63 protein-coding genes are annotated in these 57671 nt (G+C 42.7%); 15 read left to right on the plus strand and 48 right to left on the minus strand.

Annotated elements, in window-relative coordinates; genetic code table 11:
- From FTU01_RS07405 to FTU01_RS07550, 30 genes are all read right to left on the minus strand, one after another.
- Positions 1-170, minus strand: a 170-nt coding sequence (locus tag FTU01_RS07405; RefSeq protein WP_180025577.1) for a DUF4372 domain-containing protein, incomplete at its 3' end; no start/stop codon positions are given.
- Between the two features lie 167 nt (positions 171-337).
- Positions 338-559: a hypothetical protein gene (locus FTU01_RS07410; protein WP_005236122.1), complete on the minus strand. Its 222-nt coding sequence runs from the start codon at positions 557-559 to the stop codon at positions 338-340.
- Positions 560-646: 87 nt separating this feature from the next.
- Entirely contained in the window at positions 647-1327 is a 681-nt protein-coding gene (pyrF, locus tag FTU01_RS07415; protein ID WP_373686378.1) for an orotidine-5'-phosphate decarboxylase, read from the minus strand.
- 242 nt (positions 1328-1569) lie between these two features.
- On the minus strand, positions 1570-1935 hold the full coding sequence (locus tag FTU01_RS07420; protein WP_005236124.1) for a lipopolysaccharide assembly protein LapA domain-containing protein: 366 nt from the start codon (positions 1933-1935) through the stop codon (positions 1570-1572).
- A gap of 22 nt (positions 1936-1957) precedes the next feature.
- Complete coding sequence (locus tag FTU01_RS07425) at positions 1958-2263, minus strand: integration host factor subunit beta (RefSeq protein ID WP_005097312.1); 306 nt, start codon at positions 2261-2263, stop codon at positions 1958-1960.
- Positions 2264-2427: 164 nt separating this feature from the next.
- Positions 2428-4104, minus strand: a complete 1677-nt coding sequence (gene rpsA, locus FTU01_RS07430) for a 30S ribosomal protein S1 (protein ID WP_004783987.1) — start codon at positions 4102-4104, stop codon at positions 2428-2430.
- Between the two features lie 110 nt (positions 4105-4214).
- Positions 4215-4898 carry a (d)CMP kinase gene (cmk, locus tag FTU01_RS07435; protein ID WP_166139451.1) on the minus strand — a complete coding sequence of 228 codons (684 nt, stop codon included), beginning with the start codon at positions 4896-4898 and terminating at the stop codon, positions 4215-4217.
- A gap of 14 nt (positions 4899-4912) precedes the next feature.
- On the minus strand, positions 4913-5347 hold the full coding sequence (locus tag FTU01_RS07440; protein WP_004783989.1) for an SRPBCC family protein: 435 nt from the start codon (positions 5345-5347) through the stop codon (positions 4913-4915).
- A gap of 62 nt (positions 5348-5409) precedes the next feature.
- Entirely contained in the window at positions 5410-5925 is a 516-nt protein-coding gene (gene tadA / locus FTU01_RS07445; RefSeq protein ID WP_005236129.1) for a tRNA adenosine(34) deaminase TadA, read from the minus strand.
- A 6-nt stretch (positions 5926-5931) separates the two neighbouring features.
- Positions 5932-7053 carry an enoyl-CoA hydratase/isomerase family protein gene (locus FTU01_RS07450; RefSeq protein WP_180138673.1) on the minus strand — a complete coding sequence of 374 codons (1122 nt, stop codon included), beginning with the start codon at positions 7051-7053 and terminating at the stop codon, positions 5932-5934.
- On the minus strand, positions 7050-7763 hold the full coding sequence (ung, locus tag FTU01_RS07455) for a uracil-DNA glycosylase (RefSeq protein WP_004783992.1): 714 nt from the start codon (positions 7761-7763) through the stop codon (positions 7050-7052). Before ung ends, FTU01_RS07450 begins: the two co-directional genes overlap by 4 nt.
- 45 nt (positions 7764-7808) lie before the next feature.
- Positions 7809-8405, minus strand: coding sequence for a 6-carboxytetrahydropterin synthase (locus FTU01_RS07460; protein ID WP_180138675.1), 597 nt, complete (start codon positions 8403-8405; stop codon positions 7809-7811).
- Between the two features lie 160 nt (positions 8406-8565).
- The gene (gspK, locus tag FTU01_RS07465) at positions 8566-9537 is read right to left on the minus strand and encodes a type II secretion system minor pseudopilin GspK (protein WP_166139442.1); all 972 of its coding nucleotides are present in this window, start codon (positions 9535-9537) and stop codon (positions 8566-8568) included.
- 14 nt (positions 9538-9551) lie between these two features.
- Positions 9552-10178, minus strand: coding sequence for a type II secretion system minor pseudopilin GspJ (gene gspJ / locus FTU01_RS07470; RefSeq protein WP_180138677.1), 627 nt, complete (start codon positions 10176-10178; stop codon positions 9552-9554).
- Positions 10175-10759: a type II secretion system minor pseudopilin GspI gene (gene gspI / locus FTU01_RS07475; protein WP_180138679.1), complete on the minus strand. Its 585-nt coding sequence runs from the start codon at positions 10757-10759 to the stop codon at positions 10175-10177. Before gspI ends, gspJ begins: the two co-directional genes overlap by 4 nt.
- Positions 10749-11297 (minus strand): Tfp pilus assembly protein FimT/FimU, encoded by a 549-nt coding sequence (locus tag FTU01_RS07480; RefSeq protein WP_180138681.1) that lies wholly within the window; start codon positions 11295-11297, stop codon positions 10749-10751. Before FTU01_RS07480 ends, gspI begins: the two co-directional genes overlap by 11 nt.
- 9 nt (positions 11298-11306) lie before the next feature.
- A complete protein-coding gene (locus FTU01_RS07485) occupies positions 11307-11921 on the minus strand; it encodes a TetR/AcrR family transcriptional regulator (RefSeq protein ID WP_125279027.1) in 615 nt (204 codons plus the stop codon).
- A gap of 40 nt (positions 11922-11961) precedes the next feature.
- On the minus strand, positions 11962-12735 hold the full coding sequence (locus FTU01_RS07490; protein WP_180138683.1) for a TatD family hydrolase: 774 nt from the start codon (positions 12733-12735) through the stop codon (positions 11962-11964).
- 27 nt (positions 12736-12762) lie between these two features.
- Positions 12763-13104 carry a PilZ domain-containing protein gene (locus FTU01_RS07495; RefSeq protein WP_005236142.1) on the minus strand — a complete coding sequence of 114 codons (342 nt, stop codon included), beginning with the start codon at positions 13102-13104 and terminating at the stop codon, positions 12763-12765.
- Between the two features lie 17 nt (positions 13105-13121).
- Positions 13122-14102, minus strand: a complete 981-nt coding sequence (locus tag FTU01_RS07500; protein WP_180138685.1) for a DNA polymerase III subunit delta' — start codon at positions 14100-14102, stop codon at positions 13122-13124.
- A gap of 14 nt (positions 14103-14116) precedes the next feature.
- Positions 14117-14878, minus strand: coding sequence for a 3-deoxy-manno-octulosonate cytidylyltransferase (gene kdsB, locus FTU01_RS07505; protein WP_180033494.1), 762 nt, complete (start codon positions 14876-14878; stop codon positions 14117-14119).
- Between the two features lie 12 nt (positions 14879-14890).
- On the minus strand, positions 14891-15895 hold the full coding sequence (gene lpxK, locus FTU01_RS07510) for a tetraacyldisaccharide 4'-kinase (protein WP_125279030.1): 1005 nt from the start codon (positions 15893-15895) through the stop codon (positions 14891-14893).
- A gap of 3 nt (positions 15896-15898) precedes the next feature.
- Positions 15899-17626, minus strand: coding sequence for a lipid A export permease/ATP-binding protein MsbA (gene msbA, locus FTU01_RS07515; RefSeq protein ID WP_180138687.1), 1728 nt, complete (start codon positions 17624-17626; stop codon positions 15899-15901).
- Positions 17626-18048 (minus strand): biopolymer transporter ExbD, encoded by a 423-nt coding sequence (locus FTU01_RS07520; protein WP_004784014.1) that lies wholly within the window; start codon positions 18046-18048, stop codon positions 17626-17628. Before FTU01_RS07520 ends, msbA begins: the two co-directional genes overlap by 1 nt.
- A 10-nt stretch (positions 18049-18058) precedes the next feature.
- On the minus strand, positions 18059-18700 hold the full coding sequence (locus FTU01_RS07525) for a MotA/TolQ/ExbB proton channel family protein (protein WP_180033493.1): 642 nt from the start codon (positions 18698-18700) through the stop codon (positions 18059-18061).
- A 37-nt stretch (positions 18701-18737) separates the two neighbouring features.
- Entirely contained in the window at positions 18738-19625 is an 888-nt protein-coding gene (locus FTU01_RS07530; protein WP_004784018.1) for a ParB/RepB/Spo0J family partition protein, read from the minus strand.
- A complete protein-coding gene (locus tag FTU01_RS07535) occupies positions 19622-20404 on the minus strand; it encodes a ParA family protein (RefSeq protein ID WP_180138689.1) in 783 nt (260 codons plus the stop codon). Before FTU01_RS07535 ends, FTU01_RS07530 begins: the two co-directional genes overlap by 4 nt.
- A 24-nt stretch (positions 20405-20428) precedes the next feature.
- A complete protein-coding gene (gene rsmG / locus FTU01_RS07540) occupies positions 20429-21061 on the minus strand; it encodes a 16S rRNA (guanine(527)-N(7))-methyltransferase RsmG (RefSeq protein ID WP_166139427.1) in 633 nt (210 codons plus the stop codon).
- Between the two features lie 85 nt (positions 21062-21146).
- Positions 21147-21836: an N-acetylmuramate alpha-1-phosphate uridylyltransferase MurU gene (gene murU / locus FTU01_RS07545; RefSeq protein WP_180138691.1), complete on the minus strand. Its 690-nt coding sequence runs from the start codon at positions 21834-21836 to the stop codon at positions 21147-21149.
- Complete coding sequence (locus tag FTU01_RS07550; RefSeq protein ID WP_180138693.1) at positions 21837-22850, minus strand: aminoglycoside phosphotransferase family protein; 1014 nt, start codon at positions 22848-22850, stop codon at positions 21837-21839.
- A gap of 121 nt (positions 22851-22971) precedes the next feature.
- Between FTU01_RS07550 and lptC the strand changes: the two genes are divergently transcribed.
- Both lptC and FTU01_RS07560 read left to right on the plus strand, forming a co-directional pair.
- Positions 22972-25443, plus strand: coding sequence for an LPS export ABC transporter periplasmic protein LptC (lptC, locus tag FTU01_RS07555; RefSeq protein ID WP_166139457.1), 2472 nt, complete (start codon positions 22972-22974; stop codon positions 25441-25443).
- Positions 25443-26750, plus strand: coding sequence for a peptidylprolyl isomerase (locus FTU01_RS07560; RefSeq protein WP_166139422.1), 1308 nt, complete (start codon positions 25443-25445; stop codon positions 26748-26750). Before lptC ends, FTU01_RS07560 begins: the two co-directional genes overlap by 1 nt.
- A 103-nt stretch (positions 26751-26853) precedes the next feature.
- Here the strand turns inward: FTU01_RS07560 and hfq are convergent, their stop codons facing one another.
- The 4 genes from hfq to tsaE form a co-directional block, all read right to left on the minus strand.
- Positions 26854-27381, minus strand: coding sequence for an RNA chaperone Hfq (gene hfq, locus FTU01_RS07565; RefSeq protein ID WP_166139420.1), 528 nt, complete (start codon positions 27379-27381; stop codon positions 26854-26856).
- Between the two features lie 91 nt (positions 27382-27472).
- Positions 27473-28417: a tRNA (adenosine(37)-N6)-dimethylallyltransferase MiaA gene (gene miaA, locus FTU01_RS07570; protein WP_180138695.1), complete on the minus strand. Its 945-nt coding sequence runs from the start codon at positions 28415-28417 to the stop codon at positions 27473-27475.
- 6 nt (positions 28418-28423) lie between these two features.
- A complete protein-coding gene (gene mutL / locus FTU01_RS07575; RefSeq protein WP_180002190.1) occupies positions 28424-30394 on the minus strand; it encodes a DNA mismatch repair endonuclease MutL in 1971 nt (656 codons plus the stop codon).
- Positions 30387-30863, minus strand: coding sequence for a tRNA (adenosine(37)-N6)-threonylcarbamoyltransferase complex ATPase subunit type 1 TsaE (tsaE, locus tag FTU01_RS07580; protein ID WP_180138702.1), 477 nt, complete (start codon positions 30861-30863; stop codon positions 30387-30389). Before tsaE ends, mutL begins: the two co-directional genes overlap by 8 nt.
- A gap of 129 nt (positions 30864-30992) precedes the next feature.
- On the opposite strand from tsaE, the gene FTU01_RS07585 reads away from it, so the two are divergent.
- The 3 genes from FTU01_RS07585 (at position 30993) to FTU01_RS07595 (ending at position 32905) form a co-directional block, all read left to right on the plus strand.
- On the plus strand, positions 30993-31901 hold the full coding sequence (locus tag FTU01_RS07585; protein ID WP_180138737.1) for an RluA family pseudouridine synthase: 909 nt from the start codon (positions 30993-30995) through the stop codon (positions 31899-31901).
- Between the two features lie 113 nt (positions 31902-32014).
- Entirely contained in the window at positions 32015-32362 is a 348-nt protein-coding gene (locus FTU01_RS07590) for a type II toxin-antitoxin system RelB/DinJ family antitoxin (RefSeq protein ID WP_159124009.1), read from the plus strand.
- A gap of 99 nt (positions 32363-32461) precedes the next feature.
- A complete protein-coding gene (locus tag FTU01_RS07595) occupies positions 32462-32905 on the plus strand; it encodes a GNAT family N-acetyltransferase (protein ID WP_004784033.1) in 444 nt (147 codons plus the stop codon).
- Between the two features lie 10 nt (positions 32906-32915).
- On the opposite strand, the gene FTU01_RS07600 is transcribed toward FTU01_RS07595, so the two are convergent.
- Positions 32916-33623: a pseudouridine synthase gene (locus FTU01_RS07600; protein ID WP_180138704.1), complete on the minus strand. Its 708-nt coding sequence runs from the start codon at positions 33621-33623 to the stop codon at positions 32916-32918.
- Between the two features lie 136 nt (positions 33624-33759).
- On the opposite strand from FTU01_RS07600, the gene FTU01_RS07605 reads away from it, so the two are divergent.
- Positions 33760-34212: a DUF441 domain-containing protein gene (locus tag FTU01_RS07605; protein WP_159124011.1), complete on the plus strand. Its 453-nt coding sequence runs from the start codon at positions 33760-33762 to the stop codon at positions 34210-34212.
- Between the two features lie 209 nt (positions 34213-34421).
- On the opposite strand, the gene FTU01_RS07610 is transcribed toward FTU01_RS07605, so the two are convergent.
- The 5 genes from FTU01_RS07610 to hrpA all read right to left on the minus strand — a co-directional run bounded on the left by FTU01_RS07610 (position 34422) and on the right by hrpA (position 44219).
- Positions 34422-36137, minus strand: a complete 1716-nt coding sequence (locus tag FTU01_RS07610; RefSeq protein WP_180138706.1) for an AAA family ATPase — start codon at positions 36135-36137, stop codon at positions 34422-34424.
- A gap of 87 nt (positions 36138-36224) precedes the next feature.
- Positions 36225-38231: a hypothetical protein gene (locus tag FTU01_RS07615; protein WP_180138708.1), complete on the minus strand. Its 2007-nt coding sequence runs from the start codon at positions 38229-38231 to the stop codon at positions 36225-36227.
- A gap of 154 nt (positions 38232-38385) precedes the next feature.
- Positions 38386-39144, minus strand: coding sequence for a 1-acyl-sn-glycerol-3-phosphate acyltransferase (locus FTU01_RS07620; RefSeq protein WP_180138710.1), 759 nt, complete (start codon positions 39142-39144; stop codon positions 38386-38388).
- Positions 39145-39158: 14 nt separating this feature from the next.
- Positions 39159-40268, minus strand: coding sequence for a beta-ketoacyl-ACP synthase III (locus tag FTU01_RS07625; protein ID WP_004784039.1), 1110 nt, complete (start codon positions 40266-40268; stop codon positions 39159-39161).
- 30 nt (positions 40269-40298) lie between these two features.
- On the minus strand, positions 40299-44219 hold the full coding sequence (gene hrpA, locus FTU01_RS07630) for an ATP-dependent RNA helicase HrpA (protein ID WP_180138712.1): 3921 nt from the start codon (positions 44217-44219) through the stop codon (positions 40299-40301).
- Positions 44220-44581: 362 nt separating this feature from the next.
- Here hrpA and ahpC point away from each other — a divergent pair, with 362 nt between their 5' ends.
- Both ahpC and FTU01_RS07640 read left to right on the plus strand, forming a co-directional pair.
- Entirely contained in the window at positions 44582-45145 is a 564-nt protein-coding gene (gene ahpC, locus FTU01_RS07635; RefSeq protein WP_004784041.1) for an alkyl hydroperoxide reductase subunit C, read from the plus strand.
- A gap of 294 nt (positions 45146-45439) precedes the next feature.
- Positions 45440-45646: a KTSC domain-containing protein gene (locus FTU01_RS07640; protein ID WP_004784043.1), complete on the plus strand. Its 207-nt coding sequence runs from the start codon at positions 45440-45442 to the stop codon at positions 45644-45646.
- Positions 45647-45662: 16 nt separating this feature from the next.
- Here FTU01_RS07640 and FTU01_RS07645 read toward each other — a convergent pair whose 3' ends face one another.
- Both FTU01_RS07645 and FTU01_RS07650 read right to left on the minus strand, forming a co-directional pair.
- Entirely contained in the window at positions 45663-46253 is a 591-nt protein-coding gene (locus FTU01_RS07645; RefSeq protein ID WP_180138714.1) for an O-methyltransferase, read from the minus strand.
- A gap of 43 nt (positions 46254-46296) precedes the next feature.
- On the minus strand, positions 46297-46515 hold the full coding sequence (locus FTU01_RS07650; protein WP_125279047.1) for a DUF1653 domain-containing protein: 219 nt from the start codon (positions 46513-46515) through the stop codon (positions 46297-46299).
- Positions 46516-46748: 233 nt separating this feature from the next.
- Between FTU01_RS07650 and ahpF the strand changes: the two genes are divergently transcribed.
- Positions 46749-48314 (plus strand): alkyl hydroperoxide reductase subunit F, encoded by a 1566-nt coding sequence (gene ahpF / locus FTU01_RS07655; protein WP_180053890.1) that lies wholly within the window; start codon positions 46749-46751, stop codon positions 48312-48314.
- A gap of 76 nt (positions 48315-48390) precedes the next feature.
- On the opposite strand, the gene FTU01_RS07660 is transcribed toward ahpF, so the two are convergent.
- Complete coding sequence (locus FTU01_RS07660; protein WP_180138716.1) at positions 48391-49791, minus strand: serine hydrolase; 1401 nt, start codon at positions 49789-49791, stop codon at positions 48391-48393.
- Between the two features lie 468 nt (positions 49792-50259).
- On the opposite strand from FTU01_RS07660, the gene FTU01_RS07665 reads away from it, so the two are divergent.
- On the plus strand, positions 50260-50508 hold the full coding sequence (locus tag FTU01_RS07665; protein WP_004784054.1) for a hypothetical protein: 249 nt from the start codon (positions 50260-50262) through the stop codon (positions 50506-50508).
- A gap of 127 nt (positions 50509-50635) precedes the next feature.
- Positions 50636-50836, plus strand: coding sequence for a hypothetical protein (locus tag FTU01_RS07670; protein WP_005236199.1), 201 nt, complete (start codon positions 50636-50638; stop codon positions 50834-50836).
- 5 nt (positions 50837-50841) lie between these two features.
- Here the strand turns inward: FTU01_RS07670 and FTU01_RS07675 are convergent, their stop codons facing one another.
- Together FTU01_RS07675 and FTU01_RS07680 are read right to left on the minus strand one after the other, a co-directional pair.
- Complete coding sequence (locus FTU01_RS07675; protein WP_159124496.1) at positions 50842-51480, minus strand: LysE family transporter; 639 nt, start codon at positions 51478-51480, stop codon at positions 50842-50844.
- A gap of 120 nt (positions 51481-51600) precedes the next feature.
- Positions 51601-52167: an FxsA family protein gene (locus FTU01_RS07680; protein WP_159124495.1), complete on the minus strand. Its 567-nt coding sequence runs from the start codon at positions 52165-52167 to the stop codon at positions 51601-51603.
- A 125-nt stretch (positions 52168-52292) separates the two neighbouring features.
- Here FTU01_RS07680 and ruvC point away from each other — a divergent pair, with 125 nt between their 5' ends.
- Positions 52293-52838 carry a crossover junction endodeoxyribonuclease RuvC gene (gene ruvC, locus FTU01_RS07685; protein ID WP_004784062.1) on the plus strand — a complete coding sequence of 182 codons (546 nt, stop codon included), beginning with the start codon at positions 52293-52295 and terminating at the stop codon, positions 52836-52838.
- On the opposite strand, the gene FTU01_RS07690 is transcribed toward ruvC, so the two are convergent.
- Together FTU01_RS07690 and FTU01_RS07695 are read right to left on the minus strand one after the other, a co-directional pair.
- On the minus strand, positions 52835-53116 hold the full coding sequence (locus tag FTU01_RS07690; RefSeq protein WP_179993093.1) for an acylphosphatase: 282 nt from the start codon (positions 53114-53116) through the stop codon (positions 52835-52837). The genes ruvC and FTU01_RS07690 overlap by 4 nt on opposite strands.
- An 11-nt stretch (positions 53117-53127) precedes the next feature.
- Entirely contained in the window at positions 53128-54585 is a 1458-nt protein-coding gene (locus FTU01_RS07695) for an NAD(P)H-hydrate dehydratase (protein ID WP_179993092.1), read from the minus strand.
- 23 nt (positions 54586-54608) lie between these two features.
- Between FTU01_RS07695 and queG the strand changes: the two genes are divergently transcribed.
- The 3 genes from queG (at position 54609) to bioB (ending at position 57169) form a co-directional block, all read left to right on the plus strand.
- A complete protein-coding gene (gene queG / locus FTU01_RS07700) occupies positions 54609-55703 on the plus strand; it encodes a tRNA epoxyqueuosine(34) reductase QueG (protein WP_159124491.1) in 1095 nt (364 codons plus the stop codon).
- A gap of 106 nt (positions 55704-55809) precedes the next feature.
- Entirely contained in the window at positions 55810-56028 is a 219-nt protein-coding gene (locus FTU01_RS07705) for a hypothetical protein (RefSeq protein WP_005236211.1), read from the plus strand.
- A gap of 139 nt (positions 56029-56167) precedes the next feature.
- The gene (gene bioB, locus FTU01_RS07710) at positions 56168-57169 is read left to right on the plus strand and encodes a biotin synthase BioB (protein ID WP_166139392.1); all 1002 of its coding nucleotides are present in this window, start codon (positions 56168-56170) and stop codon (positions 57167-57169) included.
- 10 nt (positions 57170-57179) lie between these two features.
- On the opposite strand, the gene FTU01_RS07715 is transcribed toward bioB, so the two are convergent.
- Positions 57180-57407, minus strand: a complete 228-nt coding sequence (locus FTU01_RS07715; protein ID WP_125279759.1) for a hypothetical protein — start codon at positions 57405-57407, stop codon at positions 57180-57182.
- Positions 57408-57671: the final 264 nt, after the last annotated feature.

Consider the following 57671-nt stretch of genomic DNA (forward strand, 5'->3'; position numbering starts at 1 on the left):
CTCAGACTTTGCCTACAAGAGAATTGAGACATCAATATGGCAATAAACTGATCCCACCGGGAAGCCGCTCTAAATTTCTGTCCAACATGGTGTACTTTAGCAAGTTGTTCAAAATCCTGTCGCACAACAGGTTTAATTAGCTCATGAAATACGGTATTCTGATGTGACAAAACCTGAATCCTGGTCGTTAAAGTGTTTGTTTGCACTCATATTTTAACTGTTAGGACTCAGGTTTTTTTATTTAAAGCAAACTATGGGACAGCAGTGAGGAGAAGTCCCCCTTTCATAAAGGGGGATTTAGGGGGATTCAATTAGAAATAAAATAAACTACGGAATATTAAAAATTCAAATCAACCCTACTCAATGAATCTCCTACTGTCTCCATCATCTCTGAAGCGAGTTCTACAATATCTATGCTATCAAGGCCTGACATCCAGTCCCATGAACCCGACTGTGCCTGTTGTTTATATTTTTCCTGCTGTTCGAACTGATCTGCTATTTTTTCCATCTCCAGCCTTTGTTCTAGCATCTTTTGTTCTGGTGTCTTTATTATTCTCATTTGAAGTTCCTTTTTATTTTTATACAGCTTTTCTCAATGTATAAAAAAAGCCTTTCATATGAAAGGCTTTTCATCAGGTAACCGGAATTACAATGTTGCCAAAATATCTTTTAGAGTCTGACGAGGATTTTCCGACTTGGTAATTGGTCGTCCAATCACCAGATGTGTTGATCCATCCAGCATTGCCTGTTTTGGTGTCACAATACGTTTTTGATCGTCTGCATTTGAACCTTCAGGACGAATCCCAGGAGTGACCAGTGCAAAGTCTTTTCCAATAGTTTCACGCAGCATTTTCGCTTCTTGTGCGGAACAGACCACCCCATCCAAGCCACTATCTTTGGTGAGTTGAGCCAGACGTTTTACATGTTCATTAGGCTCAATATCCAAGCCAATATCTTTCAAGTCTTCACGCCCCATTGAAGTCAACACAGTTACCGCAATGAGTTGAGTCTTATAGTTACCTGCTTTTAAACGCTCAACACAGGTCTCCATCATTTTACGACCACCTGAAGCGTGGACATTGACCATCCACACGCCCAAGTCTGCCGCAGCACATACCGCTTGTGCAGTGGTATTCGGAATATCATGGAACTTCAGATCTAAAAACACGTCAAAACCTTTGTCTTGAAGTGCTTTTACAATGATAGGACCTTCATGAGTAAATAACTCTTTGCCCACCTTTACTCGACATAAGGCGGGATCGAGCTGCTCTGCAATCGTTAAGGCATCAAATTGACTTTTAGCATCCAGTGCAACGATGATACTCATGAGAAGACCCTTCAAATTGACAAAATTAAACCATTATACGGACTAGCCCTATAACAACCAAGAATATTTTCGCAAAAATGATTTTTTGATTCAAATTAAGTCATTTATTTATATAATTTTTATATATTTCTTCTAAATATAATTTAGCAATAAAAAACGCCTTAGAAGCTAAGCTAAAAGGCGTTTAATCAAAACAGGCGAAGTAAAAAAATCAGTAGATTACTTCGACTTCTCATTTTTGTCTAAAGCGGTGCCGATGGCCTGTCATTAGAATTAATATCTAATACTGTTTTCTCATGTCGTGTATGAGCTGCCGCTTCTGCTGCCATCATCTTGGCAGTATTCAACTGTTCCTTACGTAGATGTTCAATATCTTTACGTAGTCGTTTAATTTCCCAATTACTCTGAAAAACACGGAAAACCTGCACACCGAGTAACAAGCCAACCACTATTCCTAAGGAAAGAGTCAAAAGGAGCAATAACCCTAAGCGCATTGCAGGAACTTGAGTAAATAACAAGTCCACTGAGACCTCAGTCCCGTTTTGCAACACCAAAGCTAATGAATAGCCAAAGACGAGCAATAAAAGAATGACCAGAACGTAACGCATGAACACCCCGTAAATATCTTGTTTATTTGTTTGCAGATTCGTTTACTGCATCACGAAGTGCTTTACCTGGCTTAAAGTGTGGAACAGCTTTTGCTGCAACTTCAACAGATTTACCTGTTTTAGGATTACGACCCACGCGAGGCTCACGATGATGCAATGCAAAGCTGCCAAACCCGCGAATCTCAATACGGTTATCAGATGATAAAGCTTCAATCATTTGATCAATCATAATTTTAACTGCTTCTTCCACTAAAGGTTCAGCCAAATGCGGATTCTTTAGCGCGATGCGCTCTATTAAGTCAGACTTATTAAGTGCTTCAGTAGTCATCTGCGACCTCTTTAATTATCAAGCTACTCGGGATCTATTTTCCGATAATAACCTGTTTAAATACAAAACGGTAGCGCAATAATTAAATACTACGCTACCGTTTACAGTATTTGTGTAAAAAGTATTACTTAACTTACATTAACAATACAATTCACCATCTACTCTTAGTGATTCATTTGCGCTTTGATCAAGTCACCAATAGTTTTAGGACCATTGTCTTGACCAGCAGCAGCTGTTTTCAGGTTAGCAACAGCTTCTTTCTCTTCAGCTTCGTCTTTCGCTTTGATAGACAAGTTGATAGAGCGAGATTTACGATCTACATTGATGATCTTAGCTTCAACTTCTTGACCAACTTCAAGGAATTTAGTCGCATCTTCAACGCGGTCGCGGTTGATTTCAGATGCTTTAAGAGTTGCTTCAACTTCATCAGCTAACTTAACAGTAGCGCCTTTAGCGTCAACTGCAGTTACAGTACCTTTAACAAGCGCACCGCGTTCGTTAGCAGCTAAGAAATCGTTGAACGGATCGCTGTTCAATTGTTTGATACCAAGGCTGATACGGTTGCCTTCAGCATCTACAGACAGGATAACTGCTTCAACAGTGTCACCTTTCTTGTAACGACGGATCGCTTCTTCGCCTTGTTCGTTCCAAGAGATGTCAGACAAGTGAACTAGACCATCGATACCGCCTGGTAAACCGATGAAGATACCGAAGTCAGTGATTGACTTGATAGTACCTGAAACTTTTTCACCTTTGTCGTGGTTCTTAGCAAACTCTTCCCATGGGTTAGCACGAGTTTGTTTAATACCAAGAGAAATACGACGACGCTCTTCGTCTACTTCAAGAACCATAACATCAACTTCGTCACCGATCTGAACTACTTTAGATGGGTGGATGTTTTTGTTAGTGTGGTCCATTTCTGAAACGTGTACTAAGCCTTCAACACCTTCAGCGATTTCTGCGAAACAGCCGTAGTCAGTAAGGTTAGTTACGCGAGCTTTAACGATAGAACCTTTAGGGTAACGGCTCATGATCGCTAACCATGGATCTTCGCCTAATTGTTTAAGGCCTAAAGATACGCGGTTACGTTCGCGGTCGAATTTAAGTACTTTAACAGTAACTTCTTGACCCACTTCAACAACTTCTGATGGGTGCTTGATACGTTTCCAAGCCATATCAGTGATGTGAAGAAGACCGTCGATACCGCCAAGGTCAACGAATGCACCGTAGTCAGTAAGGTTTTTAATAGTACCAGTAACTGTTTGACCTTCTTCAAGCTGAGCAAGAAGCGCTTCACGGTCAGCTGAAGATTCAGCTTCCATAACAGCACGACGTGAAACAACAACGTTGTTACGTTTAGCGTCAAGTTTGATTACTTTGAATTCTAACTCTTTACCTTCCAAGTGAGTAGTATCACGGATAGGACGAGTATCAACTAAAGAACCTGGAAGGAACGCACGAACTGGACCGATGTCAACAGTGAAACCGCCTTTAACTTTACCAGAGATAACACCAGTAACGATTTCGCCGTCTTCAAAGATTTTTTCAAGTTTAGTCCAAGTCTCAGCGCGTTTAGCTTTTTCGCGAGAAAGAACTGTTTGACCCATACCGTTGTCAAGTGCTTCAACAACTACGTCTACAGTGTCGCCAACTTGAACTTCAAGTTCGCGCTGTTCATTTAAGAACTCAGCACGGTCAACAACGCCTTCAGATTTAAGGCCAGTGTCAACAGTTACCCAATCAGAGTCGATGCTTACTACAACGCCTTGGATGACTGCACCCTTTTCAACGTTGAGGTTTAATTCGCTTTCTTCAAAGAGGGCTGCAAAAGATTCGGTCATGATATATCCGATAAAGTCAGCGGTCTTGGATCAGACAAGGCCGGTTTAATTAAGCATCTACATAGTCCATATAAAACTGATCAAGCTATGCGTCTGCTGAAATAATAGGGTTATTGAGCTAATTGCTGATCCACATACGTAGTCATCAGCTTGAATACTTCATCGATATTCAAATCTGAACTATCGATAATGTACGCATCAGCAGCAGGTTTGAGCGGAGCGACAGTGCGTTCCATATCTCGTTTATCCCGTGCTTCGATATTAGCTAAAATGTCGTTTATTTTAACATCCAGCCCCATACCCTGCAACTGCTTTACACGTCTTTGCGCGCGGGATTCAGCCGAAGCTGTCAAATAAATCTTGGCTTGTGCCTCTGGGAAGATACTGGTCGCCATATCGCGGCCATCTGCCACCAGACCAGGGGCTTGAGCAAAAGCATGCTGCCGGGCCACCAAAGCGGTTCTAAGTTCAGGAATTGCAGCAACTTTTGAAGCATACTCACCGACACGTTCAGTACGGATAGTTTGGGAGACATCTTCACCATTCAGCCATACTTGAACACCTGATTCAGTACTGACAAATCGGATGTCCAAATTTGTTGCAATTTGTACGCATTCAGCCAGTTTAGTATCCAGTTCATCGAGTAAATTATGGTGATGCAATGACAGTCCTAATAAACGATACAAAGCCCCTGAATCCAGTAAATGAAACTGGTAATGTGCTGCAAGTTTTGCAGCCAGTGTGCCTTTGCCAGATCCACTTGGACCATCAATGGTAATAATTTGAACTGTCATTACTTTCCCGTTATTTATACAGATTTTGCAAGTTTTGCGAGGCCTAGTTTAATCCCTGTCTTGAGCTGTGCAAGAATTAATTTACTGACAAATGGAAGACGTGCCTGCAATTCTATCGTATAAGTCACCAGACTTTTGTTATCGTCCAATGCTTCAAACTCAATAATACCCAAATGATGTTTAATCAAAGGATTCTTTACGATCTTGTATTCAATACGGGAGTTCGGCTCTAGCAAGGTAATTTGCTCTTTTAGCGGCTTGACTGGACCTAAACCCATGCTACGCACAGAACCCACACCATCTGGGCGCTCAGGGTCTGCCGAATCCTTAATCCGTTCCACCTGCATTGGTGCAAAAGCCACGTTATAAGCATCGTGTTTAGACAGCAATTCAAAAACCTTATCAATCGCTGCTGGGAATTCTTTTTTTACCTGAATCGCATTTTTCATTTTTCTTTTTCCTGAAAATAAATGATTTTAAAGTGAGCAAAGTTTAACGAATTAGATTCGATTTATTTATGAGCATTCAGTAATTTTTCTTGCAATTTCAGCTGGCGTTTTTGTTCACGACGCAACTTGAAAAATGCACTCAACTGCTCAGCACACTGCTGCTGCATACAGCCCGAGTCAAATAGAAATACATGATTATAGTAGCCAGTCTCAAAAAGCTTGCGTGCACTCACCAAAGAACCTGCTTTGGGCTCATTTGTACCAAAAACGACCCGTGAAATACGCGAATGCACCAATGCACCTACACACATGGTGCACGGTTCCAGAGTTACATAGAGGACAGCATCTTCAGGCAGGCGGTAGTTTTTCAGGTTCTGACAAGCTTCACGTAATGCTACGATTTCAGCATGGGCAGTCGGATCATTTAAAGAAATAGGCGCATTGTAGCCACGGCCAATGACCTGATTTTGGCTGACAATCACGGCACCCACAGGAATTTCACCCTGCTCAGCAGCAAGTGCAGCCTGCTCATAAGCAAGCTGCATCCAATATTCATCGGTAAATTGTGTTTCGGACATTCAGACTTAAATCACACCATAGTGTTTGAGTAGCTCATTCCAGCTTTCAATAGTGGTTATCGGTGGATTCTGAGACAGAATGCCTTTCAGGCTTAACTCACTGCCTTTTTGCCATTCTGGAGACAGATCTTTATCAACCAGACGTGCACGTACGCCTTCCACAAAATCAGGATGACGGATTTTCCAGTCTGAAATCTGGGTTTCCAGTTCAAAAATTTCATTCCAGGAATGAACCTGTTTACCCCATTGCCATAATAACCAGCTTAAAGCTGCGGTTGCAGGAGAACCTTTTTGCAGGTTTTCACTGGCCTGACGCAACCAGTCACTGCGCGCATCACTTAAACCAATAATCGATTCATAATCGTGCTCGAAGTTTACGCCACGACATACACTATGGATTACATCTAGTGAGTTTTGCAGAGGACCCGGGCCTACCGGACGATGCATACTATTCAAGGTGTCATCAATCGCGCGGAAATCGCCAGCTGGATAATGTTCCCAGTCTATATTTATGACTTTATCCAAAACTGAAGCACGCTGTGCATCACAGATATGGGTTGCCCAGCCAATGCCGTAAGCACCGGCAGCAGTCATGATGGAACCCGTTAAACCAGTAAATAGTCCAATCGCTCCACGGTCTGCCAGAAATCGGGTTGCACCCACATCTGGATATAAACCGATATTAATCTCAGGCATCGCCAGACGCGAATACGGCGTCACCAAACGGAATGGAGCCGCCATAAACAGGCCTAAACCGCCACCCATGACATAACCTTCCCCCCAGACCAATACCGGCTTGGCATAGTTATGCAGCAATAAATCTAGCGCATATTCCTGTTCAAAAAACTTATTGGCCGTTGCCACTTCATCATTAATTACCAACTGACGCAGCTTACGCACATCGCCACCAGCACAAAATGCTTTAGGCGTAGTTGAATCTAACCAGATCGCTTTTACGCTGTCATCTGTATGAAAGTCCTGAAAAACTTCCAGCAGTGCAGAAACCAGAGATTCATCTAAAGCGTGTAATGATTTTGGACGATTCAGGCGTACAATGCGCCAGCCATTGTTGGCTTGTTCAACAATCAGGTCCGGATGGTAAGGTTTAGTTACAGGAGAATAAGTCATGCGTCCAGCTGCCAATCTATAGGCTCAATGCCATGTTGTTTGAGATAATTATTCGTTTTCGAAAAAACTTTACAACCAAAAAAACCACCCCGGTTTGCTGACAAAGGCGAAGGATGTGCTGCCTTTAAGACCAGGTGTTTATTTTGATCAATGCGCTGTCCTTTACGCTGTGCGTATGCGCCCCAAAGAATAAAAACGATATGTTCACGTTGTTCATTCAATACATCAATGACGTGATCTGTGAATTCTTCCCAACCACGTTTCTGATGTGAAGTTGGCTGTGCTGCCTCTACGGTCAGTACAGCGTTGAGCAGAAGTACACCCTGTTCCGCCCAATGAGTTAAATCACCATGTTTAGGGATTTTTACGCCTAAATCATTATGTAACTCATGAAAAATATTACGTAAAGATGGAGGTAATGCAACCCCTTTTTGCACCGAGAAGCTTAAACCATGCGCCTGATTCGGACCATGATAAGGATCCTGACCAATAATCACCACTTTAACCCGGTCTAATGGCGTCGTATTCAAAGCATTAAAAATCAGGTGATTCGGTGGATAAATCACCTTGTCTGCTTTTTTTTCTTCAATTAAAAACGTTTTTAACGCATCCATTTTTGGACTCAATAAAAACTCACTGAGTCCATATTTCCAGCTGTCATCTAACTGAACTTTATTCAGTTTCGCAATTTGCTGTTCATTTAAAGACATGCTTCAATCCTAAATCTATGTCAGTCTGCGTTTATATTCGAATTTTTAAGGCTGGACTTGCAGATCCACAGCCGGATTATGAAATGGAAGACCCTGTTTCAGTTTCGCAAACATCTCTGGATCTGTCCATTCTGCCCGCACCTGCTCCGAGAATTCAATCTGTTCCAGGCTAAGTGGACCCATTTGTTCATTCTGGATATCTTCCAGAAAGCTTTGCGCATAGCCGGTATCAGTTTCATGGACAATCACAGAGTAAACTTCAACATCCCCTTCACCATTCTGGGTGACAGTAGATACCAGTACCTGCTGAGCCAAGAAGAAGAAAATACGTGAAAATTGTTCTGCAGATGGCGAAACCGGCAAAGATACCCAGCGTGCACTAAAATTCTTGCATGCCTGAATATATTCAGGATCATCTTTTTGCCAAAAGCAGATCGCATGGTCAAAAGAATCAAAAAAATCCTTAATCACCCCTTTGAGCAGACCAAAATCATATACCATCTGGCCATGATCCAACTTCGACGCTTTCAGCAATAACTCAACTTTATAACTGTGACCATGAATCGAACGTTTACAGCGATCCGAGGTGCAGTTACGCACAATATGAGCATTTTCAAACTTAAATAACTTACGAATTAACATATGCCGTAATGTCGTCAAAAAATAGGTGAATTAATTTCAATTATAAAGCAAAAGTAAACCGATGAGGATTAATTTTGCAGTTCGTCATGATAGGCAAAAGGGATTGAAGCGAAAACAGATTAAATTCCAAAAAATGAGATTATTTAAAAATGGTGGAATTTTAAAAAGGTGCCATGCTTCGATAGGCAACATAAACCTTCTTGTCCTGCCGCACCAGATCACTACTAAACTGACGTTTACGCTCACTCAGCATCACTTCGATACGTGCTTTAAAGTGATTGGATTGCACCCCAAGCAGGTTATTAAACAGGTTGTGTTTGGCTGCATCCACCTGAGCAAAGGGTTCTAGTGTCCAAAGATCAGCCACATTGGAAAAATATTCCAGATTTGCCTGACGGCGATCCAGCAATTGCTGCACGGCATTCACATCCAGCTTTTCATCCATGCTCGCCAAAAGAAATGCAGATGCGGTATTAATATTGACCGTAGTATCTGCTACAGGCGCAGTACTTAGATAAGGTGCAATTAGTTTGTACTTGTTTTCTTCAAAGCCTCGTACCAGTTTCAGCTCTTCAACGCTATGAAATTTGGCATTCGGAGGTAGAGAACCATTCGGCAAGCCCTGATAATAATTGGATTCTGCGCCCATTGGTCCACTTGGCATTTCATCTTCATCCTGCCAGTCGATCACGGCTTCACTCAACTGCTCTGGCAATCCAGCACGTTTTAATATCAGCTCAAACCAGGCTTTAGCATTTTCATTCACCGTGCCTTCTGCTGTAATCAGGCTATTTAAATTAAACTTACCCGACTCATCTTGCAGTATTCCCGAGACATAACCATCTTCAACCGGAAAAGCCGGCATCGGCTGCGCCCAGGTTTCATTTAAATGATCAACTTCTGCTGCATTCTCTGCGTCATCGACCAGCAATTCAGAAAAAAACGCTTCAGCACTTTTGGCATACATCAAAGACTGGTTTTGTCGCATTAAATAAGCGGTACTTTCAGCAGTTGCGGCCTGACGTTTAGCAATAGTCGCAGCCAAAATCGTTGCAAGAGCCACCATCACTAGAATGGTAATCAGAGCAATCCCCTTCTGCTGTTTGATCATCATTGCTTTGTTCATCTGCATTTTATTATTCTTTGTCAGGTTAACTTTTGGGTTTCAAGCAGGAAATCTGTATTCAATAAACTAAAAATCCACTCATAACTAACCCCATTAACCATTAAGTTAATTTTAATGCCTTTGGGTAAACGCTGTTTTTGCTCAATCTGATTTAAATCAAAAGATGAGTCTGGCCATTGGGTCATTTCATTTGGATTAAGTACTACGATCTGAAACTGCTCAACCTCGGACAACAACACACTGGATTCAGGTTGATCACGCCCGGTCTGGTTTAAATTCCGGTATTTCAGGCGATAGAGTTTTTGTTCATCTGCCCGGTACTGATATTCAACCCGTTCATCTGGAGAAATCCCCTCTTCCAGAGGATCGGTGACTCCAGTCTTACTAAAGTTAAAACGTCCGTTTTGCAAAACCAGTGCCGGCTGAATATCACCATTAATATTGGCCGTTAAAGGCACCGCCTGCACCGTATCACGCAAGATCTGCTGATAAGTATCTTGCAACTGACTTAAGCGCTGTTCATGCACTGCATTACGGTCTTTGGTTTGTACAATATAATCAAATACTTTCCAGCCTAGAGCAGAGAGTAAGGCGAAAATAGCAATAGCAACCAGTAGTTCGACCAGCGTAAATCCCTTAGACTTCATGGCGCTTCATTCATCCGGTGATTAAAGAACATCAAGCTGCTAATTCCATTTTCTGCCTGACCGGTTTCAGTGTTGACCAGACTCACCTGTAATTCAATGCGTTGTACATTAGGACTTACGGTAGGCTCACTGCGCTTATCGATTTGCCAGGTTTCGCCCTGTTGAGTGAGTTGTTTAGATTCTGTACCAGTAAGCCACTGCTGATTGATTTCCATTAGTGCTGCTTCATTCAAGGCAACAAACTGGGCTTGGGTTCTCAAAATGGCATTCGAAGTCGATTGGGTATATTGCATAGCAACTTTAGTCAGGGTCATGGCTGCTGTGGCAAAGATCGCCAGCGCGACCATCACTTCCAGCAAGGTAAATCCTGAGGCACGATTAAGTCGAGTAATCCTCGACCTGAGCGGCATTGTCGCGCAAAAAAGTCCGAAAGCTGTGCTTGAGGAGCCGCGATGAGTGAAACGCTGTTTCACCGCTGCGCAAGACGAAGAGCTATACTCGGATTGCGCACGATCAGCATTTGACTTAAATAGCTTGATTACATCAGCTCCGGCACTCTGCTTGAAAACCCTAGCTTTCATAGACTTTACCCAAGTGATCAATTTCAATCGGATTGCCTACTTCACGATCTTCCAGATAGAACTGGATTCTGACCGGTTTAACTTCACCATTGCCTAACCAGATCAGCTTGGGTGCATTGGCTTCAGTAAGATCCCGATTTTGGGCATTATTATAACGCTGCTCTAAAGACTGAATCCGGAAAGAGACCTGCTCCGGTAAACTGCGCAGATTAAACTCCACATAATTTTGCCATTTCTGCTGATTTAAAGTCGATTCTGCCTGATTAGGTGAACGATATTCCACGATCCCGTAGCGAAATGGTGAAACATCAGTGGCAGCCTGAACATCAAGCGCAAGAATACGGGATTGATCATTAGCTTCCCGCAAGATTCTTTGCAAATCCAGTAACAGGACTTCTCGTGCCTGCATTGCCTTGCGCTGATCTACTCCACCAATATTCAATACAACTAGTGATGCCATAATACTCATAATCACAATCACCACCATCACTTCGATTAGAGTGAATCCACGAATGGAGGCGTGATGTGATCTGATCATAGGCAACTCTTAGGCGAACTGCTCGGCAGGATGGACCTGTTTCGGTAAAGCTAAAGCTTGATCAATAAGGGCAACGCGCAAGGTATCGCGTGAACCGAGATAGCGCTGATAAAAACTGGAGTTCAGAATCGCAGCTGCACCATGGGTCATCGACCAAATTGAGGCCAGATAATCACGCACCGACATGCTGCTATTGATTGAAGCCAAATAGCTTTCAGTCATACGGATAATCAAACGTAAGCGCTGTTTGCGCACCTGATAAAGTTCGCTAAACAGGTGCTGAATTCCAACACCTGTTGTAGAAAGACGTTCTTCAATCTGATGAAAAAGGACAGTACGTTCAGGGTGATGCAGATGATGCAACATAAAGAATGCCAGATGTTCAGGAAAAGCCTTATCACTATCCTGGATCATTTCCAGCAACATGCGCTCATTACGGATAATCAGCAATATGTACAATTCATCTTTACTCTGGAAATGCTTATAAAGAGTGCCTTTGGCCAGATCCAGTTCTGCTGCCAGTGCATCCAGGGTCATCCCTGCTTCACCATTTTCTAGCAGTAACTGTTCTGCAACTTGAAAAATCAAGGTTTCTCTTGCTCGAAACTGAGCCTGACGATCCATCTTCACCCTATAACTCTCTTGTACTCTTATCTAACTTTACTTACTTTGAATTCAGAAGATTCTCAAAGTTCTGCTTTGTGATATAAGCCATTTCTTCTAGCGACTTATCATATACATCGCAAAGCGCTTTGGCTACATAAGGAACGTATTTTGGTTCATTAGATTTGCCACGATATGGCATTGGAGCAAGGTAAGGACTATCCGTTTCGATTAAAACCCGATCAAGTGGAACCTGTTTGGCCACGTCACGCAAATCCTGGGCATTTTTAAAAGAAACAATACCGGAGAAAGACACATAGTAACCGCAGTCTAAAACAGCTTTAGCGGTTTCCCAATCTTCGGTAAAACAGTGCAAAATGCCATGGGTAGATTTTTCTGCACGGATAATATCAACAGTATCGTGCTTGGCAGAACGGGTATGCACGACGACAGGTTTTTTCACAATTTGTGAGGCATGGATATGACGGGCAAAACAGTCTTTTTGCTCGGCAATAAAATCGGTGCTGTGATAATAATCGAGCCCCGTTTCACCCAGCGCCCAGACTTTTTTTGGCTGTGCCAGTTCAACCAGATATTCAGTGGTCGCACGCGCCATTGTCGCCGCATCTTCGCAAGGATGTACACCAACGGTATAACCGACATCAGGATGACGGGCCGCGATTTTAGCCAACTCGATATGATCATCCAGATCCACCGAGATACTCATAAACTTGGATACGCCTGCTTCACGGGCCTGAGCGAGCGCCTGATCCAGATCACCGTTATAAGGTGTTAAATCGAGCAGCGTTAAATGGCAATGAGTATCTACAAACACAATGAGTTCCTACCAAAGGTAAATTAACTACATAGTGTAACTTTTACGTCCATCAGATTTAAGACCCGCAACCAGACGATCTGCTTCATTTTTGAAGAAAACGCCTTTTTCACCGGTGAGCTGAATCCCAAAACCTTGTGGCTTGATGCCATTCTGCTTTTGAGATATCCAGATTACTTTTCCGGTTAATGGAATTTTCTGCGTCTGTTCAGGTAAAGTCGTCAAAACAAAAACTTCTTCACCTAATTTTACTGGCTGCTTGGAAGGAATAAAAAGTCCACCACCTACAACATATGGCATATAACTGGCAAATAGTGTTTCAATATCCGGAATATTAGCCTGAATAATACCGCCCATACGTGGTTGCATCTTGTTTTCCCCTTAAGCTAAAGATTCATCAGCTTGATACACAATTCATCGAGCACAAGATTACTTTGTACGTTCTGCTCAAGATATTGTTTGGCTCGCTGAAAATCCTCATAAATTTTAAAAAGTATTTCCAATGAATATTGTTCGGCCAATACATTAAAGTCCAGATCAATGTTTTTTACGGCCTGATTTAGCTTGACACAAATTAAATCGGACAACAAGTATTCAAACATTTGACCAAATTCACCAAAACTCAGGCTTTTATTCCATTTGGTCGCAATTACCATTGGCATATTTTTTTGAATGACCAGTTTTTTCCAGTCTTCCATGAATTCCTGACGTAATGGCAACCAGGAACTTTGTGCAACCTCAATCGCTTGCAAAGGCATCTGATTGGATAAATTCATTAATAGCTGCTGCTGGCTCGAACCTGCTTCAGGTAACTGCGCCTCTACATATTCACTAAATTGCGCTGATGAAATCCGGTCTAAAGCAAAATGCTGTAAACGGCTGCGAATAGTTGCAGGCAATTTCAGATAATGATCCGCAAGCAGAATAATGACAATATTTTCACCCGGTTCTTCCAGAGTTTTCAGCAAGGCATTAGAAGAAGCAATATTTAATGCTTCAGCGGGTTCAATGACAATGACACGCCAGCCATCGACGGTCTGCTGTACAAAAGGCAGAAGATCACGGATTTTTTCAATTTTAATTTTGGCATTCTGTTTTTTATTATCTTCATCCGTGCTGATATAGACGTAATTCGGATGGGTATCCGCTTTCAGCCACTGACAGCTACCACACTCACCGCATGGCCCATCAGGCTGACGGTTCAAGCATAAAACCCAGGCCAGAAACTGCTGGGCAAAGGCTTCTTTACCACAGCCTTTTTTTCCATAGAACAATAAACCATGCCCAAGCTTAGGAAAACGCCCGGTTAGCGTATCCCAAACCTGTTGCTGCCATGGATAAATCTGTGCATTGACATCAAGCGGCATGGAGAATTCTCAAATTAAGCAAAAGAAGATGGATCCATCTGGTTCAAGCGATCCAGATCTTCCTGCGTATCGACACCTGGCGGTAAATTGGCTTCTGCCACAGCAATGGCAATACGGTGACCATTTTCCAGTACACGTAACTGTTCTAAAGATTCCAGTTTTTCCAGCACACCCATTTCCCAGGTTACATATTCCTGTAGCAGTTTCACGCGGTAAGCATATAAGCCCAAATGGCGATAAGCCTGATCATGCAGTTTCTGTTCAGCCAGCTTGGCATCATCACGGTCATAAGGAATCGTAGCACGACTAAAATACAGTGCCTGATTGTGCTTAGACATCACAACCTTAACGATACTGTCACGCTTGAATTCCTCTAAATGATGAATTGGCTCACACAGAGTCGACATTGAGCAAGCCGGTTGATCTTCTAAGAGTTGCGCGACCTGTTTAACTAACTGAGCTGGCAATAAAGGTTCATCACCCTGTACATTCACAATAATGTCATCACTCGCCCAGCCCTTGATTCGAGCTACCTCGCTTAGACGATCGGTACCTGATGGATGATCTGCTGAAGTCAGGACCACATCAACACCTTCAGCACGGCAAACTTCGGCAATACGTTCATCATCTGTTGCCACACACAGGTCATCAAAGCCCTGTACTTTTTTGGCCTGATCCACGACACGCAGAATCATCGGACGACCATGGATTTCCAGCAAAGGTTTACCCGGCAAACGTGAACTGGAGAAGCGTGCAGGAATAACTATATGTTTCATCGTAAATAAACCTTAGGAAATAGAAATACCCTGTTGCTCTAATTGCTGCTGCAATATTGTATAACAGGCAGGTGACAAGACTGCATCGACCGGCACCACCCAGATATCCCGCTGATAATCTGGATACTGTTTGAGTAATGCCATAATTTTAACTGCATCTTTTTCAGTAGTAATGATCGGACTATTGTCATCGAATTGCAGATCTTCAATTTCATAATCATGATGATCTGGAAATTCATGACACTGAAATTGCTGCAGCCCCAGATGTTCTAGTGTTTGATAAAAACGCTGTGGAAAACCGATGCCGACTACTGCATAGAAAGCCGCAGTTGGATCAAAGCTTTTGATAACATCCTGATTTAATAAATACGGCTGAGAGGCTGCAAGATGCATATGCAAAGGCGAAACTGGATTTGCTGCATGTTCAATCACGGTACCTTTTTCCAACCGGGTAACGGGTTCACGCAGATAACCTTCTGGTAAAAGTTTCTGGTTGCCCAAGCCTCGGTTATTATCCAGCACAATCCATTCAATCTGACGATTTAAAGCCCAGTGCTGCAAACCGTCATCACAAATAATTAAATCCAGTGCATGCTTTTCTAGCAGAAGCTCAATGCTCTTTTGACGATTTGGCCCTACAGCCATCGGCACACCAGTCGCTTGGACAATTAAGGCTGGTTCATCACCTACCACTTCAGGCAAGGTATTTAAATCTACATAAGCAGGAAAAGGACCTTTACCACCATAACCTCGACTGATTACACCAATCCGTAGGCCTTTTTCAGTGAGGTAATCCACCAGATGAATCAGTAAAGGTGTTTTACCACTCCCACCTACGGTAATATTTCCAATCACCATTACTGGAATAGGTGCGGTATAGCTTTTTTTAATCCCTTTACGGTAAAGCCAGTGGTTACTGACAAAACCCAAGCGGTAAAGCCAGGACAAAGGACGCAGCACAACCAGCCACTTTGCCTGTGTATTCCAAGCATCCTGAATGATCTGTGCCAAAGCCATGACTTAATGTTCCTCGAAATTACGTTGGTGCAGCTGATAATAAGCACCTTGACGTGCAATCAGCTCAGCATGATTACCCTGCTCTATAATACGACCTTGATCCATCACTACAATGCGGTCGGCATTTTCAATTGTTGATAGACGGTGGGCAATCACAATCGTAGTCCGATCTCGCATCGCCTGATCAAAGGCACGCTGAATAAAGTATTCAGATTCATTATCCAGCGCACTGGTCGCTTCATCCAGAATCAGAATCGGTGCATTTTTCAGAATAGCACGGGCGATCGCAATACGCTGACGCTGACCACCTGACAGATTCAGACCTTGAGCACCTAGTGGCGTATCATAACCTTGTGGCAAGGCCATAATGAAATCATGTGCATAGGCGGCTTTTGCTGCTGCAATGATTTCTTCATCACTCGCATTTTCTAGCTGGCCATAAGCAATATTTTCACGAACAGTACGGTTAAACAGCACTACCTGCTGGTTTACCATCGCGATCTGGGTACGTAAAGCAGTCAACTCATAATCAGTAATCGGTTTTTGATCCAGCAAAATTTGCCCGGATGTAGCTTCCTGATAACGTACCAACAGGTTCACTAGAGAGGTTTTGCCTGCTCCTGAACGCCCAACCAATGCTACAGTCTCGCCCGCTTTCACTTCTAGGTTAAAGTCATGAATCGCATGGTGACCATCGCCATAAACCAGATTGACATCTTTAAATTGAATGTTGCCTTTTAAGGCATCATTGAGTTTGCCGGTATTATGCTCTTCAGGCATATCTAGCAATTCAAACACAGAATGTGCGGCCGCCATACCACGCTGAATTTTTTCATTCACATCAGTTAATGTTTTGATTGGTCGCGCCAACATACCTGCAGCTGTAATATAAGCAACAAATTCACCCGCAGTCGTATCTCCCAAAATTTGTGGGCGCAACGCAATATACATCACGATACTGAGTGAAACTGACATGATCAGCTGTACCACTGGACTGTTCAGCTGCTGTACTGCCACCATTTTCAAGCCACGGCGTAGATTTTCCAAAGAATTCTGTTTAAAGCGTTCCTGCTCATAAATCTGACCACCAAAACCTTTGACAATCAGATTGGCATTTACCGTTTCCTGAACCACATGGTTCACATCACCCATAGTGTCCTGAACCTGTTGTGATAGCTTGCGCATCCGTTTTGAAGCTTTACTGATCACAAAACCAATCACGGGTCCAAAGATCAGAATACACATGGTTAAACGCCAGTTGGTATATAAAAGATATCCCAATAAGGCAATTGTGATCAGACCTTGCTGAATGATCGTTCTAAGTGCTTCAGTTGAGGCTGCGGTGAGCTGCTCAACGTTATACATAATTTTGGCCGTAATATGACCGCTGGTATTGTCCAGAAAATATTGCGCAGGCAAACGCAATATTTTGGCAAAGACTTCCTGACGAATATTAAATACCAGATTACGAGAGATGACCGCCGTATAATATCCACCGAGGAATAGGCCTAGTCCCCGGAAGAACATCAGTACTACCACTAAGAATGGGAAAAGTAAGGTGAAACCCTGGTCTTTGTTTTGAATCGCCTCAATGATATATTCCAGTAATTTGGCCACAGAAACTTCTGTCGCCGCATTCATAGAGAAACCAAGCAGGACAATTAAGGCTGTGCCCCAAAATGGTTTTAAATAGCTTAAAAGGCGAAGATAGACCTTAAAATCGTGCTTCACTAATAACCTCGAGTTGGTACTTTCGTACTGATGTTGACATTGACAAAGCCAAGTTGCCCTGCAACGTCCATGACACGAATAACATCCTGATGTGTCGCTTTTGCATCAGCGGCAATGACAAACATTAAATCACGACGTTCATTCGAAATCTGTTTAATTGCCGTATTTAAATCTGCTGCGTCCTTACTGGCAATAGACTGACCATTTACGGCATAGTGACCATTGGCATCCACAATCACTTCAATTTTCTGGTCAAAATTCTTGGGCGGTACACCTTGCGCATCTGGAAGCGTCAGGTTCATCCGGCTCATCTGGTTAAACGTGGTTGAAAGCAGCAGAAAAACCAAAATAAATAACAGGCAATCAATCATGGGCGTCAGATTGATATGTACATCTTCCACCTGGTTACGTTTAAATTTCATGCCCCTGCTCCTAGCTTGCTTTCTTGATGCGTTCTTCTACATCATCTGAAGCATTTAAATAGAACAGGTTGGCATGAAATAACGTTGCTTGCTGTTCCAGTTCCGCCACATATTCCTGAACCAGACGCTGGAAATAACGATGTGCAAATAAAGCAGGAATAGCAATCAGCATACCCGCTGCTGTCGTGATCAGTGCTTTGGAAATACCGGGCATCATTAAAACTGGGTCACTATTAGTTCCGACATCAATCATTAAGAATGATTCAATAATCCCAATCACTGTACCCAGCAAACCGAGTAGAGGCGCTACTGCACTCAAAGTACCCAGAAAATTAATATTCTTTTCCAGATAGCCAATTTCCTGTGAAGCTACCACTTCCATCTGGGCACGAGCATATTGCTCAGACTGGTGACGCGCTTCAAAACCAGCTGTAAATACACGACCCAAAGTACTGTTTTTCAAAGCTGAACTTTGTTGCAGCTTTTGCATAGCTTGTTCTGCATTTTGTGCAGGACCCATCAGAAGTGAGTTGGGCAGTACCAGACTCTTTTTTAAACGAATGAAGCGCTCGACCGAGATCGCTAGCATAAATATCGAACACAATACCAGCGGCAGCATCAACCAGCCGCCTGCTTTAACCAATTCCCACATCTGATTTATTCCCCAATAAAAACAAATTTTAAATTAATTATTCGTCGCCCAGGATCGAAAGAATCCCGTCCAGCTCTTCTAAAGAATGATAGCTAATGACCAGTTTGCCTTTCCCTTGCTTGTTGTAGTCAATTTTAACATCCGCACTAAAGCGCTCAGACAGACGTTGAGTCAACTGCTGAATGTCCGGCGCAATCGCTGCTTTTGGTTTTTCTGTTTTCGGTGCATTGTAGTCGCGTACCAACTGTTCGGTTTGGCGTACTGACAGGCTCTTTTCAATGACCATCTCAGCAACTTTAAGCTGATCTTTAGCCTTCAAAGTCAGGATGGCACGTGCATGTCCCATATCCAGCAGGCCCTGCTGCATAAAGTCTTTTACTTCTTCAGCCAGAGTTAGCAGACGCAGTAGATTACTTACTGTAGTACGTGCCTTACCGACGGTATCGGCAATTTCCTGATGGCTTAAACCAAACTCGTCATGGAAACGCTGCAAAGCCATCGCCTGATCAATCGGGTTCAGGTCCTGACGCTGAATGTTTTCGATTAAAGCTAATGCAATTGCGACCTGATCATTCAGCTCACGCACAATCGCAGGAACTTCAGTCAGACCTGCTAACTGTGCCGCACGCCAACGACGCTCACCCGCAATAATCTCGTATGGATAGCGTTCATCATCGACCGGACGGATCACGATTGGCTGCATGATGCCATGCTTCTCAATCGATGCGGCCAGTTCCTGCAGATCCTGCTCATTGATATAGCGACGTGGCTGATATTCACCACGTTTCAGCAGATTGACATCAATCTGTTTCAACTGACCATGATCAAGACCTTGTGCTTCGAGTTGTAATTTTTCTTTTTGAATTGATCCCAGCAAGGCATCTAAACCACGACCTTTGGCGAGTCCACGTTTCTTGACGGTCATGCTTTACTTCCTTTTTTCACTTTGCTTTTCTTTAATACTTCAGCTGCCAGATTTAAATAAGCAACTGCACCCTTTGAACTTTTTTCAAAATAAATAACCGGTAGACCATGTGCCGGCGCTTCAGCTAGACGGATATTACGTGGAATCACGGTGTCATAAAGTTTTTTACCAAAATATTGCTCTAACTCTTCTGAAACATCACGGGTCAAGGCATTTCGAGCATCATACATGGTACGCAATACACCCACGATCTGCAGATCTGGATTAAGTGCTTGCTGAATGCGGTCAATGGTTTGTGTCAGATCAGCCAGGCCTTCGAGAGCATAATATTCGCATTGCATCGGAATAATCACGCCATCCACTGCTGCCAGTGCATTCACGGTAATCAAGCTTAAGCTTGGTGCACAATCAACAATGATATAGTCGAATGAGGATTCAATTTCCTGCAAAGCTTCACGCAAAATAAATTCACGGCCTTTTTGCTCAGCAATCGCCAGCTCCACACCAGCCAGGTCACGGTTTGCCCCTAAAACCTTGTATCCAACTTCAGCCTTGGTGATCGCAGTTTCAATCGGCACTTCACCCAGCAATACATCAGTCACTGAATACAGCAGGTCATTTTTCTGAATCCCCGACCCCATGGTCGCGTTACCTTGAGAATCCATATCCACAAGCAAAACGCGTTTTTTTAGCACAGCGAGAGATGCCGCCAAATTTACTGCGGTTGTGGTTTTACCGACACCACCTTTCTGGTTGGCAATCGCAATAATTTGTGCCATGTTGACCCCGATCCTTCAAAAATTTTAAATACGTTTTAATAGAAGTAAATGACGTTGTTCGTCCAAGCGCGGAACCTTCAGTTCAATAATCTGACAGCTAAATTCATCTTTTAATGCTGCTACTTCCTCTTCAGGAATCAAACCTTTCATGGAAGCAATAATACTCTGCTCATGCATATACGGTTTAGACGCATTCACAAAATCTGTCAATGAAGCAAATGCACGACTGGTAATCACATCAAACTGACCCAGCTCATTGATACTGTCTTCATTTTCCACACGGGTTTGTACTGCAATGACATTTTTTAATTTTAGGTCTGCAATAAACTGCTTGAGGAAACGAATTTTTTTACCATTTGAATCCAGTAGTACGCAATCACGCTCAGGCTGACATAAAGCAATGATCATGCCCGGCATACCACCACCAGTCCCAATGTCGAGCAAACGACCTGCAGGCAAATCCTTCAAAATACTCAGACTGTCAAGCAGATGCTTGACCAGCATTTCTTTAGGATCACGGATTGCAGTCAAATTGTATGCTTTATTCCACAGTACCAAAGCGTCTTGGTACTTGAGTAATAAATTTAAAGCTTCATCCGACAGCTCTAAACCTAAAGCCTGGCTACCCTGCTTTAGTTCTTGAAAAAACGTGTGCATAAACAATCAACGCTCGAAAAAGTTAAGTGGAAGTATACCGTTTTCTCTATATTGGCACAGTAGGGAGTGCTTAGTGAATATTCACTTAAGCAGACTTCCCTTCACGGATCATTGAATCCAGTGCATTCAAACGCTCAGGCGTTCCTACATCTACCCAAATGCCTGTCAATTTAGAGGCAGCAATCTTATTTTCCAGCATTGCTGCTTTTAATAATGGTGCCAAAGGACGCTTTCCAGCCTCTAAGCCTGCAAACATTTTCGGATGAATCACTGATACACCGCTAAAAGTCAGATTTTCACCACTGATCTGCTGATCAAAGGTATAAGCCTTGCCGTCTGCAAGCGTGAAATCACCGTTTGGATGCTGTTCCGGGTTTTGTACCAATACCAGATGTGCCAAATTTTCACCCAGCTCAACATTCAATAAAGGTGCAAAGTTCATAGTTGTCCAAACATCACCATTGACCAGAATGAAAGGCTCATCACCAAGCAGTGGTAAAGCATTAATAATGCCACCGGCTGTTTCCAGCCCTTCACCTTCATGTGACCACAAAATCTTGACATCAAACTGAGAGCCATCACCCAAAGCCTGAGCCAGTTTTTCACCTAACCAAGCCGTATTGATGACAATTTCATTCACGCCCATCGCAGCTAGTTTTTCAATATGCCAGACAATTAATGGTTTGCCACCTACTTCAAGCAAAGGTTTTGGCGTATGCAAAGTCAAAGGACGCATGCGGTTGCCCAAGCCAGCCGCGAGAATCATCGCTTTCATTTAGGCCGCTACCTCGTATGAACCATATTTTGCTTCAAAGGCAGGCATGACTTTTTCATGAATAAACTGCATAAATGGCTGTAACTCTGGATAATCTTTGGTTTCTTCCAATAGATACCACATCACACGTGGCAGGTCTTTGAGATAACCTGATTTACCATCTCGCTCAAACAAGCGGACAAAAATACCTAAAATCTTGATATGCCGCTGAATGGCCATCATATCCGCATCTTTTTTGAACTGTTCGAAATCACGGTCCTGTTTTGCCGCTGCTGGTAACAGGTCATAGAACACTTTAAACCAGCGATACACCCGATCTGCATTCCACTGCACATAGGCATCACGGGTAATCGAAATCAGGTCATAGGTATCAGCACCGATTACTGCATCCTGAAAATCAATCACACCCAGTTCGGTTTCATTTTCGATTTTCATCAGGTTACGGCTATGGAAATCACGATGCACAATGACTTGTGGTTGTGCCAAAGCAGCATTCGCCAGTATCGCAAATGTGCGCTTGATCAGAGCGGACTCTGATTCTGTTGGCTGAATTTTTAGAGCAGGCAGCATCCAGTCAGTCAGCAGCTCCATTTCAGAAATAAGCTTCTCATAAGAATAAGCAGGAAACTGACCTTCTCCAGGAATGGACTGCAGCTGAATCAGTTGTTTAAAACTTTGCTCATAATAGGCATCAACTGTCTGATCATTTAGCAGATTTGATAACAGCACATCACCAAAATCTTCGAGCAGCAAAAAGCCATTTTCCAGGTCTTTGGCCACGATGTGTGGAACACGTACGCCATGGGCATCAAAAAATTCATCAATCGTCACAAAAGGCACACAATCTTCTTTTTCTGGTGGTGCATCCATGAGCATAAATGTTTTATTATTCAGTTTGATTCGTGCATAACGACGAAAACTTGCATCGCCTGCTAAAAAATGTGTTTCAAATTGATCTGAACCGAGTACAGAAGCAATCCAAGATTGTATCAATTGTTCGCGTTTAGTATTCATTTGCAATAAATTCTAGTACAGGCTGAGTTTTTAAAGTGCTAAGTGTAGCTACTTATCAACTTTTTCTCTATGATGCGACAATAATTAATTGCGATAAAAGCATGATTGGTTAATGAGACAAATGAAGCATCACTTTAAAATAAACCCTCTAGCGACTGCGATCTTAACCCTTTTATGTAGTAGCTCGGTCTCAAGCTATGCTGCATCAAATGACTCATCCAATGTAAATGCGGAACAACTTAAACAACGCATTAATGAGACCTATCCCGGTGAAGCATTCTTCTCACAATATTATGTGGATAAATCTTCGCCAGAAGCACAGCAGCGTCAAGGTAAATATCTCAGTTCAGCCTATTGTGAAGGCGCCTGGGTCACTCCTATTGCACCTGATGCACCGACGATTGACCCTGAACAGGCAACTTCAACCATTACTGCAGACTATGGTCATTATAATCCGGCCGGTGATTCCTACTTAGAAGGCAATGTGGTCATTGATCAGGAAGGTCGCCAGATTCGTGCGGAACGCGTGACGATTGATCAGACTCAAACTTATGCTAAGGCAGAAGGTCAAGTCCAATTGGCTCAAGGTGGCTTGATTTCGCAAAGCGATGATATCAATTACAACCTGAAAACCCAGCAAGGTGACTTAAACAACAGTTTCTTCATTGCCGAAGAACAGCATGCGCATGGTCGTGCTGAAAAGATTGCCAAAACCTCTGACGATACGCTTGAACTGGAAAATGCCACCTATTCCACCTGTCCACCTGAACAGAAACCGACCTGGAAAATTCAGGCAGATCAAATCAAGCTGAATCAGGAAACCGGTCGCGGTGAAACCCGTAATACCAAGCTCTATGTGAAAGATGTTCCGGTACTCGCTGTTCCTTATTTTAACTTCCCAATCGATGATCGCCGTACCACTGGGATTCTGACGCCAACTTTCGGATTTACCAATGATGGCGGCCTGGAATTAGGTGTGCCGGTTTATCTCAATTTGGCACCACAATATGATGCGACCATTACGCCACGTTATATTAGTGACCGTGGTGCGATGCTGGATGGCGAGTTTCGTTATCTAACAGAAAACTATGGTGAAGGCCGGATTTGGGGTGGCTACCTGCCATCTGATGAAAGTTATAGCAATAAAGACCGTAAAGACCTGCACTTCCTGCATAACTGGCAAATCAACGATCAGTTCTTAACAAATCTTGAATATAATTACGCATCAGACAAGGACTTTTTTGCCGATCTGGATAATAACCCAGATTCAAAAACAGACCTGAACTTGCGCCGTGCTTGGGAAGTTAATTATAAAAATGGTATCCCCGGCTTAAAAGCTCAATTTAAAGTTGAAGATTTCCAGACGCTTGATCCTGCCGTTCTGGATGAAGACCGCCCTTATGCGCGTTTGCCGCAGCTTTTGGTGAATTATAAGACCGGTAACCCACTGGGTTTACAATACGAATTTAATAACGATACAGCTTATTTCCAGAAAGACATCAGAAATATCGAAAATATTGATACCGGTGATGAAGCCATCTATCAACCAAGTGGTACACGCATCTATAATGATTTCTCGGTACGCTATAATCACTTTACCCCTTGGTCATTCTTCATTCCTCAGGCAACATTACGCAATATCAATACTTTCTATGATCAAGATACTATTGATCGTATTAATAATAATCAAACCAGCTCATCAAGTGAAAATCATTCTATCGTAGTGCCACAATTTACGCTGGACACCGGTTTAATTTTTGAAAAAGATGGTCGCTATTTACAGACCTTGACGCCTCGCCTGTTTTACGCTTATTCACCGTATGAAAATCAGCGCAATCAGCCAAACTTTGACTCTGTCGTAGCCTCAATTAATTATGACCAATTATTTAGTGCACGCCGCTTCTATGGTAATGACCGCTTAGAAGACAATAACTTCGCTTCTTTAGGTCTTAGTTACAGTTTATTTAATGAAGAAGGTTTAGAGCGATTACGCGCCAGTGTGGGACAAAGTTTCTTCTTTGAAGATCGCCGTGTCACATTAGATCGTGAAGCAGATAAATTTGACCGTGAAAGCCATACTGGTCCAGTTATTCAGCTTAGAAGTCAGTTAAACAAAAACGTGCATGTCAACCTAAATTCTAGCTGGATGTCGAATGGCTCCAATGCCCAGCGTGATGTACAGGTTTATTATACGGGCGATCAGGGCAATCTATATAACGTAGGCTATTTCTATCGTAAAGATATTCCAAACCGCCAGGAAAGTTATGATCAGGTGGTTGGCTCATTTATCCAGCCAATTGCCAATAACTGGCGTCTGGTCGGCCATGCGCAATTTGACCTGGATAATAGTGTCGCACGTGAATATTTACTTGGCGTAAACTATGAGTCATGCTGTTGGGGAGTATCTGTCTATGGCCGCTCATACTACAATGACCTAGACGATATCAATGACCCAGATGTGAAAGCGAAACGTGCAGTAATGGCTGAAGTAACGCTTAAAGGTCTTGGCGGGTTGAGCAACAAGCTAACCTCATTACTAGAAAATCGTATTCTAGGTTTTAACAATATCAATCAAACTTGGACAGAACGTTAATGAAGACAAAACAGTTAAAACAAATTTTTAAAGCGACCGCACTTGCGCTATGTCTTTCTTCAGCGATGACGACTTTTGCTGTTGCCCAACCTAAAGATGAAGTTGTAGCTGTTGTCGACAATAGCGCTATTCTGCGTAGTGATCTGGCACAAAGCGTTGCTGAAATTTCTCACCAATTGCAAAAGCAAAACAAGCCTGTTCCCCCGCAACCTTATCTTGAACAACAAGCACTTGAACAGCTAATTGTACGTCAGGCTCAACTGGAACAGGTCAAACGCTACAATATCCGTCCAGATGAAAAATCTTTAAATGAAGCAGTGCTTAAAGTAGCACGTGAGTCAGGCTCTCCTAGCTTGGAAGCTTTCCAGCAAAAACTGGATGCTATCGCGCCGAATACGTATGCCTCTTTACGTAACCGTATTGCTGAAGATCTGGCACTTAGCCGTTTACGCCAGCAAGCAGTAAATTCACGTATCCAGATCAGTGATCAGGATGTGAAAAACTTCCTGAATACACCGCAAGGTCAAGCTCTGTTAGGCAGCCAGGTACATGTTCTGCATTTACGTATAACCGGAGAAAATGCTCAACAGATTGCTGCGCAAGTAAGAAATGATTTAAGCAGCAGCAATGATATTCAGGCGATCAGCAAAAAATATTCAACTGGCGATATTAAAGTAGATGCGTCTGATATGGGCGTGCGAAATTTATCAGAAATCCCAGGCGAACTCGCTGCACGTGTTTCTACTTTGCAAGCGGGTCAAACATCTGAACTGATTCCTGCGGCAGATGGCGTGCATGTCCTGAAACTTTTAGAGCGTAAAGGTGGTGAGCAGAAAGCATTGGTTCCTCAGTACCAGACCCGTCATATTCTGATTCAAACATCAGAAGTGGTTAGCCCAGAAAATGCTAAACAGATGATTGATAGCTTATATACGCGTCTTAAGCAAGGTGAAGATTTTGCAGTATTGGCGTCTACTTTCTCTAATGACACAGGTTCAGCACGTGATGGCGGAAGTTTAGGCTGGGTCAGCCCAGGTGTCATGGTACCTGAATTTGAACAGCGTATGAAAAGTACGCCAGTGGGTCAGATTAGTGAACCGTTCCAGTCACAGTTTGGCTGGCATATCCTGCAAGTGACCGATACACGTCAGCAAGATATGACTCAGGAATATCAGGAACGTATGGCACGCCAGATCCTGGGTGAACGCCAGTTTGATGCTGAGCTAGATAGCTGGTTACGTGAAACCCGTAGCAATGCCTATGTAGAAATCAAAGATCCTCAGCTAGATCCTAAACGCGCTCGTTAATTTAAGAAAAGAAAGCCAGTATAATGCTGGCTTTTTTTAATGGCTCAATTTTTTAAGCAATAAAAAAGCCTCTTATTAAGAGGCTTTTTTATTTCAGATCCGATTAACGATTGTTTTCGTCGTCAGAAGAATCTTCAAATTTTGAATCGTTGTCAAAACCAGCGCCTTGACCACCAAAACCAGCACCTTGACCACCAAAACCAGCACCTTGACCACCGAAGCCACCTTGACTACCGAAGCCACCTTGACTACCGAAGCCGCCTTGACCGCCGAAGCCAGCGCCTTGACCGCCGAAGCCAGCGCCTTGACCGCCGAAGCCACCTTGACCGCCGAAGCCACCAGCAGCGCCTTGACCACCGAAGCCACCTGCGCCGCCTTGACCACCGAAGCCAGCACCTTGTGGACCAGCAGGAGCACCAGCTGGACGAGGGTTACGTGCAGGTACAACTGTAGAAATCGCGTGTTTGTAAACCATTTGGCTTACTGTATTTTTTAATAATACAACGTATTGGTCAAAAGACTCGATGTGACCTTGTAATTTGATACCGTTTACCAGGAAGATAGAAACTGGAATACGTTCCTTACGGAGAGAATTCAAGAATGGATCTTGTAAAGTTTGACCTTTAGACATGTTATAACTCCAAAAATTTAAAAATCAGCGCAAAAAACTATCTCTATTTTTCAATTAAAAATTATAAAAAAGATAGTACTCAAATTTTGCTTTATCCGTGACAGTTTCGCAAGTCTTCTTGGGCCTGCTCGAGCGTAAAATATGTTGTAAATTTATGCTTTTCTTGCAAAGATCTCAACCAGGTATATTGACGTTTGGCAAGTTGTCGTGTCGCAAATAAAGCCTTATCCTCCATTTCCCGTTGTTTTTCATGACTTAGGTCACCTTTTTTTAAGAATTCTATGGCTTGGCGGTAACCTACTGAACGCATTGAGGGTAAATTTTCGTCAAAATCGTATTTTCCCATTAATCCTTTAACTTCATTTAAAAATCCGTTTTTCCACATAATTTCAAGACGTTTTTCAATACGTTTGTGCAATTCTAACCGATCGGGCATTAAGGCATAATTATGGAAACTGTAACGATATGGTAAATTTTTTGGTTGTTCTGCTTGTAGTTTTGTAATCGGCTCACCTGTTAGCTTAAAAACCTCTAATGCACGGATAATTCGCTGTTTATCACTGACTTTAAATTTCTGGCCAGCTAAGGGATCTACCTGACATAATTCAGCATACACCGCTTCCCACCCTTCACGAGCGGCTTTCTCTTCGATCTGGGCACGTACTGCGTAATCTGCACTTGGCAAATTGTCAGATAAGCCTTCAAGTAAGGCCTTAAAATACAGCATGGTGCCACCCACCAAAATTGGTGTTTTACCACGCGCATGAATATCATCAATCAGACGGCAAACATCTTCGACAAAGTTTGCTGCAGAATAGACTTCGAGCGGGCTAATAATATCAATCAGATGATGCGGATAGCGCCCTAATTCCTCTTTAGATGGCTTCGCTGTACCAATGTCCATTTCCCGATAAACTAGCGCAGAATCGACAGAAATCAGCTCAAAATGACCTTGCTCGTATAGTTCACATGCCAAAGCAGTTTTACCGCTTGCAGTTGGTCCCATTAAATTGATGACCGGCAGTTGATTGGACATGTAAGGCTACTCTCCTCGAGCGAAAAGTTTATCAAGTTGAGACAATGGAAATGCTCGCCAGGTTGGACGACCATGATTACATTGGCTCGCAAATTCAGTTTGTTCCATCTGGCGCAGCAAAGCGTTCATTTCTGACAGACTCAACATTCGATGTGCACGTACTGCACCATGACAGGCCATACCTGCAAGAATTTGGTCACGTTTCTGCATTAAACCCTGTCCCTGATCATTAGGATCCAGATCATTCAATAATTCAGGGATCAAGGCATCAAAATCAGCTTTATGCAAAATGGCCGGTACGCCCCGTACAATGACCTGTTCATCACCATACTGGTCAATTTCCAGGCCTAAACGAGCGAGTTGATCTTTGAGCTCGTCAACACGCATGGCTTGCATACGACTAATGCTCACCACTTTAGGAATCAGCAATTGCTGGGATATCCAGAATTCCGGTTTATCCCAAGCCATTTTCATCTGTTGCAGCAGAATACGCTCATGCGCCGCATGCATATCTACGATGATTAGGCCTTCGGTATTTTGCGCCAGAATATAAATACCATGCAGTTGAGCGATCGCAATCCCCAAAGGATGCTCATCTACTTTACTTTGTAAATGTGACTGAAATGTATCCGATGCTGAATTATTGATTTCCGGTTCAGTTTCTCTTAACGGCGCGAGATAACTTTTCAAGGCATTATTCAGCTGCTGTGAACCCGAATATGACTTATTATAATCCTGCGCATAATGCACAGTTTGTGGACCTGATGACTCGAAATCCGTTAACACATCAGAAGCTTCTTCTTCATGCTGACGATACGGAGATGTGACTGGAATAACCGGTTGAGTGGCTACGGACTGATGCAGGCTAAACTGCTCTTGATAGCGCGGCTGAGGTGTTATCGCAACAGCTTCAGACTCAGTTTTCATCGCCTCAGCCAGATCAGCACTCGCAGTCTGAAATTGCGCCAGAGTTTCCTTGGCATAGTGACGTACAAATTCATGTACTTCACGCTGGTTCAGGAAACGAATTTCGTGTTTGGTCGGATGTACATTGACATCGATGCTTTCTGGATCGATTTCCAGAAATAGTAAATAAGCGGCATGCTGATGGCCATGCAGAATACCATCATAAGCCATGCGCAGGGCGTGCGAAATGGTTTTGTCTTTAACGATCCGGCCATTCACATAGACATATTGCAGATCGGCTTGAGCCCGTGCATCCGAAGGATGTCCGAGCCAGCCTGATAAACGCATATTGATACTGTCTGCATCAATCCAGTAAGCATTTTCAGTAAACTGACGGCCAAGTAATTGTTGCACACGTTGAAAACGCAAAGCACCACTATCGGCAACCGGCAAATTCAGCTTGATGGTTTGGTTATGTTCCAATACAAAGCGAATATCGAAATGCGTTAAAGCCATACGGCGAACAATTTCTTCGATATGTCCAAATTCAGTGCCTGGCTTTTTCAGAAATTTGCGCCGCGCCGGAACATTGAAGAATAAATCCTGCACCCGGATCTGAGTTCCTTTGGATGCTGCGACCGGTTGAATATCCTGATGATCAAAAGCCGTACCGTTCACTTCGACCTGATAGCCAATGCCATCTTCATTCTGGCTACTGGTTAAAGTCAGGCGTGACACTGCAGCAATCGAGGCCAACGCCTCACCACGAAAGCCCAAACTGGTAATCGCATGCAGCTCTTCAGCCGTTTGAATCTTACTGGTCGCGTGACGCATCACGGCTAGTGGCAAATCCTCATAATGAATGCCTCGGCCATTATCAATGATTTCAATCAGCGTACTGCCGCCCTGTTCCACCCGGATGATCAGCTCGGTCGCACCTGCATCAATCGAGTTTTCCAGCAACTCCTTGACCACAGATGCAGGACGTTCAATCACCTCACCTGCGGCAATCTGGTTCGCCAGCGCAGGATCAAGTGCGCGGATACGGCGTATGCTTAAATCATCAACCATTTGGGAATTCACGCTCCAAAGCTTGCTGTAAAGCCAGATTAGAAGAAATCAGACTCGCGGTACGGGTCAGCTCATCTTCTGATTTTAAAATTTCAATAATTAAATCGGCTTGCGGGATTTCATCGCCACCCTTAGAAGGCCATTCAAATAGAAATAGCGCATTGGGAGTTTCCAAATAATCCCGGATTCCCATCAATTCAAGTTCATAAGGGTCATTGAGACGATATAAATCAAAATGAAAGATATCCTGACCATTCACCTGATACGGTTCCACCAGCGTATAAGTCGGACTTTTTACTGAACCTTTATGACCGAGTTGTTGTAAGTAATAACGCGTCAGCGTGGTTTTCCCCGCACCCAAGTCACCAATCAGATATATAACGCCCGCAGAAAAATTATTTGCCAGAACTTTGGCCAGATTTTGGGTGTCATCTTCATGTTCTAAAGTGACATTAAATGAATAAGGCATATTACTCACGACATGATGAAAAAGAATAATTATGATAGCATCGCAACGCTTTAAAAGCCTATTCACCTCTGTGAGAAACTGTATTTTTTCACAACATCCGTTCCAGACCAGAGATAGACCCACATTGTGATGACTTCGACTGTTGAATTTAGCCCACCCATGCTGAATGGGGTTACGGCAAGTAAAGTATTCCTGCAAGCGACAGCTGATTCACCCAAGACAGTCTATTCCTATCTCTGTGCACAATTTCCACATATTGAGTCGAGCGAATGGCAATCCCGTTTCGATAATGGTCTGGTTTATGATGCTCAGGGCAATACCTTAAGCATCGAAAGTTCTTTTCAAGCGAATACTCATTGTTTTTACTATCGTTTTTTGGCACACGAAGTGCATGTTCCTTTTCAGCATCATATTCTGTTTGAGAATGAACATCTGCTGGTCGTAGATAAACCGCATTTTCTCACCATGAGTCCTACTGGACAATATGTACAGGAAACCTTGCTGGTACGCCTAAAACAGCAAACTGGAAATGAACATCTCACCCCGATTCATCGATTGGATCGTGAAACAGCAGGAGTGGTGCTGATTTCAAAATGTGTGCAATCACGTGGGGTTTATCAGCAGATGTTTGCGACTCGGCAGGTACAGAAAACCTATCATGCGATTGCGGCTTATCGTGATGATTTAAGTTTTCCGCTCATCACAAAGTTGAAAATGGAGAAAGGCCAGCCCTTTTATACCATGCAGGTGGTAGAAGGAGAACCTAATAGCGAAACCGAAATTCAATTGCTGCAACATGATCAGCAATGGGGCAAATATGAGCTAAAACCACATACAGGAAAGCAGCATCAGTTAAGGGTACACTTAAGTCATTTGGGGATTCCGATCCAGAATGATCCTTTTTATCCGCAGGTTTCCCATAAGGCGGATGATGATTTTTCTGCACCGTTACAGCTACTGGCCAAACACATTCAGTTTACGGATCCAGTTACCCAAAAGCAGATGCAATTTAGCTCTAAACTTGAATTGACACTGTAAATCTCTTGTCATTACAGATTATTTTCTAAAAACGGCAACTTGAGGATTGAAATCCCGAAGTTATCGATTAGAATAAGGCGAAAAGTTAAGTAATTTAAAGCTTTGAAAATATTATGAGAAAAACTGAAGTTTATCAAATTCGCCTGGATTCCCAAGAAAAGAAACAGGCATTTGCAGTATTTAAACAATTGGGGATTACGCCGGCTCAGGCAGTTCGTCTTTTTTTTAAACAGGTGGTTCTGACCAAATCAATCCCCTTCTCGATTGAAAATCAGAATATTAATCTGGAACAGCTGATCAAGTTACGCAAGCAGAAACAGAATGAAATTAAGGCAGAACAAAGCTCAAGTCCAAGTGCTACAGCGATTCCAGCAGATCATCAGGAAATGAATCTGGATGATGATCATTTTGATTTATTTGAAGAACTGAATGCTATTTTAGGTGAAAGCGACAAAATTTAACATTGTTGCATTTACGAACAATTCTTAAGTTTCTCTCCTTTCAAACTTCGCTATGCTTGATGTTAATGATAAATAATAAAATTAATATGGAGTAAGCCGATGATCGTGCGACGTGCCCAGTCAGAAGATCTACCTAACCTGGCCGTTTTATTTGATGAGTACCGTCAATTTTATGGTACTTCTTCCAATCTGGATTTATCTTACGAGTTTTTGAAACAGCGTTTTGAAGATGGTCAAACTGTCATTTTTATCAACACCAAGGATGATATTTTTACCGGATTTATTCTGCTGTATTTAAGATTTTCCTCAGTCGCATGTTCTACTTATTATGTGCTGGACGATGTCTATATTAGCCCGCCTTATCGCCGGCATGGTGCAGCCAAACAACTGATTGATACGGCTATTTTATTTGCCCGGCATGAAAATGCGCTTCGAATCAGCCTGGAAACGCAAAAAACCAATTATCAGTCACATAAACTTTATGAGTCACTTGGATTTATTCAGGACAATGAATTCGTGACTTTCCATTGTTTCCTGAAATAGATCCCAGACTTTATTCGGTACGGAATTTTGCCTGTGCCACTTGTTCTGCGTCCAGATAGGTCCATTCCCCTATTGCCAGTTCATTCAAGGCCAATGCACCAATCTGGGCACGATGCAGCTGCTCCACTTTATTGCCAACAGCTGCCAGCATACGTTTCACCTGATGATACACACCTTGATGAATGGTCATTTGCAGTCGATTGTCATTCAGACGAACAATATCTGTAGCAGCAAAGGTGCCTTTTTCATTTCTCAATTCCACACCCTGTTCAAGCTGTTGAATCTGCTCATCTGTTACGGGATCGGCAGTAGTCATCTGATAGACTTTCGCCACATGTTTCTTAGGATGGGTCAACGCTTGTAAAAACTGACCATCATCCGTCAGCAATAACAGTCCGGTGGTGTCCTGATCGAGACGACCTACACATTGGATTCCACGGTTTAACAAGGTATCATCAAACAGATCAAATACACTGAAATGATGGGTAGCCTGATGTGAGCATTCATAATCTTGAGGCTTATTGAGCGCGATATATACTTTTTCCCGATAGCGATACTCATGACCATAGACGCTAAAAGTCAGATCTTGCAGATTCAGCTTATGCTTGGGGTTATCGATGAGTTCGCCCTGAATCGAAACAGCACCATTTTTAATCAGTTGCTGACAATGTTTTCGTGAACCGAAACCTTGTGATTGCAACATTTTTTCCAATAGCATCTGTCTGAACCTGTTTATACGAAAGATAGGCGCATTCTATACTGAAAACTAACCAGATTCATTTCTTGTAGAGCATTCTCCCTTTAAATGGCTAAAAAGCCTATAATCCTGTGACTTTTCATTTTTTTATCTCCTCATGTCCCAACTTGATCTGAATCTGCTTGTTCTTCTGGTTCTACTGGCTTGCGGTATTTTTAGTCATAATACTGCTGTGACCATTGCTGCGGCCGTGTTGATCGTATTAAAAATCACGCCTCTCAATGAACTCTTACCTTATGTACAGCAACATGGCCTAAATATCGGGATTATTATTTTAACCATTGGCGTATTGACTCCGATTGCTAGCGGGAAAATTCCTGGTGACAGTATTCTTAAATCATTTCTGAGCTGGAAATCTTTACTGGCAATTGCAATCGGTCTATTCGTTGCCTGGCTTGGTGGACGTGGGGTGAAACTAATGTCGAGTCAGCCTGATGTCGTTGCAGGTCTATTAATTGGTACGGTGGCAGGTGTAGCAGTTCTTCGTGGTGTCCCTGTCGGGCCATTAATTGCGGCCGGGATTTTATCGTTATTGATTGGAACGCAATAAGCCTTTAACCATGATTGTGCAATATTCTTAAAAATTAACATTCTAAAATTATGAACTGCAAAGTATTAAATCACATGATCAGCGACATGGATGTCGCTCGTTGGATTGAGGTACAGGATGTACCTTCAATCCAACAAAAGATTTTTGTTACTTTTGATCTTTCAAAAGTAAAAGCTCACGTTAAATACTAAAATTTAAAAACTCAAATTTTATTCCACAAACAGCAAAGCCAAACGTACCTGATCATAACCCATACGCGGACTGGTCAGTTCCACGATCGGACGTAATTTAATACTGCCGTCATCATTGAAATGATCTGAGTTTTGACGTTTAGTCAGACGCTTATAAATCTTGCGGACTTGTTCAACAACTTCCTCACCCGGATGAGCTACTGAGATATCCAGCCCTTGCTCTTTATGCAAACGTCCTAAATGATTAATAATAGTGGCAGGTGTCAAGCCACGTTCAGTGGCAATATCGGAAATCTCATAACCTTCTTCAAACAATTCACGGGTTTCATCCAAGGTTGCAGTCGCGTAGTTTTGCTTGCCACCATTTTTGGCAATTTTCTTCTCATTGCGCTGGATCTCGACTTCATTCAAAGTACCACCACAATGACGGATAAAGGCCTTATGCTGTACAGTCAAATCCACGTTTTCAAAATTCGCTTCAGCTTCATCCGACAGTTCCCGAAAGCGGCGATCAGCTTTAATGGCAAGACTATCCAGTTCCAGAGCCTGTTCATTAAAGCCTTTCAAACGTAGACCATTTAAGCTTTTCAAACGGGATAATGCTACATAACCTTGACCTTTTTCAAAGGTATGGCTCAAGTCAATCTCAGCAGCTTCTAGCGTCATGCCTTGAGACTTATGAATGGTAATCGCCCAAGCCAGACGTAGTGGAATCTGCTGGAAACTGGCAATGGTTTTGCCTGCTTCATTATCCACTGACCAGGTTTCAGGCTCTACAATCAGGGTAGTTCCATCTGTCAGTTTGACCTTTGGCAGAACGCCATGCTCATCATCATCTTCAAAGCCGATCACTTCACCCAGACTGCCGTTGATATAGCCCATATCAAAGTTATTTTTCACGAACATGACCTTGGCATGTTTTTTCAGGGTTAAGGCTTCGGGTGCACGGACTGAAGACTTTAAGGTTTCTATCAGTTTTTCATTACCATCACATTGCGCATCAAACTGGCGTGAATCCTGATCAATTTCATTCAGATGTTTAAAGTTAATGCTGTCTACATCCATATTATGGGTATAGAGACGTGTATAGGTATCGCCAATATCCTGCTGACGTGTGGCCTGTAGTGCTGAACGATGTTCAGGTGAAATGGCCTGCGCACGAATGGCATTCAAAATATCATTCAGGTAGTCATTACCCTGACGATGCTGTTCAGTTAAATAACAGACGCGGAACTTGGCTTCAACCCAGGCATCCGACATAAAACAGAATTTATCACGGTTACGCTCATCATTTTTTCCAACGGGTGGCAACTGGAAAAAGTCCCCTGCGACAATGACCTGAATCCCGCCAAAAGCTTCATCGCTTTCCTTGAAATATTTCAGCACCTGATTGACCAGATTGAGCTGCTTGGCATGCAGCATAGAAATTTCATCAATGATCAGGACTTGCGCATTTTCCAAGTGTTCTTTCAGGTATTTACGCTCTTTCATGCGCTTCAGGTCTTCTTCAGACAAAAAGTCTTTGATCCCGATTCCGGCCCAGGTATGAATGGTCATACCATTCATATGCGTTGCCGCAATACCAGTCGATGCAGTAATCGCGACCGACACCTTACGAGCTTTCAGATAATTGATATATTGATTAAGCGTATAAGTTTTCCCTGCACCCGCAGAACCGGTTAAAAAGACATTTTCCCCTGCTTTTAAGAGCTTAAGTGCAGTTTCCTGTTTCATAAAAGAGATACCGTAAAAGAACGGCTATAGCCTAACGATTTTTGCCGGAAAAGTTAAGCTTCACAGACAGAAAAGCACTGAATCAGGTCAAGCCTGCAGGTTTAACCAGTTAATAAAATGCTGGGCAATATTGATATATTCAACTTCCGCTTTTTGATTATTTGGATACTCAAGCTGGTCAAAGATGACTTGGTCATTTTGCAACTGACAGCCTAAAATCAGAGGTAATTTGATTGCAGGATGTGACATGCGAAAGGCCACATATTCACCTTCTACTATACGCTGTGCATAACTTGCAGCCAGACAGTTCCGGAATATTCTGGCCTCTTCAATAATCCGCTCTAGTGTTTTCAACTCCTCAAAACGCCAATTAAAATACAGTAGAAAATGTGCCTGTGTGAGTGGCCTCCAGCTGGCTAAAGCAAAGTCTTTTTTGAGCTTGGCAATAATCTCTTGCTTCTGAATCTGTTCATGCCAGGCAACTGCCTGCGTAAATAAACTGGTCCAGCTTAAATTCTTAGGCACTTCCGTTTGAGTAGAAAAATACTCCGGCAGATAATCACGGATATAACCATCAAAACAGGATTCCCGCACATGCCTTGCATGCAAGTAAAAGCGCTTCCTGAACTCTACAAATGGAATCTGGTTACGTTGTAGCACGTTATAAAAATCACGGTCTTGCTGAGTTTGAGGCCGAATATAAGCCAACACATCCTCAGGCAAATCACAGGTAATCTTATACAGATGCTGCATATAAGCTTGCATCACTCGGCTTAAGTTGGCATAGACCCTTTTAGTTATCTGATCATCCATTGCCACTACATCCCGCAATAATCCGATCCATTCATCCAGATATAAAATCGATGGACTAATCGCAATACGATGATCCTCAATAGCCTGACGCGTCCCTTTGAGAACAACTGTTCGATTCCGCTCATGCTCAAACCAGCAATGCTGAAGAGCATATTGATGAACATCATCAATAAACAGACGTGCTGCGATATATTGAAAATATTGCAAGGTAGCTAAAACAATCTGCGGATGAACATGGTGCGTATCGATAAAGCTTAAAGCTGTTGCCGCCACCCGCACACTGCTATGTTGAATATTGCTGCTCAGCCAATCCAAAATTTCCGCAGGCTGTTTAAATAACCAGTTCACTACCCGATGACAGTCAAATAAAGGAAGTTTGGCGACTTTTTTCTGCCATAAATAAGGATTATTTTCCAGAAAATTGCGTTTGGATAGCAGATCACTCCGATGCCAGCTATCACGATTCATCAGCCGGACAAAGCCCAGTAGATGACTTTGCTCTTCGGCATGCCGATACAGCAAACGGATATCGTCAATATGGTCATTCAGTTCATGCAGATTGAACCGGTTTTCAAAGGATAAGGAGATAATCCGGTAGGTCGCTGGGTGCAGAAACTCAGGCGCACTGAAACAGAATGCATCCAGACTGTCCATCACTGACTGAATCGATAGAAACTCATCTGGCTGCAAATATTGCAAGGAAAAGATTTGCTGTAGCTGTTTTAAAACATGCGCCGGAATCTCATGTCCACTTTGAAGACAATTACTGATACAAGGCTGAGTATAAACTTCGGCTTTAATCATAAAGGAGTCGATGATTTCAGCCTGCACAAGCGACATCTGTTTTAAGCAATTAGCAACTCGGTCAGGCGCATTAACCCATATATAGACTTGATCAATAATAAGTTGACGGAGCTGTTTGGCTTTATCACGTAAAAACAAGGAATGCTGGGGCTTTAAATCCCCAGTCAGAAAGTAAATATCCTGAAAGAAAAACTCTTCCAAAGCCTCTGCTTTAGCCAGCCTGGAATCAATCTGCATTTCTGCTAAGGCATGGGGACTTTCCAGATTTAAATCTTGAGGTGTATATAGCTGTATATTTAATAAGCCATTAAGCAGATCAATTCGATGCTCATCCTGATGAATCCTGAACAAATTCTGGGCATTCACATGACCAATAAGCGCCATTTGATCCAGATACAGCTGATTTAACTCAGGAAAAATACTGAGGCATTGTTCAGCGAGCTGTCTGAATGGCAGTAACAAACCCTCCTGTTCCATATTTCCCCCTTCGTTTTAACCCTATTGAGTTACAGACCTACTGAATTTCAATCCTTTAAAATCGCTTTTTCCTTTCTATTACAGAAATTGAAGCATGGTGATTTTTTAGACGATTCGATCTCAATGTAAAGCAAAGCAGGAATGATGAAAAGACCTAGACTTCATCTTGCCGACGTCTGTCAGCCAACAGTTCTAGCCCCTGATAGATCTTGTGTTGTAAATACTCACGAAAATCAATCAGATCATTCTCGTGCTGCACATGATGAATTGGCTGCCGCGGCATAAACTGAAAATAAAAAGGCAAGCGTTTGGGAAACAGATTTTTAGGTAAGGAAGGAATCACGTCACCATGACGTAATAATTTATTGAGTTGGGGAATTTTTAATAATTTTTGAAAATACTTATGTTGAATGATCTTATTGGCATCAAATCCAATCTCATAGATTTCATCACCGCCCAGTGCAGCAAAAGGGACTATATCGTATTGAAACTCTTGAGCCAGCTTAAGGAAGCCATAACGCTCTTTCCAAATCAGCTGATACTGCTCACCTTCCCGTTTCAGCACTTCACGGCCACCCCCCGGAAAGACCAGAATCGAGTAGCCTTGCTGCATGGCCGAGCGGACATAGTCCTGTATGCCATCAATAGCGCCAAATTTCTTCACTGCTTCACGCCATAGCGGCACATAAAAATGGCTATGATCAGCAATACTGACCACAGCCACTTGATGTTCATTGTACAGGTAATCAATCGGCATTGGCGCATCAAAGATGCCATACATGGAATGATTACCGACATACATTGCAGGTCGACTGGCATCAATATTTTCAGCCCCTAAAAAAGTAGGCGTGAAATACAGTTTGGATAAGGCACTTAAGCGCCTGATCCATGCTGCGTCATGCTTGACCTGCAAAATATACTCCCGGCTTACGCCACGCGTTTTTGTACCAGGATTGAACCCACTGAATAGCCTGCACCAAATGAACACAGTACGCCATATTCGCCGTCTTCAACTTCATTTGCAGTACGATGTAAGGCAATAATGACACCTGCGGAAGAAGTATTGGCAAACTCATTCAGAATGATAGGTACCAGACCTGGTTTGGCATTTTCTTTACCCACTACCAGTTTCAGAATCAATTCATTCATGCTGGCATTGGCTTGGTGCAACCAGAAGCGTTTTACATCTGTAGGTGCAATATGATTTTTCTCAAGTTGAGCAGTAATCATCTTGGCAACCAGTGGACACACTTCTTTAAATACCTTACGACCGTCCTGACGGAAACGTTTGTCGTCAATATCTGCATTTTCAGACGTATTCAGGAAGCCGAAGTTATTACGGATATTGTTTGAGAACTGGGTAAATAATGATGTATCCAGAATCTCGAAACCGGTTTTAGTTTCAGTATCTTCAATGATCGATGCAGTTGCGACATCACCAAAAATAAAGTGACAGTCACGTGAACGGAAATCGGTATGTGCAGAGGTAATTTCGACATTTACCAGCAATACACGACGTGCACCTGCTTTGATGGCATCGGCAGCCTGTTTTAAACCAAAAGTTGCTGCTGAACATGCGACGTTCATGTCATACGCATAACCTTGAATACCCAGAGCAGTCTGGATTTCAATCGCAACCGCAGGATAAGCACGTTGCAGATTTGAACATGACAGGATCACAACATCGATATCTTCAGCAGTGACACCAGCATTTTCCATCGCCTGTTTTGCTGCGATCACGCCCCATTCTGCCTGAAGGGAAATTTCATCATCTGAACGTTCACGTAGATTTGGACGTAAACGTTTTGGATCGAGGATGCCAGTTTTTTCTGACACATAACGGCGTTGTACGCCTGACGCTTTTTCAATAAATTCTGCGCTAGAACCACGACGCGCATCTAATTCGCCTGCAGCGATTTTATCTGCATTTTCGTGATTATACAGTTCCACATAAGCATTTAAACTTTCAACTAACTCTTCATTGGTAATGACATCTTCCGGATGGAACAAGCCAGTACCCGTAATACGGATGCCCATGTAAAACTCCTTCTCAAAATGACCTATATCTTAACTGATTCCAAGACGTTCCCATACTTTTTGCAGGCGAGTTGGAGAAATGGGTGTTTTCGTTTTCATCGGTTGAGAAAACAATGAGATCCTTAACTCCTCAACCATAAAATACAATTCTTTAAGGCGAGCGTCATTTTTAAACTTAAATAATTTTTCCATCCACGGATCAATTTGGTCAATGGCGGAATCATCCCTCTGTAGGTTATTTGGCAAGCGCTCTAAACGCAAGATCAGGGCTTTCAAATAACGTGGAAATTCTGACCATACGTCGGAAGGTTTCCGATAAAGGAAGTCAGAAAGACTCATCAAATCAAGCTGATCCTCAATATCATCAATATTTTTTCCAAATATAGATGGGTCTAAAACCAGTAATTTACGACGAATTTCCTGCCACTGGATATAAATATCCGTGATTTCTTTCAGTGCAGTCTGGCCATGAGTCAGGAAAGATTTTTTTACATCCTCTACCAACTTTTGGAACTCTTGCATATTGACAGGCAGCTCATTAATTGACAGGTGGAGTGTGGCATAAACTAACATTTGCTCCAGTTGGGCCTTATCGCCAAGCGGTGAATATGCCAGTGCCAGCGGTTTGGAAATCTGTTTTTTCAGCTGACGCACCAGATCTCCGAGCTGCATATGCACCAGCCGAATGATCCCTTCACGATGCTGTTTGACGGCTTCAGCCTGATCATTAAAGGTCTGAATCACGACACCAGATTCATCTTTCTGTTCCAGTGCAGCAAAGTCTTTGGTAGGAACCAGTGCCTGATATTGCTTAACGACTACACCCGTCACTTTCTGCGATGCTTCAAAGACAAAGTTTTCCGGGAAGGTTTTAAATTCACCTTTTAACTGTTTCACCGGGCTATGAGTTTCAGTACGGCAACGGGCTTTTAGCTCGGCCAGATCACGGCCTTGTTCAATCACGTGACCTTTTTCATCTATCACCTTGATCAAAGGCAAGAGATATTGCTCAACCCGATCCAGACTAAAATCTTTTTCTGTAATCTGCTCGCCACGCAACTGGAAAGCCAGAAAACTGAAAATATGCTCACGTAAATTTACCACATCAATACGGGCTGCCAGCTTTTTCGCAGTATCTGGAATCGGCACCAGACTACGGCGTTTATCTTTAGGCAAAGTCTTTAATAAAGCTTCGATCAGCTCCAGACGCCAGCCCGGAATCCCCCATGACCAGATATTTTCATCGACCTGCGGCAAAGCCTGCAGCGGAATTTTAACCGTTGCACCATCTTCATCATGACTTGGGTCAAAACGATAGCTGGTCGCCAGACGCAATTCACCATTACGTAAATAATCCGGAAACTGTTGTGTGGTTGGACGATCATTCAGCCACAGCGCATCATCATCAATAAACAGATAACGTGGATCATGTGGCTCTACCGTGGCACGCCAGTCTTCAAAACTACGGCGACACGCCACTTCTGGCGGCACTTTGGAGGCATAAAACTGGTAAATGGTTTCTTCATCCACGACCAAGTCACGACGGCGTAGCTTGTCTTCTACCCGTTCCACTTCTTCCAGTTTCAGCAAATTATGCTTCAGGAATGGGGGATTAATACCGAGATTGCCAGTAGTCAGTGCATCACGCAGGAAGATTTCATGTGCAGCCGGCTGGTCTACTTTTTCATAATTAACCGGACGTTTCGGTTCAATGATCAGGCCGAATAACGAAATCTGATCATACGCATTGACGACACCTGCTTTTTTCGACCAGTGCGGCTCAAAATAATGATGTTTTAGCAAGTCACGCGCAGCCAGCAGAATCCATTCCGGCTCAATCTTCGCTAGAGTCCGTAAATACACCTGCGAGGTTTCAACCATTTCAAAAGCCATCACCCATGGGGTATTCGTCTTGTGCAGCGTTGATGCCGGGAAAATTCGTGCTTTCTGCTGACGAACTGCCATAAACACATTACGTTCATCAGTCTTGTTGGCAATAAAAGACAGTAAGCCAGTCAATAAAGCGCGATGCAGATTTTCATAACTGGCTTTCTTTTCATTAAAGGACAGTTTTAAGCCTTTAGCCAGATCCACCAGCTGCTCATGAGTTTTCTTCCATTCACGCAGACGTAACCAGCTCAGGAAATGATTCCGTGCAAAAGTACGGCGTTTGTTTTCACTCATACTCTCACGGTTGTTATGCAGGGTATCCCAGAGCTTGATATAAAACAGGAAATCTGAATCTGCTTCACGGAACAAGGCATGTTTCTGATCAGCCTGCATCTGCTTATCCGCAGGACGTTCACGTGGGTCTTGTACTGCCAGCGCCGCGACAATCACCAAAGCTTCATTCAGCGCACCAAAATGCGCACCGCCAAGAATCATTCGCGCCAGACGTGGATCAATTGGCATTTTTGCCATTTGCTGACCGATCTTAGTTAATCCCCCTTGTGTTCCCCCTTTCTTAAAGGGGGAAGAAGTTGCCGACTGCTTTTCGTCGGCAACTTTAGGGGGATTTTTCTCCGTCATTGCCCCAAGCTCAATCAAGAGCTTGCGACCATCATTGACCAGACGGTGATCTGGTGGCTCAATGAAATCGAAATCTTCCAGTGAACCTAGGCCCAGACTTTGCATCTGTAAAATGACGGATGCCAGATTGGTCCGTTTAATCTCAGGTTCGGTAAATTCAGGACGACTTAAAAAGTCTTCTTCACTATACAGACGAACACAGACACCTGGTGCAATACGGCCACAACGACCTTTACGCTGATTGGCAGCAGCTTGAGAAACCGCTTCGATCGGTAAACGCTGCACCCGTGAACGATAGTTATAACGGGAAATACGGGCAAAACCGCTATCAATCACATAACGAATATTCGGAACAGTTAATGCTGTTTCTGCTACGTTGGTGGCGATAATAATCCGTCGACCGCCGCCCGATGGATTAAAGATTTTTTGCTGTTCTGCTAATGCTAATCGTGCGTAGAGTGGTAACACTTCCGTATGACGTGGACCATGCTTGATCAGGGTTTCCTGCAGTTCACGAATTTCCTGTTCGGTACTGGCAAAAATCAGGATATCGGCATGTTCAGGATGACCTTTTTCCTGTGCATCCTGAAAACATTCTTCTACTGCTGCAACCACTGCACGGGGCAGATTTTCTTCAAAATCATCAAACTCGTCGTCATCACTGCCGACAATGCTCATTTCAGAAATTGGACGATAACGCACTTCTACCGGATAGCTACGCCCTTCCACTTCATAGATCGGTGCGCCATTGAAGTAGTTACTGAAACGGTTTACATCCAGCGTTGCCGAGGTAATGATCACTTTTAGATCTTTACGACGCGGCAAGAGCTGCTTGAGATAGCCCATGATGAAATCGATATTCAGCGAACGTTCATGCGCTTCATCGATGATAATGGTGTCGTATTTGGTCAGGAACCGGTCATTGGCCAGCTCTGCCAATAAAATACCATCCGTCATCAAACGGACGATCGAATCCTGCGAGCCCTGTTCATTAAAACGGACTTTAAAGGAAATTGACTCACCCAGTTTCTCGCCAACTTCTTCTGCAATACGCTGTGAGACGCTACGCGCAGCTAGACGACGTGGCTGGGTATGGCCAATCAGACCAGTCAGGCCTCGACCTGCCAGCATGGCGATTTGTGGTAATTGCGTAGTTTTACCGGAACCGGTTTCACCAGCCACAATAATGACCTGATGTTGCTGGATCGCTTCAATCAGCTTGTCTGCATACTGGGTAACAGGCAGATCCTGATTCAGCTTGATATTGGGAATGCGTTCGATACGCTGCATGACTTTGGCATGCGATTTTTCAAATAATTCTTGATATTGCTTTTGGTTGGCATCTTTACCTTTTTGGAGTCGATTTAAACGATGACGGTCACGCGCCATAACGAGCTGATCTACATTTAAAGGACTCTGCACTGAGAAAACACCTGATATCAAAAAAGACAATAGGCAGCTATTTTACGCTGTATTGCCCCTAAGCGAAAGAACGGCCATTTTGAATATTTTTATAATTTTTTAATTTTTGCCCTTGAATTTTACTGCTTGCGGCATCATGTCTGAAGAGGCATTAAATCGGGGTGAGTCTTGTCATGATGTATTCACCATTCTACGGTTGAATCATTTATATCAAGAGCAATGCTGTTTGTGCTGATGGTATTTTATTTTTAGCTTAATTCGGTTTTTCCGATGTATGTTATGTAAAAATACTGTTTCAGCAAGAAAAATAATTTCTGTACCCTATTGGAAATTAAATACAAACCTCAATCATGGAGACAATGATGAGCTTAATTAATACTGAAGTTAAACCGTTCAAAACAACTGCGTTCCAAAATGGTAAATTCATCGAAGTAACAGAAGCTGACCTTAAAGGTAAATGGTCTGTAGTATTCTTCTACCCAGCTGACTTCACTTTCGTTTGCCCAACTGAACTTGGCGACCTTGCTGACAACTACGAAGAATTCAAAAAATTAGGCGTTGAAATCTACTCAGTTTCTACTGACACTCACTTCACTCACAAAGCTTGGCACGATTCTTCTGAAGAAATCAAAAAAATCCAATATGTAATGGTTGGCGATCCTACTTGGACTCTTGCTAAAAACTTCGACGTATTAATCGAAGCTGACGGCCTTGCTGACCGTGGTACTTTCGTGATCGATCCAGAAGGTAAAATCCAAATCGTTGAAATCAACGCTGGCGGTATCGGTCGTGATGCTCAAGAACTTCTTCGTAAAGTTAAAGCAGCTCAATATGTACACGCTCACCCAGGCGAAGTTTGCCCAGCTAAATGGAAAGAAGGCGACGCAACTCTTGCTCCTTCAATCGACCTAGTTGGTAAAATCTAATCTGTATTAGATTGAACTGATTTAAAAAAACCACGCTTTTAGCGTGGTTTTTTTATTTGAACATTTATTTGATTGCTCTATTGGCCAAACGTTTTATTTTCCCTTTTCTTCTATCTAAAGCCATCCTACCAAATCTTTATTTTTCACTTTAAAGATCATATAAAAATCAGGCATGCATATTGCTTCCTCTTCATAACAATCCCCTACTTATGCTTACAATTCAGTTATACATCTTCAATGTCAGTTGGCATAAGTTCAAGACATAAGATAATAATATTCAGTGGAGGAAAACGTATGCAAAAACTGCTAACCGTGATCTCATGGGCTTATAGTCCCTCTAGCCGCCACCTGAAAATCATTTATAGCAATGGCGATATAGAACTCTACCATCCTGTTCCCGAATTTGTTTATGACAACCTGTTAAGACGACAAGATAAAATGGCCTTTGTACAGAAATATCTTGAATACAACTTACATTTTGACCGGGTTTGCCTGTTTTAATTTAACTAATTTCTGCTTAACGATAAGTCACCATGAGTAAGCCAGCTCCAATCGGCAACGTACTCATGATAAAACCTGAATCCTGCTGGATCAGATGAATAAATTCTTCTACTTCCGCAGCATGTGAAATCACATTATCCACCAGTAATACTCCACCTTTTGGCTTGAGTAATCGGGCCAAATGGGTCCAATAATCCACATAAGCATCACGTTCCGCATCTAACAATATAAAATCAAATACGTTCTGCTCAGCTTGCAAATAATGCAATGCATCTGTCACTTTAAAATTAATCAAATTATCTAGACCTAGCTGATTTGCATACTGCTCGGCCTGCGCAACTCTTTCTGCATCTATTTCTAATGTTGTAATCGTCGCTTGAGTCTGCCGGGCAGCTTCGGCCAGCCATAAAGTGGAATAACCCGTAGAGGTACCGATTTCCAGAATACGTTTGGACTGCTGGGCACGAATGAGTAATGATAAAAATCGGCCTGATTCAGGCTCAATATTTCGATAGCGTTGCAGACGTTCAGTTTGCTGAAGATCATGCGCATGAAAGGTCTCATACAGCTCCTGCATGAAACTTTCAAAATGTTGTAATTGATTCATTGCTCTTCCCTGAGGTTATCTAAATAAATTATTTATGGATTGATTAAAGTGCCTGAACCAATTTAAAGCGTTCTACTTCACGATCATCACTGGTACTAATACTTTCCGTAAACATGGATAGCGGTCGAACCCAAATCGAATAGTCACCATAAAGACATTGATAAACCACCAGCTTTTCTTCCGTTTCACTATGTGTTGCCACATGCAGGACCTGATAAAGTTTACCCTTATAATGTTGATAAATACCGCGTTGTAATTCCATTGTTCAACTCTCAAATGCAGAATTCCAATCTTAACTGAAAAAGACCAATCACACTTTAAACTACTTGAAAATTCATGCTAAGCACCCATATATAAGCTTGAAATTAATCATGAATTTTTCAATACATTTGCAAAACCGATCAAATTTATAAAAACAAACTGTTTTATCTATTTATCGATTTAGCTTAGTATCTACTTATCGAATGAATTCTTACTCCTTTGGAGACGTTAGCAATGTTAGATCAAAATACTTCAGCTCAATTAAAAACACTACTTGAACGTTTGGAAGGCCCGATTGAATTAGTGGCAACTCTGGATGGCTCTGACAAATCAGCCAAAATCAAAGAACTGGTTGAGGAAATCGCGCAACTTTCTGATTTAGTGACTGCCCGTTTTGACGGTACCAACAAACGTGCACCAAGCTTTGGTGTGGCAAAAGCCGGTGAACAGCCTCGTGTGTTCTTCGCAGGCTTGCCGATGGGCCATGAGTTTACTTCCCTGATTCTGGCATTGTTGCAAACTTCAGGCTATGCACCAAAAGTCTCTGCCGAAGTTCTGGAATCGATTAAAGGTTTAGGCATTAAATCTGACTTTGATGTATTTGTCTCTTTAAGCTGCCATAACTGTCCTGATGTGGTGCAGGCATTGAACCTGATTGCCATCTATAACCCGGGTACCACAGCAACCATGATCGATGGTGCTTTCTTCCAGGAAGAAGTAGAAGAACGTAAAATCATGGCCGTACCAATGGTGTTTCAGGACAATGAACATATCGGTCAGGGTCGTATGACGCTGGAAGAAATCATTGCCAAACTGGATACCAATGCTGCAGCCAAAGATGCTGAAAAACTCAATGCCAAAGATGCATTTGATGTCTTGGTAATTGGTGGTGGACCTGCAGGGAATACTGCAGCGATCTATGCAGCACGTAAAGGTATTAAAACTGGCATCGTGGCTGAACGCATGGGCGGTCAGGTGATGGATACCATGGACATTGAAAACTACACATCAGTGCAAAAAACCCAAGGTCCAAAATTTGCGGCTGAAATGGAAGCACACGTGCGTGAATACGGTGTTGACATCATGAACCTGCAACGCGTGTCTGACATCAAAGGTGCAGATCGCACAGCCAATGGTCTGGTAGAAGTGACTTTAGAAAATGGTGCCAAACTTGAATCTAAAACTGTGATTTTATCTACCGGTGCACGCTGGAGAGAAATGAATGTTCCAGGTGAAGCAGAATACAAAACTCGTGGTGTAGCGTATTGCCCACACTGTGATGGTCCACTGTTCAAAGGTAAACGTGTTGCAGTGATCGGTGGTGGTAACTCGGGTGTAGAAGCTGCAATTGACCTTGCGGGTATCGTTGAGCATGTAACGCTGGTTGAGTTCGATACTAAACTTCGTGCGGATCAGGTATTGCAGGACAAACTGAACAGCTTGCCAAATACGACTGTGATCAAAAATGCACTTTCTACCGAAGTGATCGGTGATGGTTCACAAGTCACAGCGTTGAAATACAAAGACCGTGCAACTGATGAAGAGCACACTGTTGAATTGGCAGGTATCTTCGTTCAGATCGGTTTGTTGCCGAACACTGACTTCCTGAAAGGAACCGATGTTGAGCTAACTAACCGTGGTGAGATTGTGATTAACGAGCGCAACGAAACCAATGTGAAAGGTGTGTTTGCTGCAGGTGACTGTACCACTGTTCCTTACAAACAGATCATCATCGCGACTGGTGAAGGTGCCAAAGCATCATTATCTGCCTTCGATTACATCATTCGCTCTGGTCAGTAAGATTTAAAATTCATGAATTAAAAAAGCCCGCGCAATGCGGGCTTTTTTTATATCTTAAAGATATCTTAAAGCTGACTTATTCCTGTAAAAGTTGAGCAGCCAGTTTTTCAATATTTCCCATTTCAGGATGTACAGCAGCGACATTGGCTAAAATCGTCACTGCCTTTTTCTTGTTTAAATCAATCATCAAAATAGCAGAATGCCCTGCGGTATTTCCCCCATGCCAGATGATTTTGGTGCCATTTTCCTGTTCTCGCACAAACCAGCCCAATCCCAATTGGTAGCTACCTGCTTGTTCTGTGGTTGCTTGCTGAGTTAATTGTACTGCCGCATTTTTTGCATCGAGTTGAGCTTGTGCAAATCTGGTTAAATCTGAAGCTGTAGAGAGTACACCGCCCGCAGGTAAAAAGGTATCAAATGCCCAGGTGGTGATTTCTTTTCCTTGGGCATCAAATGCAGACACAAGTTGCTTAGCTGCTTGATCAGGCGAGGTATAGCTATGTTTCATCCCATACTTTTTAAAGACATATTCATTGAGTAACTCAGCAAAATCCTTATTTTGCGATTGACTCAAACTCTGTCCCAATAAAGCCACAGCCAAATTAGAATAATGTGGCACTTTTCCACTGTTATTTGCATGTTCAAGCTCTAAGGAATTTTTTAAATATTCTTCCAGTTTAGCTGCATCATATTCCTTATATGGATCAGTATCATCATCTACTTCCAAATTACTCGGTAGTCGTGGCAGTCCGGACGTATGATTGGCTAAATCCTGAAAGCGAACCTGGATATTGTCCTTGAATGGAAAGGCATAATAAGGATTAATCTTGTCATCCAGTTTAATTTTATTTTGTGTCACCAATTCAGCCAATATAGTTGATGTCATTACTTTGGTCAGAGAACCGATTGCAAAGACTTTATCCTGATTGGCCTGGGCCTGGATTTTTTCCTTATGTTTCTGTACCCCATAGTAATAGGGTTTGTCCTGATCTAATACCGCTATAGCCACTTGAGTCTGCTCTGGAAAAGTCCGTGTAGCCTGATAAATTTTCTCTGCAATCGCTTTTGGATAGCCTTGAATAGCATTGACTGTCTTATTATTTGCTGCGGTAGATTCGATATAGGGCGTAAATAAAAGGCCGGAAATCTGTTGATCATTATTCAAACTCATGCTGAGTTTCAGACGGTCTTTTTCAAAGTTGGCCTTATAGACTGCAGTCTCTTTACCTTTGGATTCCAAATACTCAAGACTTTGTATTGTGCCCAGTTGCTGCTGTAAGTCTTTAGAGACTTTTTCAAACATATTTAAAGGAATCGCCTTTTTCGCTTCAGGTGAAAACTTTTCAAAAATTGCTGCATAATTTTGCGCATTAAAATCCTGCTGAAACTGGGCAATAACTTCCTTTTCAATATCCGATTGTGCATAAAGACTGCTCATATAGAGCAAGGATGATAAAAACAGTGATATTTTCTTCATGAGATCAGTATTGTTCCTTAAGTTTATAATGCACTTTCATAAAAATTATTGAAATTAAACATTTTTATAGACTTAATACAGTGCAACGAATAGTTAAAAAATAAGCAAAATATATTCCATATCATTCTATTTTTTAGGGCAGATCAATTCATCTAAGTTTTTGCCCTGTCTATTTCCCATTTTATACTTGTTGTTCTTAAGCTCCACTCGAACTGGTTCAAAAATTGCTTATGAATTGATAGATAGCATAGTTAATTATTTCAGAGAATTTTATTGAAAAAATGTAACGATGTTATGTACTTAGCCAATTATTATTTGTTTTCCTCACTGAGACTTGGGTAACTTTTTGTTATATGACTTGTCAGCGTCTAATTTCATCATTAACATGAAATGCAGACCTGAAATACCTGAAATAAAAGTCCGTGAAAGATAACAAAAAAAATATCAAAAATGTAATGGAGCTTAGCAATGTACTATCAATATCACTGTGCGTGCTGCGATAAAGTTGTGGAAGCTGGCCAAAAAGAATGTCATGCCTGTGGCTCACATAATATTCGCAGCCCTTATGGTTTTTGGATTTTATGTCTGGTGGCCTGTCTGGTTACTGCAATCGCATTCAAGGTAATGCATGTTTATATCCAGTCACAGCAACAAGAAGTGCCAGCTCAATCATCTTTATTTGATGTGCTGCAACAAGATAATAAACGTCCGCGCTAATTTTTTTATCCTCCAGCAAGACCTGACTTGGATCAGGTCTTTTTTATGCGATTTTAACTTGAATATGAAACGCTGCCAGAATAGAAAATTTGAATTACAATAAGTCATCTTGCAGTGAGAGATGAAAATGGTTCAGTTAATTAAAAAAGGCGGCTTACGTGAGCGTGCCAATCGCAGTCGCAGTTATCAGGGTTCGGAAAATACTGAGGCCACCCTTAAACCGAATCGTTATCAGTCTCCAGTGCAGAAACAGGATCATCCAGTTTCTGACGCTTCCGCTGCACAGCAGCTTTCTAACGAAAACTCCTCTGTCACTCCATCAAATTAAGATTTTTAGTTCATTAGAACTAGCGCGTCATACCATAACCAGACTGCAAAAATCAGGAATAATCCGCCTGAAATCATATCGATATAACTTCCTGATCGCTGGTAAGCCTCTTTAATTTTGGGATGGGAAATTAATAGCATCAGTAAAGTAAAAGTAATAAATGTTTGCAGCGGAATAATCACTGCCAGTTGCGCTTTTAAATAATCAGAAGCTGATGAACTCAGTGCAAGTGAAAATACGCTACTGAAATAGATCAGGGTTTTAGGATTCGACAGATTAGTCAATAAACCCTGCATAAAATAACTTTTTGGTGCTTCTACCGTATTTAAATCATCTTGAGTTTGATGTCTGTTCTGAAAACTTTGCCAGCCACTTTTTAGCATGGCCCAGCCCATTTTGGCCAAAAATAGCCCACCGATGACCATCAATACTTGCTGAATCCAGGGAAACTGATCGATCAGTACGGTAAAGCCAGCTAGCGTCAATATCACCCAAACCACGATCCCCGCTGAAATTCCGGCAATCACCTTTAAGGCATTCATACGTGTCGTAGAAGCAGCACTTTTTGCGATAAGTAAAATGTCAGGACCCGGGCTTAATTGAGCAACAAAATGCAGAAAACAGATGGTAAAAAGCAAGGACATTTAAAAAAGATCAAATGGTAAAAAAACTATTATAACTTTTGTTTAATGAAATTAGAAAGTTCCAATAAAAAAGCCGAATCATGAGATTCGGCTTGAAGCATTTATATTGAAAGCGTGATTTTATTTCTTGTTCACATCTTTCATTTCAATTTTCTTGGCTTCCGGGGTCACTTCACGAGCTTCACCATCAATAATGGTTGAATCGCCATGCCCCCCCTGCTGGTTCTGCATATCCTGCATTTGACGCATCATTTCAGCAAACGGGTTTTGGCCTGCACCACCACCGACATCGCCCATCATGCCACCCATCATTTTTTCCATCATGGCTTGCTGACGTTTCATCATCATTTTCATCATGGCTGCCTGGAAAGCACGTTGTACAGGTGGAATCAGCATTAATACCGCAAGCACATCACTAATCAAACCAGGAATCAGCAGGAAAAAGCCGGCTAAGATTTTAGGCAAATTATTTGATAATGCTGGATCTGCACTCATCTGTCCCATCTGCATTTGCTGCATTTGTGGCATTACACCGGCCGAATATTTCCGGATCAGGTTCATACCGATAAAGAAAGCCGCCACGAACCAGAAAAATACGTACCACATGCTCCCGACAAGGTCACCCACGCCAATCCATACAAATACTTCGAGGACTAAGCCGGCCAGGATAATAAGAAATAATTTCATGAAAATTAATCTAATCTCAGTAAAATAAATATTAGGATGCTGTAATCAACTGCTTCATCAGGATCAAGCTTTTTTGATACGCTTATGTAACAATATGGGCATTATTTTATTTTTAAAGTGCAGGCATGTCATTAATTATTGGGATTGATCCCGGTTCGCGTCTAACAGGTTACGGTATCATCCAGAAAGAAGGTTCAAAACTCACTTTTGTTGATGCAGGAACGATTAGAACTGAAACAGCGGAAATGCCTGAACGTTTAAAACGAATCTTTGCTGGTGTCGAACGGATTGTCAAATTTTACGGCCCGACCGAGGCTGCGGTGGAACAGGTGTTTATGGCACAAAATCCGGATTCTGCTCTCAAACTGGGTCAGGCTCGTGGTGCGGCAGTCGCAGCCTTGGTGAATCTGGATCTGAAAGTTGCCGAATATACGGCACGGCAGATCAAACAGTCTGTTGTGGGCTATGGCGCTGCAGACAAAGAACAGGTTCAGATGATGGTTATGCGTATTCTGAACCTGACAATCAAACCGCAACAAGATGCTGCCGATGCACTTGCTGCTGCGATTTGTCATGCTCATGCTTCAGGCAGCATGAGTAAAATGGCCGTATTGAATGCCTTAGGCGGTATGGCACGCGGACGCAGCCGGGTCAGCACCCGTCGTCGTTAGTCTTTAGTTAATACTTTAAAATCCTGAAAATCAGCGTCCTGAAGAGTCAATTTCTGCTGATGAATTGCAGTGACTTCTGCACGTTGTGGTCCAGTTCTGCTGAGCTGGATCATTTCCCGAACAATCGCTTCCTTCCCCACAATGATAGCCTCAACTTCGCCTGTTTCCAGATTACGCACAAAACCCTTTAAACCTAATTGAATTGCTTGTTGTTCAAACCAGCGACGGTAGCCCACGCCCTGCACTTTGCCCTGAATGATCAAATGAATGGCCTGCATTTTTATTGTCCTTAGTGGTTCACAACCTGGTAAATGGCATGTTTCATATCTTGTGCCTGCAAGCCGCGTTCACCTTTTTTCGCCAATACATCACCGGCAAGTGCGTGCAAAGTTACGATTTCATGTAAATGGGTGGCATCTTTAAATTGGGCTTTCAAACTTGCGATCATGCCAGCAAGTACATCTCCCATTCCTCCGGTTCCCATACCGGCATTGCCTGCGGTACAGATGAAAAGAGCATCTTCTAAAATCAGGCTACCTGAACCTTTGAGCACCCATTGTCCCTGATATTTTTGCTGGAGCTGTTGAATTGCCTGAATACGATCTGCTTCGACTTCTGATGCTTTCATTTCTAACAAAGTAGCCGCTTCACCCGGATGTGGTGTTGCATAAGTATGGGCATTCAACTTTTGTGGTGATTTTGCCAGAAACCACAAGGCGTCTGCATCGAGAACTGTCTCCAGTTCTGATTGCTGAATCAGGTCAAACCAGTATTTATATTGCTGTTCAGCCCAAGTATCTCGTCCTAACCCCATACCAAAACAGACAGCATCCACATGACGAACTAAAGCTTGGCGTTGCTCAGCATCTAGCGCATTAATATCACGCAGCATGATATTCGGAGCACGTGACAAAATGGCAGTATGATGTTTGGCATCACAAACCACAGTGACCTTACCTGCACCGGCAGCAAAGGCTGCCTCAGCTGCCATAATGACCGCACCGCCCATATCGGCATGCCCCCCAATTACGAGCACATGCCCATAACTGCCCTTATGTCCAAAAGCTTCACGTTTAGGCAGATGAATTTGAGTCGAGGAAATTTGAGCTATCGGCACAAGTTCAGCATCGGGAGGAATAACCGAGATGACCTCTACCTTGCCGGCATATTCTTTGCCTCGTCCGGTAAATAGTCCCGCCTTTAAACCTAAAACAGTAAAACTATGATCTGCCTTAATGGCAACCGGCAAAGACTGTCCGGTATTGGCATGCAGTCCGCTTGGAATATCCACTGCAATTTTAAGACCTTGCTGGGCATTAATGCTTTGAATAATCTGTTGCCAATTTTCATTCAGATCACGGTTCAAGCCGATCCCAAATAAGGCATCAATATAGACATCATATTGTTTCTGAAAATTAAAACCTGAATAAGTGGGTATACCGATTTGCTGAGTTTCCCGGATTGCTTGAGCCAGATCCTGTGATGGATTGGGTTCTGCTGCATAAATATCTATTTCAAAACCGGCCTGTTTTAAATATTTACCTATCAGATAACCATCACCGGCATTATTACCCTGACCGCAACACACAGCGATTCGGGTCAATTGCTGTTGTTCTAACAAAGGGATGAGTCGCTGCGCAATCGACCATGCTACCTGTTGCATCAAACCATAAGAACTATTTTGCTTGCCAAACCAGCGCTGCTCCCATGCTTGTATATTGCGGCTATGATAAACTTGCTGCTGCATTTCTTATTTCCTGTTTCTGGTTTATGACAACACCCGATTCCCAAGCGCAAATCCAAGTTTATCAACAAGATCCCCATGAACTGAAAGCGTGGATCAAAGCGCAGGCACGAGAACTGGGTTTTTCTGATTGTGTCATTGCCCAACCGGATGCTCAAGCAGAATTAGTCCGCTTGCAGGAATATTTAGACCGCGGCTATCACGGTGATATGAAGTTTTTGGAAGAAAATCTGGAAAAACGTGCCGATCCCACACTGCTTATTCCCAATACCAAATCCGTGATCTGTGTACGAATGGATTATCTGGTCGATCTTCCAGAACCGCGTCTAGTGCCCTATGCACCAAATTCTGCGATTATTGCCCGTTATGCCCGTGGTCGTGACTATCATAAGACCATGCGCGGGCGCCTAAAAATGCTGGCTTCTAAAATTCGGGAAAAAGTCGGTGAATTTGAATCCCGCCCCTTTGCAGACTCTGCTCCTGTATTTGAAAAATCCCTGGCCGAAAGTGCGGGCATGGGCTGGACCGGTAAACATACTTTATTAATCCATAAAAAATCCGGGTCTTTCTTTGTTTTAGGTGAGCTGTTTAGCTCACTGGAACTGCCCTTTGATGAGCCTGCAAGCAAACATTGTGGTTCATGCACAGCCTGTATTGATATTTGCCCGACACAGGCTATTGTTGAACCGTATATGCTGGATGCACGTCGCTGTATTGCTTATTTAACCATTGAGTATAAAGGGATCATTCCAGAGGAGTTACGTCGAGGGATTGGTAACCGGGTCTTCGGTTGCGATGATTGTCAGTTGATTTGTCCATGGAACAGCTTTGCTCAAAAAACTAATATTGAAGATTTTCACCCCCGACATGGACTGGATCAAGTGAGTTTACTGGATCTCTGGCAATGGGATGAAGCTACATTTTTAAGCTCAACTGAAGGCAGTCCATTACGCCGTACCGGCTATCAGAGCTTTATGCGCAATATTGCGATCGGCTTGGGTAATGCGCCTTTTGATCCACAGATTGTCCAGGCATTACAAGCTCAGCAGAATCAACATGATGAGATTGTACAGGTTCATATTGACTGGGCCATACAGGAACAACTGGCAAAATCTCGGTAATTTTCAATTTTTACTTCGGTTCACATTTTCTCGTCAAAGCCTTACACAGTTATTGTGCAAGCTATGGCATAAAGGAAAAAGAATAGAAATAAAGCCGGAGGTGGATATGCAAAAGTCATCTGATACACAACATCAAAATCAGGAACAGCTTGAAGAGTTGCAACATCAACACCAGAAGCAGCAACAACAGCAACAGCAGCAGTCACAACATGGCCCGCTTGGCTCTCCAAAAAATAACCAGCACGAACAAGATGAACGTGTATTAAACAAGCAACATCGTAGTGATTTACAAAACCAGAATATTCACGGAAATCATCGTGAATAAACTCCGATCAAGAGTTCAACTACAAAGCTCACCTTGTGTGGGTTTTGTTTTTTCTATAAGGTCATATTTTGCTAATGAAGATGGCGATACTTTTACTTAAGATGGAGCCTGATAAATAAATATGAACAAGGATGGACAGATGAACAGTATTGATCCAATACGTAATGATTGGTCTCGTGCAGAAATTGAAGCCCTATATCAACAACCTTTAATGGACTTAATCTTTCAGGCTCAACAGGTTCATCGTCAATATTTTGATGCCAATGCCGTTCAGGTCAGTACCCTGCTCTCTATTAAAACCGGTAAATGCCCAGAAGATTGCAAATACTGTTCTCAGTCCGCACATTATGACTCCAAACTCGAAGCGGAAAAACGAATCGCAGTAGAAAAAGTAATTCAGGAAGCAAAAGAAGCTCTTGCCTCTGGCAGTTCACGTTTCTGTATGGGAGCAGCGTGGCGTAATCCGCATGAACGTGATATGCCTTATGTACTGGACATGGTACGTGAAGTCAAAGCACTGGGACTCGAAACCTGTATGACTTTAGGCATGCTGAATGCCTCACAGGCAGAACGCCTGAAAGATGCAGGACTGGATTATTACAACCACAATCTGGATACGTCACGTGAATACTATTCACATATTATCAGTACCCGCAGTTTTGATGACCGATTGGATACACTGGATCATGTGCGTCAAGCGGGTTTAAAAGTGTGTAGTGGTGGCATTGTCGGCTTAGGTGAAAGTCGTAATGACCGGATCGGTTTATTGTTTGAGCTTTCTACCCTTCCAATTCATCCGGAATCTGTGCCTATCAATATGCTGGTGCCAATCGAAGGCACACCGATGGCAGATGTTGAAAAACTGGATGTGATTGAATGGATTCGAACTATTGCAGTGGCCCGCATTCTGATGCCAAAAAGTTATATTCGTCTTTCGGCAGGCCGTGAATCACTGACTGACTCAGATCAGGCATTAGCATTTATGGCGGGTGCCAACTCGATTTTCTCAGGCGAAAAACTGCTAACGACTCCAAATACAGCCAAAGGTCGTGACCAGCAGCTCTTTGAAAAATTGGGACTGGTAGCAGAACAACCTAAGCCAAGCATCCGCGCATTGGCGACTGATGCAATGGCAAGTTAATTGAAATAATTCAAGATGCTGAAAAGTTATGCGCAGTAATTAAAATGCCATAACTGGCATTGAGATAATCACCGATCCGGATCTGGTCTGTTCCATTGGCATGATGTACGACCAGTTCCTGCGTCAGTGCATCAAAACTAAAAGAGTCATAACAGTCCTGATGCAGGCTTAACCAGTGTAAAGTGTCAGCCAGATTTTCATCTACAATATAGGTTTTGGCATGGAAATCTTTGCTCATTTAAGCCTTCTCATCATGTGGTACTGGTAATGATTTTAATGGATATGAGTTTAGATTAAATATAATGGATATAAAAAAGTGAGCATATCGCTCACTTTTTCTTGCAGTATTTTTTAATCTCTTTGGGTACCACATTTGCGGCATTCCCAATCTGCCCCAATTTCCTCCATTTGCTGGTATTCATAAATGTGCAAGCAGAATAGTTTTTTCAGTAGTTGAAGCATTATAAAACTCCCGTTTCATCATTTTTAAAATACGCTTCTT

This window comes from Acinetobacter sp. YH12043 (assembly GCF_013419915.1).
Classification (GTDB): domain Bacteria; phylum Pseudomonadota; class Gammaproteobacteria; order Pseudomonadales; family Moraxellaceae; genus Acinetobacter.

Excerpts from the sequence above, each read along its gene's own strand:
- FTU01_RS07715 (WP_125279759.1), bottom strand. The coding sequence starts at position 57,407 with ATGAGCAAAGATTTCCATGCCAAAACCTATATTGTAGATGAAAATCTG.
- FTU01_RS07480 (WP_180138681.1), bottom strand. The coding sequence starts at position 11,297 with ATGATCAGATCACATCACGCCTCCATTCGTGGATTCACTCTAATCGAA.
- FTU01_RS07450 (WP_180138673.1), bottom strand. The coding sequence starts at position 7,053 with ATGACTTATTCTCCTGTAACTAAACCTTACCATCCGGACCTGATTGTT.
- FTU01_RS07550 (WP_180138693.1), bottom strand. The coding sequence starts at position 22,850 with ATGAATACTAAACGCGAACAATTGATACAATCTTGGATTGCTTCTGTA.
- rsmG (WP_166139427.1), bottom strand. The coding sequence starts at position 21,061 with ATGCACACGTTTTTTCAAGAACTAAAGCAGGGTAGCCAGGCTTTAGGT.
- FTU01_RS07525 (WP_180033493.1), bottom strand. The coding sequence starts at position 18,700 with ATGTGGGAATTGGTTAAAGCAGGCGGCTGGTTGATGCTGCCGCTGGTA.
- FTU01_RS07670 (WP_005236199.1), top strand. The coding sequence starts at position 50,636 with ATGGTTCAGTTAATTAAAAAAGGCGGCTTACGTGAGCGTGCCAATCGC.
- hfq (WP_166139420.1), bottom strand. The coding sequence starts at position 27,381 with ATGTCTAAAGGTCAAACTTTACAAGATCCATTCTTGAATTCTCTCCGT.
- FTU01_RS07590 (WP_159124009.1), top strand. The coding sequence starts at position 32,015 with ATGAGAAAAACTGAAGTTTATCAAATTCGCCTGGATTCCCAAGAAAAG.
- FTU01_RS07420 (WP_005236124.1), bottom strand. The coding sequence starts at position 1,935 with ATGCGTTACGTTCTGGTCATTCTTTTATTGCTCGTCTTTGGCTATTCA.
- FTU01_RS07440 (WP_004783989.1), bottom strand. The coding sequence starts at position 5,347 with ATGAAAAATGCGATTCAGGTAAAAAAAGAATTCCCAGCAGCGATTGAT.
- FTU01_RS07520 (WP_004784014.1), bottom strand. The coding sequence starts at position 18,048 with ATGAAATTTAAACGTAACCAGGTGGAAGATGTACATATCAATCTGACG.
- FTU01_RS07695 (WP_179993092.1), bottom strand. The coding sequence starts at position 54,585 with ATGCAGCAGCAAGTTTATCATAGCCGCAATATACAAGCATGGGAGCAG.
- kdsB (WP_180033494.1), bottom strand. The coding sequence starts at position 14,878 with ATGAAACATATAGTTATTCCTGCACGCTTCTCCAGTTCACGTTTGCCG.
- FTU01_RS07425 (WP_005097312.1), bottom strand. The coding sequence starts at position 2,263 with ATGACTACTGAAGCACTTAATAAGTCTGACTTAATAGAGCGCATCGCG.
- gspI (WP_180138679.1), bottom strand. The coding sequence starts at position 10,759 with ATGAAAGCTAGGGTTTTCAAGCAGAGTGCCGGAGCTGATGTAATCAAG.
- miaA (WP_180138695.1), bottom strand. The coding sequence starts at position 28,417 with ATGTCCAATCAACTGCCGGTCATCAATTTAATGGGACCAACTGCAAGC.
- FTU01_RS07530 (WP_004784018.1), bottom strand. The coding sequence starts at position 19,625 with ATGACCGTCAAGAAACGTGGACTCGCCAAAGGTCGTGGTTTAGATGCC.
- tadA (WP_005236129.1), bottom strand. The coding sequence starts at position 5,925 with ATGTCCGAAACACAATTTACCGATGAATATTGGATGCAGCTTGCTTAT.
- FTU01_RS07485 (WP_125279027.1), bottom strand. The coding sequence starts at position 11,921 with ATGGATCGTCAGGCTCAGTTTCGAGCAAGAGAAACCTTGATTTTTCAA.
- FTU01_RS07560 (WP_166139422.1), top strand. The coding sequence starts at position 25,443 with ATGAAGACAAAACAGTTAAAACAAATTTTTAAAGCGACCGCACTTGCG.
- bioB (WP_166139392.1), top strand. The coding sequence starts at position 56,168 with ATGAACAGTATTGATCCAATACGTAATGATTGGTCTCGTGCAGAAATT.
- ung (WP_004783992.1), bottom strand. The coding sequence starts at position 7,763 with ATGTCTTTAAATGAACAGCAAATTGCGAAACTGAATAAAGTTCAGTTA.
- FTU01_RS07690 (WP_179993093.1), bottom strand. The coding sequence starts at position 53,116 with ATGCAGGCCATTCATTTGATCATTCAGGGCAAAGTGCAGGGCGTGGGC.
- FTU01_RS07460 (WP_180138675.1), bottom strand. The coding sequence starts at position 8,405 with ATGTTAATTCGTAAGTTATTTAAGTTTGAAAATGCTCATATTGTGCGT.
- FTU01_RS07705 (WP_005236211.1), top strand. The coding sequence starts at position 55,810 with ATGCAAAAGTCATCTGATACACAACATCAAAATCAGGAACAGCTTGAA.
- FTU01_RS07675 (WP_159124496.1), bottom strand. The coding sequence starts at position 51,480 with ATGTCCTTGCTTTTTACCATCTGTTTTCTGCATTTTGTTGCTCAATTA.
- FTU01_RS07600 (WP_180138704.1), bottom strand. The coding sequence starts at position 33,623 with ATGCTATTGGAAAAAATGTTGCAATCACAAGGTTTCGGTTCACGAAAA.
- queG (WP_159124491.1), top strand. The coding sequence starts at position 54,609 with ATGACAACACCCGATTCCCAAGCGCAAATCCAAGTTTATCAACAAGAT.
- cmk (WP_166139451.1), bottom strand. The coding sequence starts at position 4,898 with ATGACAGTTCAAATTATTACCATTGATGGTCCAAGTGGATCTGGCAAA.
- FTU01_RS07645 (WP_180138714.1), bottom strand. The coding sequence starts at position 46,253 with ATGAATCAATTACAACATTTTGAAAGTTTCATGCAGGAGCTGTATGAG.
- FTU01_RS07585 (WP_180138737.1), top strand. The coding sequence starts at position 30,993 with ATGACTTCGACTGTTGAATTTAGCCCACCCATGCTGAATGGGGTTACG.
- FTU01_RS07500 (WP_180138685.1), bottom strand. The coding sequence starts at position 14,102 with ATGCCGCTTGATGTCAATGCACAGATTTATCCATGGCAGCAACAGGTT.
- gspK (WP_166139442.1), bottom strand. The coding sequence starts at position 9,537 with ATGCAGATGAACAAAGCAATGATGATCAAACAGCAGAAGGGGATTGCT.
- FTU01_RS07650 (WP_125279047.1), bottom strand. The coding sequence starts at position 46,515 with ATGGAATTACAACGCGGTATTTATCAACATTATAAGGGTAAACTTTAT.
- mutL (WP_180002190.1), bottom strand. The coding sequence starts at position 30,394 with ATGGTTGATGATTTAAGCATACGCCGTATCCGCGCACTTGATCCTGCG.
- FTU01_RS07535 (WP_180138689.1), bottom strand. The coding sequence starts at position 20,404 with ATGGCACAAATTATTGCGATTGCCAACCAGAAAGGTGGTGTCGGTAAA.
- rpsA (WP_004783987.1), bottom strand. The coding sequence starts at position 4,104 with ATGACCGAATCTTTTGCAGCCCTCTTTGAAGAAAGCGAATTAAACCTC.
- murU (WP_180138691.1), bottom strand. The coding sequence starts at position 21,836 with ATGAAAGCGATGATTCTCGCGGCTGGCTTGGGCAACCGCATGCGTCCT.
- pyrF (WP_373686378.1), bottom strand. The coding sequence starts at position 1,327 with ATGAGTATCATCGTTGCACTGGATGCTAAAAGTCAATTTGATGCCTTA.
- FTU01_RS07410 (WP_005236122.1), bottom strand. The coding sequence starts at position 559 with ATGAGAATAATAAAGACACCAGAACAAAAGATGCTAGAACAAAGGCTG.
- FTU01_RS07665 (WP_004784054.1), top strand. The coding sequence starts at position 50,260 with ATGTACTATCAATATCACTGTGCGTGCTGCGATAAAGTTGTGGAAGCT.
- ahpC (WP_004784041.1), top strand. The coding sequence starts at position 44,582 with ATGAGCTTAATTAATACTGAAGTTAAACCGTTCAAAACAACTGCGTTC.
- FTU01_RS07680 (WP_159124495.1), bottom strand. The coding sequence starts at position 52,167 with ATGAAATTATTTCTTATTATCCTGGCCGGCTTAGTCCTCGAAGTATTT.
- FTU01_RS07495 (WP_005236142.1), bottom strand. The coding sequence starts at position 13,104 with ATGCAACCACGTATGGGCGGTATTATTCAGGCTAATATTCCGGATATT.
- ruvC (WP_004784062.1), top strand. The coding sequence starts at position 52,293 with ATGTCATTAATTATTGGGATTGATCCCGGTTCGCGTCTAACAGGTTAC.
- lptC (WP_166139457.1), top strand. The coding sequence starts at position 22,972 with ATGAAGCATCACTTTAAAATAAACCCTCTAGCGACTGCGATCTTAACC.
- gspJ (WP_180138677.1), bottom strand. The coding sequence starts at position 10,178 with ATGAAGTCTAAGGGATTTACGCTGGTCGAACTACTGGTTGCTATTGCT.
- FTU01_RS07605 (WP_159124011.1), top strand. The coding sequence starts at position 33,760 with ATGTCCCAACTTGATCTGAATCTGCTTGTTCTTCTGGTTCTACTGGCT.
- FTU01_RS07615 (WP_180138708.1), bottom strand. The coding sequence starts at position 38,231 with ATGGAACAGGAGGGTTTGTTACTGCCATTCAGACAGCTCGCTGAACAA.
- ahpF (WP_180053890.1), top strand. The coding sequence starts at position 46,749 with ATGTTAGATCAAAATACTTCAGCTCAATTAAAAACACTACTTGAACGT.
- FTU01_RS07595 (WP_004784033.1), top strand. The coding sequence starts at position 32,462 with ATGATCGTGCGACGTGCCCAGTCAGAAGATCTACCTAACCTGGCCGTT.
- FTU01_RS07660 (WP_180138716.1), bottom strand. The coding sequence starts at position 49,791 with ATGAAGAAAATATCACTGTTTTTATCATCCTTGCTCTATATGAGCAGT.
- tsaE (WP_180138702.1), bottom strand. The coding sequence starts at position 30,863 with ATGCCTTATTCATTTAATGTCACTTTAGAACATGAAGATGACACCCAA.
- FTU01_RS07640 (WP_004784043.1), top strand. The coding sequence starts at position 45,440 with ATGCAAAAACTGCTAACCGTGATCTCATGGGCTTATAGTCCCTCTAGC.
- FTU01_RS07610 (WP_180138706.1), bottom strand. The coding sequence starts at position 36,137 with ATGAAACAGGAAACTGCACTTAAGCTCTTAAAAGCAGGGGAAAATGTC.
- FTU01_RS07625 (WP_004784039.1), bottom strand. The coding sequence starts at position 40,268 with ATGGGCATCCGTATTACGGGTACTGGCTTGTTCCATCCGGAAGATGTC.
- lpxK (WP_125279030.1), bottom strand. The coding sequence starts at position 15,895 with ATGGCTTTGGCACAGATCATTCAGGATGCTTGGAATACACAGGCAAAG.